Source organism: Peptoclostridium sp. AF21-18 (assembly GCF_003478825.1).
Taxonomy (GTDB): Bacteria; Bacillota; Clostridia; order Peptostreptococcales; family Peptostreptococcaceae; genus Peptacetobacter.
In genome coordinates this window covers 57,672-100,303 of sequence record NZ_QUGE01000007.1, presented here as the reverse complement: position 1 = coordinate 100,303, position 42,632 = coordinate 57,672, and the positions used below count along the sequence as shown (strand labels likewise).

40 protein-coding genes, 1 pseudogene and 2 riboswitches (1 of these 43 only partly in view) are annotated in these 42,632 nt (G+C 32.0%); of the genes and pseudogenes, 4 read left to right on the top strand and 37 right to left on the bottom strand.

The annotated features are described in order from the left end of the window. Window positions 1–120: 120 nt before the first annotated feature. From DWX74_RS05190 to DWX74_RS05175, 4 genes are all read right to left on the bottom strand, one after another. Window positions 121–1,746, bottom strand: coding sequence for an ABC-F family ATP-binding cassette domain-containing protein (locus tag DWX74_RS05190; protein WP_006439362.1), 1,626 nt, complete (start codon window positions 1,744–1,746; stop codon window positions 121–123). 192 nt (window positions 1,747–1,938) lie between these two features. Beyond that, window positions 1,939–2,655 (bottom strand): hypothetical protein, encoded by a 717-nt coding sequence (locus DWX74_RS05185; RefSeq protein WP_118549016.1) that lies wholly within the window; start codon window positions 2,653–2,655, stop codon window positions 1,939–1,941. Window positions 2,656–2,703: 48 nt separating this feature from the next. Then, entirely contained in the window at window positions 2,704–3,789 is a 1,086-nt protein-coding gene (locus tag DWX74_RS05180) for a lysylphosphatidylglycerol synthase transmembrane domain-containing protein (RefSeq protein ID WP_118549015.1), read from the bottom strand. Window positions 3,790–4,037: 248 nt separating this feature from the next. Then, the gene (locus DWX74_RS05175) at window positions 4,038–5,414 is read right to left on the bottom strand and encodes an NCS2 family permease (protein ID WP_118549014.1); all 1,377 of its coding nucleotides are present in this window, start codon (window positions 5,412–5,414) and stop codon (window positions 4,038–4,040) included. Between the two features lie 69 nt (window positions 5,415–5,483). Then, window positions 5,484–5,584, bottom strand: a riboswitch (purine riboswitch). A 346-nt stretch (window positions 5,585–5,930) separates the two neighbouring features. On the opposite strand from DWX74_RS05175, the gene DWX74_RS05170 reads away from it, so the two are divergent. Then, on the top strand, window positions 5,931–7,718 hold the full coding sequence (locus DWX74_RS05170) for an aminopeptidase P family N-terminal domain-containing protein (RefSeq protein WP_118549013.1): 1,788 nt from the start codon (window positions 5,931–5,933) through the stop codon (window positions 7,716–7,718). 429 nt (window positions 7,719–8,147) lie between these two features. After that, window positions 8,148–10,907, top strand: coding sequence for a YhgE/Pip domain-containing protein (locus tag DWX74_RS05165; RefSeq protein WP_118549012.1), 2,760 nt, complete (start codon window positions 8,148–8,150; stop codon window positions 10,905–10,907). Between the two features lie 104 nt (window positions 10,908–11,011). Here DWX74_RS05165 and DWX74_RS05160 read toward each other — a convergent pair whose 3' ends face one another. The 11 genes and pseudogenes from DWX74_RS05160 to DWX74_RS05110 all read right to left on the bottom strand — a co-directional run bounded on the left by DWX74_RS05160 (window position 11,012) and on the right by DWX74_RS05110 (window position 20,420). Beyond that, window positions 11,012–11,689 (bottom strand): ABC-2 transporter permease, encoded by a 678-nt coding sequence (locus DWX74_RS05160; protein WP_118549011.1) that lies wholly within the window; start codon window positions 11,687–11,689, stop codon window positions 11,012–11,014. Window positions 11,690–11,693: 4 nt separating this feature from the next. Then, window positions 11,694–12,545 (bottom strand): ABC transporter ATP-binding protein, encoded by an 852-nt coding sequence (locus DWX74_RS05155; RefSeq protein WP_118549010.1) that lies wholly within the window; start codon window positions 12,543–12,545, stop codon window positions 11,694–11,696. Window positions 12,546–12,548: 3 nt separating this feature from the next. Further along, window positions 12,549–12,923: a GntR family transcriptional regulator gene (locus DWX74_RS05150; protein WP_006439354.1), complete on the bottom strand. Its 375-nt coding sequence runs from the start codon at window positions 12,921–12,923 to the stop codon at window positions 12,549–12,551. A 194-nt stretch (window positions 12,924–13,117) separates the two neighbouring features. Next, a pseudogene (locus DWX74_RS05145) lies at window positions 13,118–13,435 on the bottom strand (Spx/MgsR family RNA polymerase-binding regulatory protein); the annotation flags it as partial. A gap of 128 nt (window positions 13,436–13,563) precedes the next feature. Further along, window positions 13,564–14,196 (bottom strand): thiamine phosphate synthase, encoded by a 633-nt coding sequence (locus DWX74_RS05140; protein ID WP_118549009.1) that lies wholly within the window; start codon window positions 14,194–14,196, stop codon window positions 13,564–13,566. Between the two features lie 5 nt (window positions 14,197–14,201). After that, on the bottom strand, window positions 14,202–15,329 hold the full coding sequence (gene thiH / locus DWX74_RS05135; protein ID WP_118549008.1) for a 2-iminoacetate synthase ThiH: 1,128 nt from the start codon (window positions 15,327–15,329) through the stop codon (window positions 14,202–14,204). A 33-nt stretch (window positions 15,330–15,362) separates the two neighbouring features. Next, window positions 15,363–16,145: a thiazole synthase gene (locus DWX74_RS05130; protein ID WP_006439350.1), complete on the bottom strand. Its 783-nt coding sequence runs from the start codon at window positions 16,143–16,145 to the stop codon at window positions 15,363–15,365. Between the two features lie 61 nt (window positions 16,146–16,206). Continuing rightward, on the bottom strand, window positions 16,207–17,001 hold the full coding sequence (thiF, locus tag DWX74_RS05125) for a sulfur carrier protein ThiS adenylyltransferase ThiF (RefSeq protein WP_118549007.1): 795 nt from the start codon (window positions 16,999–17,001) through the stop codon (window positions 16,207–16,209). A 5-nt stretch (window positions 17,002–17,006) separates the two neighbouring features. Further along, window positions 17,007–17,201, bottom strand: a complete 195-nt coding sequence (gene thiS, locus DWX74_RS05120) for a sulfur carrier protein ThiS (protein WP_040410236.1) — start codon at window positions 17,199–17,201, stop codon at window positions 17,007–17,009. Between the two features lie 51 nt (window positions 17,202–17,252). Next, window positions 17,253–18,560: a phosphomethylpyrimidine synthase ThiC gene (gene thiC / locus DWX74_RS05115; RefSeq protein WP_006439347.1), complete on the bottom strand. Its 1,308-nt coding sequence runs from the start codon at window positions 18,558–18,560 to the stop codon at window positions 17,253–17,255. A 162-nt stretch (window positions 18,561–18,722) separates the two neighbouring features. Continuing rightward, window positions 18,723–18,836: riboswitch (TPP riboswitch) on the bottom strand. 141 nt (window positions 18,837–18,977) lie between these two features. Next, the gene (locus DWX74_RS05110) at window positions 18,978–20,420 is read right to left on the bottom strand and encodes an alanine/glycine:cation symporter family protein (RefSeq protein WP_118549006.1); all 1,443 of its coding nucleotides are present in this window, start codon (window positions 20,418–20,420) and stop codon (window positions 18,978–18,980) included. A gap of 467 nt (window positions 20,421–20,887) precedes the next feature. Between DWX74_RS05110 and DWX74_RS05105 the strand changes: the two genes are divergently transcribed. Continuing rightward, a complete protein-coding gene (locus DWX74_RS05105; protein ID WP_118549005.1) occupies window positions 20,888–22,153 on the top strand; it encodes an SLC13 family permease in 1,266 nt (421 codons plus the stop codon). Between the two features lie 74 nt (window positions 22,154–22,227). Next, window positions 22,228–22,683: a hypothetical protein gene (locus DWX74_RS05100; protein ID WP_006439344.1), complete on the top strand. Its 456-nt coding sequence runs from the start codon at window positions 22,228–22,230 to the stop codon at window positions 22,681–22,683. Between the two features lie 41 nt (window positions 22,684–22,724). On the opposite strand, the gene DWX74_RS05095 is transcribed toward DWX74_RS05100, so the two are convergent. The 22 genes from DWX74_RS05095 to DWX74_RS04990 form a co-directional block, all read right to left on the bottom strand. Continuing rightward, window positions 22,725–23,102 (bottom strand): NifB/NifX family molybdenum-iron cluster-binding protein, encoded by a 378-nt coding sequence (locus tag DWX74_RS05095; RefSeq protein WP_118549004.1) that lies wholly within the window; start codon window positions 23,100–23,102, stop codon window positions 22,725–22,727. Window positions 23,103–23,288: 186 nt separating this feature from the next. Further along, the gene (locus tag DWX74_RS05090) at window positions 23,289–24,161 is read right to left on the bottom strand and encodes an NAD(P)/FAD-dependent oxidoreductase (RefSeq protein ID WP_330415629.1); all 873 of its coding nucleotides are present in this window, start codon (window positions 24,159–24,161) and stop codon (window positions 23,289–23,291) included. A gap of 170 nt (window positions 24,162–24,331) precedes the next feature. After that, window positions 24,332–24,649 (bottom strand): thioredoxin, encoded by a 318-nt coding sequence (trxA, locus tag DWX74_RS05085; protein WP_118549003.1) that lies wholly within the window; start codon window positions 24,647–24,649, stop codon window positions 24,332–24,334. Window positions 24,650–24,823: 174 nt separating this feature from the next. Continuing rightward, entirely contained in the window at window positions 24,824–26,059 is a 1,236-nt protein-coding gene (locus DWX74_RS05080) for a sensor histidine kinase (RefSeq protein ID WP_118549002.1), read from the bottom strand. Beyond that, window positions 26,046–26,720, bottom strand: a complete 675-nt coding sequence (locus DWX74_RS05075; protein WP_006439339.1) for a response regulator transcription factor — start codon at window positions 26,718–26,720, stop codon at window positions 26,046–26,048. The genes DWX74_RS05080 and DWX74_RS05075 overlap by 14 nt, the downstream gene beginning before the upstream one ends. A 75-nt stretch (window positions 26,721–26,795) precedes the next feature. Beyond that, window positions 26,796–27,218, bottom strand: a complete 423-nt coding sequence (locus tag DWX74_RS05070; protein ID WP_118549001.1) for a DNA-binding protein — start codon at window positions 27,216–27,218, stop codon at window positions 26,796–26,798. Window positions 27,219–27,282: 64 nt separating this feature from the next. After that, entirely contained in the window at window positions 27,283–28,017 is a 735-nt protein-coding gene (locus tag DWX74_RS05065) for a DNA alkylation repair protein (protein WP_118549000.1), read from the bottom strand. Between the two features lie 242 nt (window positions 28,018–28,259). Further along, window positions 28,260–29,672: an aldehyde dehydrogenase family protein gene (locus tag DWX74_RS05060; RefSeq protein ID WP_006439336.1), complete on the bottom strand. Its 1,413-nt coding sequence runs from the start codon at window positions 29,670–29,672 to the stop codon at window positions 28,260–28,262. A 7-nt stretch (window positions 29,673–29,679) separates the two neighbouring features. Next, on the bottom strand, window positions 29,680–30,489 hold the full coding sequence (eutJ, locus tag DWX74_RS05055; protein ID WP_118548999.1) for an ethanolamine utilization protein EutJ: 810 nt from the start codon (window positions 30,487–30,489) through the stop codon (window positions 29,680–29,682). Between the two features lie 16 nt (window positions 30,490–30,505). Next, window positions 30,506–31,141, bottom strand: coding sequence for a phosphate propanoyltransferase (locus DWX74_RS05050; protein WP_118548998.1), 636 nt, complete (start codon window positions 31,139–31,141; stop codon window positions 30,506–30,508). 117 nt (window positions 31,142–31,258) lie between these two features. Beyond that, a complete protein-coding gene (locus DWX74_RS05045; protein ID WP_006439333.1) occupies window positions 31,259–32,125 on the bottom strand; it encodes a hypothetical protein in 867 nt (288 codons plus the stop codon). Between the two features lie 30 nt (window positions 32,126–32,155). Then, complete coding sequence (locus tag DWX74_RS05040; protein WP_243412052.1) at window positions 32,156–33,148, bottom strand: response regulator; 993 nt, start codon at window positions 33,146–33,148, stop codon at window positions 32,156–32,158. Then, window positions 33,141–34,466, bottom strand: a complete 1,326-nt coding sequence (locus tag DWX74_RS05035; RefSeq protein ID WP_118548996.1) for a PocR ligand-binding domain-containing protein — start codon at window positions 34,464–34,466, stop codon at window positions 33,141–33,143. The genes DWX74_RS05040 and DWX74_RS05035 overlap by 8 nt, the downstream gene beginning before the upstream one ends. An 88-nt stretch (window positions 34,467–34,554) precedes the next feature. Further along, window positions 34,555–35,676 (bottom strand): 1-propanol dehydrogenase PduQ, encoded by a 1,122-nt coding sequence (locus tag DWX74_RS05030; RefSeq protein WP_118548995.1) that lies wholly within the window; start codon window positions 35,674–35,676, stop codon window positions 34,555–34,557. A gap of 31 nt (window positions 35,677–35,707) precedes the next feature. Next, window positions 35,708–37,027 (bottom strand): aldehyde dehydrogenase, encoded by a 1,320-nt coding sequence (locus DWX74_RS05025; protein WP_118548994.1) that lies wholly within the window; start codon window positions 37,025–37,027, stop codon window positions 35,708–35,710. 10 nt (window positions 37,028–37,037) lie between these two features. Beyond that, window positions 37,038–37,301, bottom strand: coding sequence for a EutN/CcmL family microcompartment protein (locus DWX74_RS05020; RefSeq protein WP_006439328.1), 264 nt, complete (start codon window positions 37,299–37,301; stop codon window positions 37,038–37,040). A 22-nt stretch (window positions 37,302–37,323) separates the two neighbouring features. Further along, window positions 37,324–37,884, bottom strand: coding sequence for a BMC domain-containing protein (locus DWX74_RS05015; RefSeq protein ID WP_118548993.1), 561 nt, complete (start codon window positions 37,882–37,884; stop codon window positions 37,324–37,326). Next, a complete protein-coding gene (locus DWX74_RS05010) occupies window positions 37,885–38,448 on the bottom strand; it encodes a hypothetical protein (protein WP_118548992.1) in 564 nt (187 codons plus the stop codon). Between the two features lie 91 nt (window positions 38,449–38,539). Beyond that, a complete protein-coding gene (locus tag DWX74_RS05005) occupies window positions 38,540–38,818 on the bottom strand; it encodes a BMC domain-containing protein (RefSeq protein ID WP_006439325.1) in 279 nt (92 codons plus the stop codon). A 65-nt stretch (window positions 38,819–38,883) separates the two neighbouring features. Beyond that, window positions 38,884–39,675 carry a propanediol utilization microcompartment protein PduB gene (gene pduB / locus DWX74_RS05000; RefSeq protein ID WP_118548991.1) on the bottom strand — a complete coding sequence of 264 codons (792 nt, stop codon included), beginning with the start codon at window positions 39,673–39,675 and terminating at the stop codon, window positions 38,884–38,886. Between the two features lie 12 nt (window positions 39,676–39,687). Then, window positions 39,688–40,605 carry a glycyl-radical enzyme activating protein gene (locus tag DWX74_RS04995; RefSeq protein WP_006439323.1) on the bottom strand — a complete coding sequence of 306 codons (918 nt, stop codon included), beginning with the start codon at window positions 40,603–40,605 and terminating at the stop codon, window positions 39,688–39,690. Window positions 40,606–40,677: 72 nt separating this feature from the next. Beyond that, on the bottom strand, window positions 40,678–42,632 hold the 3' portion of the coding sequence (locus DWX74_RS04990) for a glycyl radical protein (protein WP_118548990.1). 607 nt of this gene lie beyond the right edge of the window; only the last 1,955 of its 2,562 coding nucleotides appear in the window; its start codon lies off the right edge, out of view — the gene reads right to left on this strand; it ends in the stop codon at window positions 40,678–40,680.

The window sequence follows — 42,632 nt, the reverse complement described above, 5'->3', positions numbered from 1 at the left end:
ACCCTTCGAGATATTTTATGATAAACTGTTGCACTTAGCTTGACAATTCGCCCATTAAATCATTACTTTAACACATCATTGTTTATTTTATTTAATTCAAATTTATTAAATATATACTACTTATTTAGCTTCTCCGTACATTTCTTTTAATTTAGCCTGGATTTCTTTGTTTTCTATATATTCATCGAATTCCATTTTTCTATCCATTATTCCATTTGGAGTTATTTCTATTATTCTGTTTGCTAAAGTTTCTATCATCTGGTGGTCATGAGAAGTAAATAGTATTACTCCTGGGAATTTTTCAAGTCCCTGGTTGACAGATGTTATAGATTCTAGGTCAAGGTGGTTAGTTGGATCATCTAAAACAAGTACGTTAGCGTTAGAAAGCATCATTTTAGAGAACATACATCTAACTTTTTCTCCCCCTGATAATACTTTAGCTTCTTTTAGAGCTTCATCTCCTGAGAATAACATTCTTCCTAAGAACCCTCTTACGAAACTTTCACTTTTTTCTTCTGAGAACTGTCTTAACCAGTCAACTAATGAATATTCGCATCCATCGAAGAATTTATTGTGGTTTTTAGGAAGGTAATCCTGAGTAGTAGTTACTCCCCATTTGTACGAACCGCTATCTGGCTCCATTTCTCCCATTATTATGTTGAATAATGTAGTAGTAGCTATTTCATCACCCATAAATACTATTTTTTCATCGTTTTCAAGTCTGAATGATACATCATCAAGAACTTTTACACCATCTATAGTTTTTGTTAGGTTGTGAACTTCAAGTACTTCATTACCTATTTCTCTAGCTGGAGTAAATCCAACATATGGGTATCTTCTGCTTGAAGGTTTTATATCTTCAACCTGTAATTTATCTAACTGTTTCTTTCTTGAAGTAGCCTGTTTAGCTTTAGAAGCATTTGAGCTGAATCTTGCTATGAACTCTTTTAACTGAGCTATTTTTTCTTCCATTTTCTTGTTCTGGTCTTTCTGTAGCTGTAATGCTAACTGACTTGATTCATACCAGAAGTCGTAGTTACCAACGTACATCTGTATTTTACCGAAGTCTACGTCTACTATGTTTGTACATATCTGGTTTAAGAAATGTCTATCGTGTGATACAACTATTACTATAGAGTTTTCTAAATCCATTATGAAGTTGTTTAACCAGCTTATTGATTGGAAATCAAGGTGGTTGGTAGGCTCGTCAAGTAATAGTATTTCTGGTTCACCAAATAATGCCTGGGCAAGAAGAACCTTAACCTTTTCAGCACCTGTAAGCTCTTTCATTAGTTTGTGGTGCATATCTTTTTCTATGCTAAGTCCCATAAGGATTTTTTCTGCATTAGTTTCAGCATCCCATCCATTTAACTCTGCAAATTCTGCTTCAAGATCTGCTGCTTTTATACCATCTTCTTCTGTGAAGTCTTCTTTCATGTATAAAGCATCTTTTTCCTGCATTATATTCCAAAGTCTTTCATGACCTCTTATTACAACGTTTAGTACTTCTTCTTCTTCGTATTCGAAGTGGTCCTGTTTAAGTACTGACATTCTTTCTTTTTCTGTTATTGAAACGCTACCTGTATTAGGCTCTATTTCTCCTGATAATATCTTTAAGAATGTAGATTTACCAGCTCCATTAGCTCCTATTATTCCGTAGCAGTTTCCTTTTGTAAACTTAAGGTTTACATCTTTGTATAGTTCTTTATCGCCAAATCTAAGTCCGACATTCGTTACCTGTAACATAAATTTTTCTCCCTTTCTATTTTGATTTTTATATTTGATAAATTTATTATTTTCGTTTTAACTTTAAATAATTCTATTCAACACAATCCCTTATATGATATCTTATATTTCACTTTCAGTCAACAAATTCATTCAATAAAAAAGCAGCTACTAAACTTTAGTAACTGCTTTACAATCTGGTTATAATTCTTTTTAGTTGAATAGTACACAAACTTTAACCTGTTTTGATTCTGGTTTAACTAAGTTTGCAAATATTACAGAGCTCTTATCTCCTGTACATCTTTCTTCAAATTCTAACATTAATTCTGAAATATATTCAAACGTAACTCTTTCATCGCCTTCAAGTATCATTATACATTTTTTAGATATAAATTCATCTCCAGTACTTTCTATATCTTCCATTATTTTTTCAACAGCTGTTCTTGAATCTGTTCCATATTCTATCTGAGTGCAGATATATTTTATATCTTTATCTGTTATCATTATATCTCTTAAATCAGTTATATCTAGGTTAAGAATTGGCTCTTCTGTTATAGACTCTGCTATCATATCCATAAGATCTGCCACTTCAGATAACTTATCTTCTTCTACCTGTATATATCTATCTATTTCTTCTATTTTTATAGGTTTATCTGTTGAAAAATCAAAACCTATGCAAAGAGTTTTTCTCTCAGCAGCCATAAATCCTATAGCCTTAACTATTTCAACAGCTCTTTTGTCTGTAGAATCAAATACAAGATAAAGTATCTCTATTTCATCAAGAAGCTTTCTTACAAAATCCTTATCTACATCCTTGTTTTTATCTATTTTTTCTATAAATGTATGGCTTATGTCCATTTTTGAAATCTTATCCACAAGCTCAATTCCTTTTTCAGATATTCCTATCGCTTTTGATATTTTTCCTTCCATCTTTTTTCCTCCAAAAATAACCTTTTAAAATTTATCCTCTATTATTTTTTATCTAGGGTAAGTATCGTCCTCGTTGCTAATTTTCTCTAGTTTTCCTTGACTTTCAAGCTTATTCATATAATAATGAGAAATCCATGTACATACTCCACATAATAATAGTATAAAGTAGTATACTAAAAAGCTGTACATAATAACAGCATATCCTATATATTTTTTAGGGAATACCCCTCTAAATATACCGAAAAATGTAAGCTCATTAGCCCCTACATTACCTGGAGTAGGTATTGGTGATATCGTCATATAAAGCAATACCTGTAATGAGAATAGTAGATAAAAACTAGCTCCAGCCAGTTTTGATGCCTTATATATACAGAAAACTATACTGAAATATATAAAAAGCTGTAAAAACGTTAAAATTACCGTAATTATTAAAGATTTTACGTCTGTTATATACATTAATATAGACTTATTAAATTCATCAATATAATTATAGCATCTTTCGTTTTTCCCTCTTAAAAATCTAAATACTCTAAATCTACCAAGTCCGTTTATTACTATATCGGCAAATTTCTTCATAAACTTAGGACTAAGTACTATCATAAGTCCGCCAAGTATAGTAACTAGGTTCATTACCATACCTATAGTTAAAAGCATTATTATATGTCTATACTTAGATACAATCATCGCCTTGTTTAAGAATATTATGACACCACATATTATAGTAACAACTGTCTGGAATAATACCGTTTTATTAGTAACTATCGCAACTGCTTTACTAAGACCTATACCGTACCTATTCATAATGTAAATCTGCATAGGTTGGCTTCCTGATGCAAATGGTGTAACTAGATTGTAATAAAGTCCCATTGTTCCCATCTGAAGACCTATAGTCCTCTTCTTTTTATCTTTTTCTACTGAGTTTATAATAGCTTGAAAAACAGCCGTTTCTAAAATTATATAAATTACAACTAATCCCATTCCCATAAATAAGAATTTCTTATCTACAAATGCAATTACATCCGGTATTCTTCTATAATCAACTGTTGTAGATATTATATAAAGTGTAAATCCAATTAAGAACAGAAGAAATCCGTACTGTGCTATCTTCTTTTCTTTACTTGTCAACTTTCTCATAACCTTTAGTCCCCTTTATTTAGTCCCACAATATATTAGTATACATTTTTAAAATGCTTTTGAAAACATTTTATTCAATTTTATTACTTCTACTATTACTATTATATTTTATTTTACTTAAGATTTTCTAAAAGTTATCAAAAATTCATCTAATAATCATACATATTTTTTATAAAGCATTAAAAAAGGACCATCGCATTAAAAGTTTTTAACACGATAGTCCTAAATTATCATTATTTATCTAATTATTATATAAATATCAGTTTAAGTGCGAATAATATTGCTAATATTATTACTACAACAGATATTTTCTTTCTATCTTCTTTTTTAGCGATTAAGTTGTATACTATGTTTACTAAAACATAAGATAAAACACCTAATGTTAAACCATCACCTATGCTGTATGTTAATGGCATACCTGCTATTGTTATGAAAGCTGGTAAACCTTCAGTTATATCGCTGAAATCTATATCAACTACTGAAGATAACATTAAGTATCCAACATATATTAAAGCTGGTGCAGTTGCACAGCTTGGTATAGCTATAAATATTGGTGAGAAGAACATTGCTACTAAGAATAATACACCAGCTGTTATAGCTGTCCATCCAGTTCTTCCTCCTTCAAGTACACCTGTTGAACTTTCAACGAATGTAGTAACTGTAGAAACACCCATTAAAGCCCCTGCTGTTGTAGCAAGTGAGTCAGCTAATAATGCTCTACCTGCATTTGGAACATTACCTTCTTCATCAAGCATACCAGCTTTTGAAGAAACACCTACTAATGTACCAACTGTATCGAAGAAGTCAACGAATAAGAATGTACAAACTATTCCTATGAATGATCCTATATTAGCAGGATGAGTCATGTAGCTGAAATCTACTTTCCCTGCTATTGGAGCCATACTTTCAAATTTGAATATTCCTGTTGGAAGATATATTCCTAATTCCCGTGCATGTGCAGGGTTCATCATTGCATATCCCCAAGCTAAAAGTGAACTTACAACTATTCCTATAAGTATTGAACCTTTAACACCTCTTTTGTCAAGAACTGCTATAAGTACTAAACCAACACAAGCAACTATAGCTGCTGGAGTAAATTCTCCTAAAGCAACTATTGTAGATTCATTGGCAACTATTATACCACTACCTGATAAACCTATCATTGCTATGAATAAACCTATACCACCTGTAACTGCTAATTTCATGTTTGTTGGTATAGAATTTACTACTGCTTCTCTAACTTTAAATAAAGTTAATATTATAAATATGATACCTTCTGCAAATACAGCTGTTAAAGCTACCTGCCAAGGAACTTTCATTCCTATAACTACTGTGAATGCAAAGAATGCATTTAATCCCATTCCTGATGCTAGTGCAAATGGTAAGTCAGCTAAAAGTCCCATTAAGAAACATCCTAAAGCTGCTGATAAACAAGTTGCTGTAACTAATGCTCCTGCAGGCATTCCTGTCGCAGATAGTATATTAGGGTTGACAGCTATTATATATGCCATCGTTAAGAATGTAGTAACACCAGCTAATATTTCTCTCTTCATATTTACAGGTCTGTTACTGAAAAGTGGAAACAGTCTAGTTAATGGACTATTTACCTGTTCTGTTGTCTTCATTATAAACAACACCTCCTATTAAATTTTAAAAAAACGACATAGCTATCCTGCATGTCGTCATATAATCTGGAGTACTTAATTCAGTATCATAGTCAGCCCTTTTACGGTGGCTGGTAGAAACTTATGACCCATATTGTCAAAATTATATGATTACATTATTAATTTTTATTTAATTTCGTTTCTCCACATTTAATTATTTTATTTTATTTTTTATCCTTTGTCAATATTATTCCTCTTCTATTATTCGTCCTTTTTTGAAATATTTTATTATTATTCGCAAAAATATTCACATTACTTAAAAAATATATCTTGTAAAGTGATTTTATTATAAATTTTTTTATTACAATTTTTTAATCTCCACTTAATTTTCTAAGAATTTTCAATTATAAATTAGTTTTTATATCTATAAAAGATTGTTTAAAATTTATTTATTTTTTGCTAAACAGTCTATCACTTTAAAAAATATATGTTATAATTGTTGTTAGGGAAACTTTTTCTTAAGGAGGAATTTTTACAATGAAAATATCAGAAAGAATTGCAGAACTTCGTGTTCTAATGAAAGAAAAAAATATCGATGCTTATGTTGTTCCTACAGCAGATTTCCACCAGAGTGAATATGTTGGTGAACACTTCAAAGCTAGAAAATTTATAACAGGATTCTCAGGTAGTGCTGGTACTGCTGTTATAACAGCTGATGAAGCTAGATTATGGACAGATGGTAGATATTTCATACAGGCAGCTAAACAGATAGAAGGAACTGGTGTGGAACTAATGAAAATGGGTGAACCAGGATTTCCTACTTTAAATGAATACCTTGAAAGTGCACTTCCTGAAAATGGTGTTTTAGGATTCGATGGTAGAGTTGTAGCTACTGGTGAGGGTGAAGGCTATGAAGCTATAGTTAATGCTAAAAACGGATCAATAGTTTACGAATACGATTTAATAGATAAAGTATGGACAGATAGACCAGCTCTTTCTGAAAAACCAGTTTTCGAACTAGGTGTTGAATATACTGGAGAAACAGTTGCTTCTAAATTATCAAGAATAAGAGAAGAAATGAAAAAAGCAGGAGCTACTGTTCATATACTTACTACATTAGATGATATATGTTGGACATTAAATATGCGTGGAGACGATATAGACTTCTTCCCACTAGTATTATCTTATGCAGTAATAGAAATGGATAAAGTTATATTATATATAAATGAAGCTAAATTATCTGATGAAATAAAAGCTCATTTTGCAGCTGATGGTATAGAAATAAGACCATACAATGATATATACGAAGATGTTAAATCTATAGACGAAAAAGAAGTATTATTAATAGACCCAGCTAAACTAAATTACTCTTTATATAACAATCTTCCAGCTGGATGCAAAAAAGTAGCTGCTTCTAACCCAGAAATAATATTCAAAGCTATGAAAAATGACGTAGAAGTTGAAAACATGAAAAAAGCAAACTTAAAAGACTCTGTTGCTCACGTTAGATTCATGAAATGGGTTAAAGAAAATGTTAATAAAGAAGTTATAACTGAAATGAGTGCTTCTGATAAACTTGATGAATTCAGAAAAGAAATGGGTAACTTCATAAGACCAAGTTTCGAACCAATAAGCTCTTATGGACCACATGCTGCTATGTGCCACTATACTTCTTCTCCAGAAACTGATGTTCAGTTAAAAGAAGGAGATATATTCTTAACAGATACAGGTGCTGGATTCTGGGAAGGATCAACTGATATAACTAGAACTTATGCTTTAGGTGAAATACCAGCTAAAACAAAAGAATTCTTCACATTAGTTGCTATAGCTAACTTACACTTAGGTGAAGCTAGATTCCTTCATGGAACAACTGGTATGGTTCTTGATATATTAACTAGAAAACCATTCTGGGATAGAGACCTTAACTTCAACCACGGTACTGGACATGGTGTTGGATATCTTCTAAACATACATGAAGGACCAGCTGGATTCAGATGGACTTATAGACCACATGAAAGTCATACATTAGAAAAAGGTATGATAATAACTAATGAACCTGGTATATACTTCGAAGGTGAATTCGGTATAAGATTAGAAAACGAATTATTATGCTGTGAAGGAACTAAAAATGAATACGGACAGTTCATGCACTTTGAAGCAATAACATTCGTTCCATTTGACCTTGATGCTATAGATACATCAATAATGACAGCTCACGATAAAGAACTTCTTAACAACTATCATAAAGAAGTATTTGAAAAAGTATCTCCATTCCTTAACGATGAAGAAAAAGCTTGGTTAGAAAAATACACTAGAGCTATATAATTGTATATTTTGACTAAGATACCCTACTTTTAATGTAGAGCATAAATTAAATACCTAAACTCAGAAGCTGAATTGGATTTTATTCCTTTCAGCTTCATTTTTTATTCACATTAAATTCAATTCATTATCATTTTGGGCATACCCTATAATTCGCTAAATCAAGCCATTTCTTTTTAAGCTAAAATTATTATAATACAGTTTCGATATTAATTACTATATATTTTAAATTGATATTAATTATCTTTTGACAGCTAGTAAACGCTGAAATTTCAACACTCTTGTTCATATTTAGGATTTGCCCAATTCATATTCTATTCACTCTTTCTTCGTTTGACTTTTAGTATCAACAATCGTAATCTATATTCATGAACAATTATATTCGTATAATTTTAATAAATTTACAACTAAATACAAGGAGGATGATTACAGGTGTTTAAAGAAGAATGGAAATCAATCTGCAAAAACAAATTCCTAATTGTTGTACTAATCGCTGTTGCATTTATACCGGCATTATACAATATTATATTCTTAAGTTCTATGTGGGATCCATATGGTAAAGTGGATAACCTTCCAGTTGCCATAGTAAATCACGATAAACCAGTAGAATATGAGGGAAAAACTTTGAAAGTAGGCGACGAATTAGTAGATAACCTAAAGGAAGACAAAAGTATGGACTTCCATTTTGTATCTGAAAATGATGCAAACGATGGAATAAAAGATGGTAAATACTATATGGTCGTAACAATACCTGAAAATTTCTCTAAAAATGCATCTACTCTTATATCTGATAATCCTAAAAAAGTAACTATAGATTATCAGACAACTGAAGGAAGAAACTTCATAGCGGCAAAAATGTCTAATTCTGCAATAACTGAAATGAAAACTCAGCTATCTTCTCAGATAACAGATATGTACGTTACAGCAGCTTTAGAACAGTTTGAAAAGGTCGGCGAAGGAATGACTACTGCTGCAGATGGAAGTGGCAAATTAAAAGACGGTAACGACAAGATTATAGAAGGTAATAAAACTATCACTACTAATCTTGATAAACTTGCTAAAAGCTCTATAACTTTCGCAAATGGTGCTGAAACTTTATCAGTAGGTTTAGACCAATATGTTGCTGGTGCTGTTGAGTTAAACAATGGTGCAAATCAGCTTAACAATGGTATACAGACTTTAGCTGAAAAAGTTCCAGTATTAGCACAGGGAGTTGAAGCACTTTCTAATGGTGCTACAAAACTTGGTGACGGTGTTATGCAGTTCGTAGCAGGTATCACACAGTTAGACAATGGTGCTAAACAGTTAAATTCTGGACTTAATCAGTTAGATGAAAAAACTGCCAACCTTCCAGCACAGACTGCTGAATTAAATAGCGGTGCTCAGCAGCTTGCATCAGGACTACAGAGTGCAGGTTCAATGACTGAGTCTCAGAAAAACGGAATGATAACTTATGTAAATAGCGTTGATGATTATCTTACTCAAGTTAATAATGCTTTAAATAATTTACCTTCTGGTTCAACTACTACTGATGTATCAGGTATAAAAAAATCACTTGAATCAATAGGAAAAGATTTAGCTACAATCAAAAGTGGTCTTTCTGGTTCTAGTGGAGATTCTTCAAGCTCTGGAGCTTCTTCATCTGATATAAAATCTGCTTACAACTCTGATACAGATGCTCATGCAGAAGCAGCTATTTCTGCAGCAGAGTCAAGTGGTGTTGAACTTACAGATGAACAGAAATCTGCTATAAGATCTGCTGTTAAAAGTAGTGGTGGAGAAACTTTATCTGAAGCAAGTAATATTTCTTCAGGAACAAGCAGTTCTGGTTCTGTAGATTCTTCAGTAATATCAGCACTTGAAGATGCTCAATCTAATTTAGCTTCTGTAAGTGAAGGTTTAAAAGCATTAAGTGGCGGTTCTTCTAGTTCTCTTGTAGGTTTAGGAGCATTAAAAGAAGCTACAACTCAGCTTAAATCTCGGAGCGCTACAGCTACTCCAGGTATAATAAGTTCTATAAATGGACTTTATACTATAGGAACTTCTGCAGCTCCAGGTTCTGCAGCTATTGCAAATGGTACTTCACAGCTTGCTGCAAATATGCCTGTTCTTTCTAGCTCAATAAAAGCATTATCAGACGGAAGCGCACAGTTAGTAAATGGTACAGGTCAATTAGCTGCTAATGCACCTCTTTTAAATGCAGGTGCTCAGCAAGTAGCAAATGGTGGTAAAGAATTATCAGCAGCTGTTCCAACACTTTCAAGTGGTATATCAAGATTATCAAGCGGTTCTGCTGCACTTGCTGGAGGTACTTCAAGACTTGCTGCAAATGGACCAAAACTTACTTCTGGTGCAGGACAGTTAAAAGACGGTGCTCTACGGATATCATCTGGTAGTGGACAGTTAGCTGCAGGAAGTAATAAATTAGACGATGCTCTTCATCAGGTTAAAGATGGATTAGTAACTCTTACTGATTCATTAAAATCAGGTGCAGATAAAATAAAAGATACTAATACTGGAGATAGCGCTGCAAATGCAATAGCAAGACCTGTTAAGACTAGCCATACTGATGTTGATAAAGTACCTAACAACGGTACTGCTATGGCTCCTTACATGCTATCAGTTGCATTATTCATAGCTCCTATAACAATCAACATGCTTTACGATACATTCAATCCTAAGAAGAGACCATCTTCAGGAATTGCATGGTGGGCAAGTAAAATGTCTGTTTTAGGACTTGTAGCTGTTTTATCTGCTTCAATAGTATTCTTTGCATTAACAGGACTTCTTGGATTAAAACCATTATATCCTGCTAAAACACTAGCATTCTTGATATTAACGTCCTTGACATTTACGTCACTCGTTACATTATTCAACTTATTGCTAGGAAAAATAGGAGCCTTCTTAATGTTAGTCTTCATGATTTTACAGCTAGGTGGTTCTGCAGGTACTTATGCTATACAGCTTTCAAACAAATTCTTTATGGGTATAAGTCCATACCTTCCTATGACTTATACAGTAAGTGGTTTAAGACAGTTAATATCTATAAGAGGAGACGTAACAGCTCAGGTTGCTCTTCTTGTAGGTATCTTAATAGTAACTAACCTACTTATGATTTTATTCTTCCATATGAAGAAAAAATCTTACCCATCTAAAGTATTTGATGGCAATGTTTTAGCTAATGAAAAATAAATTTTAACAATATATAATTTAATAAATGTAAATATTTAAGAGATAAATAGATGATTTAGAGAAAAAAGAGACTGTTGCAATAATTTGCAACAGTCCCTTTTATTTTATACTATTCTTTTTCTTTTATACGCAGCCATTGCAATTGTATATGATCCTAAAAGTAATACTACAGATCCAATTACAAGTGCTACAGAGAAAGGAACTGCATTAAGACTAGCAAAATCACTTACATTAGCAATCGCAGCCCCAGCAAACATAGGTGCCATAAATCCGATTATAGCTATTAATCTTCCCTTCATTCCTCCAAAGCCTATATGAGAAGGGATTATTATTGAAATTGTAAGTATCGCACAGAATATACCCATTCCAGCTAATTCAAGTATTCCATTTATTCCCATAGTTCCTACTATACTACCTGTTTTAACCATATTTCTAGCAAATATTACTACAAAGAATAGAACAACACCTAATAAAACGCCAGAAAATCCAAGTAGATATCTAGATTTTATATATTCCTTCTTTTCAACTGGAAGGTATCCAATCAAAATATCTATATTGCTCATTTCTTCATATGCCATAACCATATATGTAAAAATATATGCCATAAGATTTATTATCATTAATAAGTATACGCTGTTTGCATCTGCTCCGTTCATCTTCTTACTTCCTTCACTTACAAAGAAAACTGCTACCACAACCGCAAAAATACTTATCATTGCAAACTTTTTAATTGCATTTAAGTTTTTTAAACTCATCTTAGTAAGATTTATAATATTTCTCATGTCCTTACCCCCTTATATAGAATTTTAAAATATCTTCTATCTTTGGTCTTGAGTAAACTGCTTCTTCTCCTAATAATTCAAATAATCCGTTGTAATCATTAGTAAGACCTTCAAATCCAAAATCACTCTTATTTATACTTACAAAATACTTCTCTGTTTCTTCAGTTAATAAGTCTAATCTTCCTTTGACAATTTTATGAGATTCTATTACGTCTTCTCTATATCCTTTTAAGAAAATCTTTCCGTCCTCGATAAATGCTATACTATCGCATACATCTTCTAAATCTGATGTTATATGAGTTGAATAGAATACTGTAAGTTCGTATTGCTCCATCATCTCCTGTATTATAGCCATAACATCATCTCTGACAACTGGATCTAAGTTTGCAGTTGGCTCGTCCATTATAAGAATTTCTGGTCTGTGAGATAGTGCCATAACAATCTCAAACTTTTTCTGCTGCCCTTTTGAGCAGTCTTTGTATGTCTTTGTTTCAGTTAACTCTAGTCTATTCATCAGATTTTTGTATAAATCCTCATCCCAACTACTGTAGAAACTAGATATACTACTTTTTATAGATTTTAATGTTGTTTCAGCCATAAACCCTGATTTATCTCCAACATATCCAATTTTTTCCTTTATATCTAGTTCTTTTCCACTAAACTCTCTGTCAAATATCTTTATACTTCCACTGTCTTTTTCTATAAATTCCATTATAAGATTTATAGTAGTAGTCTTTCCTGCTCCATTCTTACCTACAAACCCTGTTATTAATCCTTTTTCTATCTCAAAATTATCTATACTTAAATTGAAATCACCTAAGTTTTTCTTTAATCCTTTTATTTCTATAGCATTCATAAATTACACCTCCTCATAAATACTCTTGAATATCTCTATTCCCTCATCTAATGTAAGACCTATTGCCTTTGCCTGTCTGATTATATCTTCAAGCTTATTTTCTATCTCGTACATTGTTATCTCTTTTATCCTATCCTGATTTTTTTCAGATACAAAAGTACCTTTTCCCTGTACAGTTTCCAAAAATCCTTCTTTTTCTAATTCTTCATAAGCTCTCTTTGTCGTTATTATGCTGACTTTTATCTCCTTAGCCAATGTTCTAATCGACGGTAACATCTCACCTGGTTTTATATCTCCACTCAAAATCTGAGCTTTTATCTGACTTTGAATCTGTTCGTACAGAGATAGCTTTGATCTATCATCTATTATTATGTTCAATACTATCCCTCCTTTTTTAGATTGTGTATATACTGTATATATTATCTATATACACATAATAACACTGTATATAAATTCTGTCAACTGTATATACACTATATACACAATTTTTTAATTTTACAACATAAAAATACCCTAGCTTATTGGAATTTCTCCAACAAACTAGGGTAATCTATTTTCATGGGGGTATTTTTTTATTCGCTAAGTAATGCATTCTGCCAGTCTGCCTCTTTAAAACCTATAAGCACAACTTTTCCTGCATCAAATATAGGCCTCTTTATAAGCATTCCATCAGAAGCTAGTATATCAAGAAGTTTGTCATCTGATTCAACCTTTACAACGTCTTTTAAATTAAGTTCTCTATACTTTTTACCACTAGTATTGAAGAACTTTTTAATTTCAAGACCACTTCTTTTATACATTTCCTCTAATTCTTCTCTTGTAGGTGGCTCTTTTACAACATCCACCTCTTCAAATTCTATTCCATTATCTGATAGCCAAGCCTTGGCTTTTTTAACTGTAGATCATCTATTATATCCGTATAATTTCATAACATTTCCTCCAAATAAACAATTTTGTTATTGATATAATCTATACATACCCTATTGTACTATAGATTAAACAAATATTAAACAATTATCTATTTGCAGTTTATAAGCTCTTCTACAGTCCTTTTTACATCGTTGCTTTTCATAATCAAAGACATAACCGCAATATCATCGCAGTATTTTAGTGTTTCTGCTACATTTGAAGAATCTATACCTCCGAGAGCTACAACCTTGACTTTTGTTAATTCTCCGCCCATTTTCAAAAGTTCAAGTCCCCTTGGTTTTAACCCTTCTTTGCATTTTGTTTCATATATATGTGAAAGTGTAATATATGAAACTTTTACACCATATTTACTGCAAAGTTCTTCCATTTCAGCTACTTCGTCCGCACTATGTAGAGAAAGTCCTATTTGTTTATCAATCTTAAAATTATACTTCTCTTCTAACCTCTCTTTAAATAGCCAAAATGGAAGGTGTATTCCATCGCAGTCGGTGTCTTCATAAGCTTTGAACTTACTGTTTATTATAATAGATGTTTTTTTTCTTACATCAACTGGAAGAGATTGAGATATTTTTTCATAAATACAAATTACCTCTTCATCAGTTAAATCTTTTTCTCTAATAATTATATTATCTACTCCATTTATACAAGCTTCTTTGATTCTATCAAAGTACTCTTGCTCGCTGCATAGAGTCCTATTTGTAATTAAATACAAATTTATCACTACCTTTATTTCTGGCTTCTATCTGTATAATCAAATCTTTCCCAGTCTTTAAATACATGCTGATAGCCTATTTCTTTTAACATTGCTGTAACTTCAGGTACTTCACAGTCGTGGTTAGGCTCGAACTGTGCTGTATCGTGTTCATTCTGAGAATGTCCACCTACATCAGTAGATACTCCTGCACTTAGTTTAGTTACACCAAATGGTATTATATGTTTTCTTGTTTCTAAGTTTTCTCTAGTAGATACGTTTAATCCTGCATGAGGGTCGAATAATCTCATAACTAACATAGCCTGAACCATATTAGTATCAGTTACTTCCATTAATCCTTCAAAACATCCTTTGAAAGGTCTTATTCTAGGTGCTGAATAAGATAGTTCAATATATGGATAGTGATCTTTTAAATATTCTCCATGAAGTATAGTGAAGAATGCATCTGTTCTCCATTTGTAAAGTCCTAAAAGAGCTCCAAGCGTAAGAGTTCTCATACCTGCTTTTGCCCCTCTTTCAGGTGCATCTAATCTCCATTTGTAGTTAGCTTTTGGCCCTTTTATATGTACTTTTTTGTACATTTCTTCATTATATGTTTCCTGATATACAGTAAGACCTTCTGCTCCATTTTCTACTAAATGTTTGTATCCTTCAACACTCATTGGATAAACTTCTATTCCTATTGAAGGGAAATATTTAGTAGATAGATTTACAGCTTCTCCTATATATTCAACACTTGACATATTTTCACTTTCTCCAGTAAGTATTAATATATGTTTGAATCCCTGTTCAGCAATTGCCTGACATTCTTTATCTATTTCTTTCATGCTTAATTTTTTTCTTTTGATTCCACTGTGACAGTTGTATCCGCAGTATACACAGTGATTTTCGCAGTAGTTTGCTATATACATAGGAGTGTATAAAGTTAATGCTCTACCAAAATTCTGTATACTTATTCTATGGGCTTTCTGTGCCATAGCTTCTAAATGTTTTTCAGCTGTTGGAGATAATAAATTTAAAACATCATTATGGTCTAATTTATCTTTTTCTAAACTTCTTAAAACATCATAGTCTGTTACATTTTCCCAATATTTATCAAAATCAAAATCCTTATACTGTTCTATTACTTCATAGAAACTCATTTCTTATCGCCTGCTTTCTTATTCTTAATTTCCCTATTTGTTTAAGTTTCCTAAAAATCCTGTTAATGGTGATGATGCATTAGCATATTCTGAAACTGCACCTGTTTTAGCTAAGTATGCAGCTCTTCCTCCCTCAACTGCTAATTTAAATGCTTTTGCCATTTCAACTGGATTTCCTGCAGATGCTATAGCAGTGTTTACTAAAACTGCATCAGCTCCCATTTCCATAGCTTCCATAGCCTGAGATGGTTTACCTATACCAGCATCTACTATTATAGGTATATCTAATTCTTCTATCATTATTCTTATCATTTCTTTCATCTGAAGACCTCTGTTAGATCCTATTGGTGCTCCAAGTGGCATAACCGCTGCTGCACCTGCTTCTATTAATCTTCTTCCTGCATAAAGGTCTGGAGTCATGTATGGTAATACAACAAATCCTTCATCAGCTAATACTTTAGTAGCTTTTATTGTTTCTTCGTTGTCTGGAAGTAAGTATCTCATATCTGATATAACTTCTATTTTTATAAAATCTCCACATCCCATTTTTCTAGAAATTCTAGCTATTCTTATTGCTTCTTCTGCATTTGTAGCTCCTGAAGTGTTTGGAAGTATTGTCATATCTTTTGGTATGTAAGTAAGTATATTTTCTTCTTTGTTTCTTTCATCTAAGTCTACTCTTCTAAGTGCCATAGTTATTATTTCACTTCCACTAGCTTCTATAACTTTTGGAAGCATATCATTTGAGCCGTATTTTCCTGTTCCGATTAGAAGTCTACTATCAAATTCATGTCCTTTTAATACTAATTTATCCATTTTTATTCCCCCTATTTTCAGATTGGTTTAAATAATCTGTTCTTTATAATAAATAATAAAATTATTCGCCATCTACTAGTATCTGTACTACCTTATTTGCCATATGATTTGCACAAATTGAAACTCTAGGAGCCATTAATCCGTCCCCTTCTTTGGCTTCATTTACAAAATCACCGCAAATATAAAACTTATCTCTTATTTTTTTAGTCTGAATTATATTTGAGTCATAGTATCCAGCCATTCCTGATGAAGCAACTAAATACTTATCTCTCATGTGTATTAATACATAATTACTTATTTCTGCCTTGCAATTTGGATTGTCAAATGCCTCTACAATAATATCTGCTTCAGAAAATAACTCCATATTTTCCTTGCTTATTTTTTCATTTACCAAAGTTATATCTACAAAAGGGTTTATTCTTTCAATATTCTCTTTTGTAGCCTCAGTTTTGAGTTTGCCAATATCATTTATAAAATAATTCTGTCTATTTAGATTTGAAGGCTCTACAACATCAAAGTCTGCAAGTATTAATTTTCCTACACCAATTCTTGCAAGGGAACTGGCTATATTAGAGCCAAGTCCCCCCAATCCAAGAATTGCAACCTTTCCTTTTTTCAAAGCCTTATGAACATTTGGTGTATGTCTAGCGGTTAAAAGAGCTTCAAATTCCTCAAGGGTAGGTTTCTTTCCCTTTTGAATAAGTACTACTCTATCATTCTCTTTTAACACTTTATCCTCAATTGGATATCCATTTACAATTATTACATCACAAAGTTTGTTGTATTCATCTCTTATTTCTTTGGCAGTTATACCTTCTTTAGCAGATATTTTCTTTTCATTTAGAAAAATATCCATTATTTTTAACCGCCTCCAACGAAAGCTATTAATTCCACCATAGCTTCTTTATCTGGTATATAAGTATCGTATTCAGATTCATCTACTATTTTCATATCTATCTCAACAACTACTCTATTTCTATCTATTTTGTAATTATCTAATATCTGAGAAACAGTAGTACCTTCTGGAAACTGCACTTCTTTTCCATTAACTTTCATATATTGCACCTCCATTTCGTTGCAATATTTTTATTTATATAAATTTATATCTTAGTCAAATACTAAATCCACTTCTTCACCGTTGAATATTTTGTTAACTGTTCTAAGTGCACACATTTTTCCGCACATAGTACAACTATCTTCGTGTTCTGGTTTAGAAGAATCTCTGTATTTTCTTGGTTTTTCTGGATCTAATGCTAATTCGAACATTGTAGCCCAATCTAAATCTGCTCTAGCTTTAGACATAGCATTATCCCATTCTCTAGCACCTTTTATTCCTTTTGCTATATCTCCTGCATGTGCTGCTATTTTTGTTGCAACTATACCTTCTTTCATGTCATTTAAATCAGGTAATCTTAAGTGTTCTGCTGGAGTAACGTAGCATAAGAAGTCTACACCTTTAGATGCTGCAAGTGCACCACCTATTGCACTAGTTATATGGTCATATCCTGGCGCAACGTCTGTTACTAGAGGTCCAAGTACATAGAATGGAGCTTCATGACATAATTTCTTTTCTAACATTACGTTAGCTTCTATTTCGTTTATTGCCATGTGTCCTGGTCCTTCTATCATAACCTGTACATTTCTTTCCCAAGCTCTCTTAGTAAGTTCACCTAAGTTTATAAGTTCCTGTATCTGAGCATAGTCAGTAGCATCTGCTATAGAACCTGGTCTACAAGCATCTCCTAAGCTTAGAGTAACATCGTATTTTTCGCATATATCAAGTATTTTATCGAAGTTAGTTAACATAGGGTTTTCTTTATTATTCATATACATCCATCCAAATAATAAAGAACCTCCTCTTGATACGATATGAGTTAATCTCTTATCTTTAGCTATTCTATCTCCTATTTCTTTAGTAAGACCTGCGTGTATTGTCATAAAGTCTACACCGTCTTTTGCATGCTGTTCTATAACCTGTAAGAACTGCTCTTCTGTTATTTTTACTAATGCAGTTTCTGTAAATCCAACAGCATCATACATAGGAACAGAACCTATCATTGCTGGAGATATTTCTACTACTTTTTCTCTGAATTCTCTTGTTTTACCATAGTTACTAAGATCCATTATAGCTTCTGCTTTCATTTCTATAGCAGTTTTAACTTTTTCTAATTCCCGGTCTATATCTTTACAGTCTCTTGATATACCAAGATTTACGTTTATTTTAGTTTTTAATCCTTTACCTATACCTTCTGGGCTAAGTGATTTATGGTTCTTGTTGGCTGGGATAACAACTTTCCCCTGAGCAATTAATTCTCTTAATTCCTCTACGTCCATCATTTCTTTATCGGCAACTATTTCCATTTCTTTAGTTATTATTCCTTTTCTAGCTGCGTCAAGCTGTGTAGTGTAAGTCATACAAATACCTCCATTTTTTGTATATTGAAAGCAAATTTTGCTCTCTTATCTAATTTTTTGCAAATAAAAAAGTGCTTCCCTTACTTAGGAAAGCACTTTCATCTTCTTTGTTATACTAGTTTTGTACTTTTTATTCATTGTACTCAAACTTTTACTTTATTGAAAATTTTCTACCAGCTTCCCTTCGCAAGCATTATCTTGATCAGGTGTTTAGGGTTTGTAAGTTTTTGGCTTTCTCTCTCAGCTGACCTTATTTCAGCGCCCCTAGCGTCGTTATTATGTTTTTAACACTTCACTTAATAAATGGTGAAGACTTCTTCATTTGATTTGAGTATATCATAACAATTTGAATTGTTCAAACATTTTATTTTTTGTTCCATAAATTATTCTTATAAAAATACTAATTATTTAGCTATATTAATTAGCTTTGTCTTCTTTATGCCAGTATTCAACATTTTCTAATCCTTCTATTCCATCAACGTAGAACTGAGGATCTTTTACACCAGCTTTTTTCTGTTTTGTATAATCTTCTAAAGCTATATATGCGTATTTTCCTAATTTAGCGATAACTATCATGTTTATGATCGCCATAAATGCCATGAATAAGTCTGCTAAATCCCAAACAACCTGAAGTTTTGCTATTGATCCGAAGAATACCATACCACAAACTAAAAGTCTGTATACATTTAAAGCTCCTTTGCTTTCAGTTACGAACTGTATATTAGATTCTCCATAGTAGTAGTTACCAACTATTGAACTGAATGCAAATAAGAATATACATACTGCTAAGAATATTCCACCTACTGGTCCTATATGAGCAGTAAGAGCTTCCTGAGCTAAAGCTATACCTTCATTTCCACTTGTTGCATATCCATTGTAAAGTAATACCATAAATGCTGTACAAGAACATATTATTATAGTATCTGTAAATACACCTAATGTCTGGATTAATCCCTGTTTAACTGGATGAGAAACTTCTGCTGTTGCAGCTGCATTAGGGGCAGAACCCATACCTGCTTCATTAGAGAATAGACCTCTCTTAACACCAGTTAGAAGAACTGTCATAAATCCTGCACTTGTTCCAGCTATCATCTGTCTTGGTTTGAAAGCATCTGATACTATTGTAGCTATAAGTTCTGGGAATTTTCCTATGTTTAAAACAACTATACCTATAGCAACTAATATATACATACCAGCAAATACTGGAACTATTACTTCTGAAACTTTAGCAACTCTGTGTACTCCACCGAATATTACAAGTGCTGTAAGAACTGCTAAAACTATACCTATTATCATATATTCAACATGGAATACATTGTTGAATGCTAATGATAAAGTATTTGACTGAACAGAGTTAAATACGAATCCGTAAGTTATACTTATTAATATTGTGAATATTATTCCTAACCATCTCATGTTAAGTCCCTGTTCAATGTAATAAGCTGGACCACCTTTGTAAGCTGTTCCATTTTTAACTTTGTATATCTGAGCTAATGTACTTTCAACGAAACTTGATGCAGATCCTATTAAAGCCATTATCCACATCCAGAATATTGCTCCTGGCCCACCACCTGCTATTGCAAGTGCTATACCAGCTATATTACCAGTACCAACTCTTGATGATGTACTTATACAGAACGCCTGGAATGAAGATATCTTCCCTTCTTTCTTAGCATTCTTGTTAGCGTTACCATCTGTTAATAGCTTAAACATTTCTTTGAAATATCTAAACTGTACGAATTTTGTTCTAAAAGTAAAATAAATTCCTAAAACTACAAGCATTATTATTAATACATAAGACCATAAATAGTTATTAAGAACTCCTACCATAGAGTATAAAGAATCAAATATCGCCTGCATAAACTACCTCCCCTTATAATACTTTAAATTTATTCTATTATTAAAATTTTATATCTTTATCCAATTTTAAAATAATTGAAAGATATTTATTTTAATTATTCATTTATTATGATTATAAACAAAATTTACACAATTTACAACACTTTTTTGAAATTTTAACTATATTTTCATTCAATTATCCGATTAACAAGTAAATTGCATTTTTATATATTTATTATTCATTTATGATAACGTTATTTCTTTACTTAATAAAGTTTTAACAGGAAATTGCTTTCTTTGTTTAAAAAATATTTATCTATAAAAACTATTGAATTATCATTTGAAAAGTACTATGATAGATTCTGTTCTTGCGTAAGTTTTAAACAATAACTTTAAATGTAAATAGTTAACCCAATCTATACTATTTACTAAAAAAATTAATTTTTTAATTAGCATTAATAAAAATAGTTTACACAGGAGGATTTATTATGAATTTTCAGCAGATAATTTCAATTCTTATCTTTGTATGTGTAATGGCAGCAATAATATCAGAAAAAATAAATAGAACAGTAGCTGCTCTATCTGGAGCTATATTAATGGTATTAACTGGTATTCTTACATTAGATAAAGGACTTGAACACGTTGATTTCAACACTATAGGTGTTCTTATCGGTATGATGCTTTTCGTATCTGTTATTAAAAACTCTGGATTATTCGAGTATATAGCAATATGGACAGCAAAAAAAACAAAGGGTGATCCTTGGAAGATAATGATTTATTTCATGATAGTTACAGCAGTTCTATCAGCGGTATTAGACAACGTTACAACAGTATTACTTATTGGACCTATGACAATAGTTGTAACTCAGCTATTAGGAGTAAATCCTGTACCTTTCTTAATGACACAGATATTAGCTTCTAATATCGGTGGTACTTCAACTCTTATCGGGGACCCACCAAACATCATGATTGGTAGTGCAGCAGGTCTTAGTTTCGTAGATTTCTTAACACACTTAGGACCTGTAGTTATAGTTATACTAGCAGTTACTATAATCTGCTTTAAATTTATTTATGGAAATAAGCTTGTAGTAGATGAGGCAGCCAAAGAAACTATAATGAATCTTGATGAGAAAAAATCAATTCAGGATAGAGCTCTTCTTAAAAAGAGTATCGTTATGATAATATTCACATTAGTTGGATTTGTTTTCCACTCTAATTTAGGAATAGAATCTTGTGTTGTAGCTATTACAAGTGCGGTTATAATGCTTTTAATAGGAAAACAGGATGTAGATGAAATATTTGCAAGTATAGAATGGTCTACTATCTTCTTCTTCGTAGGTTTATTCATAGTAGTTGGAGGTCTTGTTGAGTCAGGAGTAATAGGATCTTTAGCAGAGTTAATAATAAATGCTACAGAAGGACACATAGTAGCTACTACAATGATAATACTATGGTTATCAGCTATAATTTCAGCATTCCTTGATAATATACCTTTCGTTGCAACACTTATACCACTTATTTTAACAATGCAGGCTAACGGAATAGATGTAACACCATTATGGTGGGCTACTTCTCTTGGTGCTTGTCTTGGTGGTAATGGTTCACTTATCGGTGCATCTGCCAACGTTGTATTAGCGGGAGTTAGTGAAAAACATGGTCATCCTATAACTTTCGGATACTTTATAAAAATAGGATTCCCTTTAATGATATTATCAGTAATTATATCAACTGCATACCTACTTATAGTTTTCTAGTAATAGATAGTATTTTATTATTTTGAAAATCTTAATTATTGTTATATAATATTATTAAAGGAGTAGTGATTTATATGGATTTAAATACTTTTGAAGCTGATTCAATCGAGCTTCTACTTAGACAGCTTGGGGCAACAGAAATTAAAAAAGTAAGAGGTATATTATACTTTATAGAGTTTGATATAGACGAAGACCTTCAGGTTTCTTATTGCTACAATATAAATAAAAAAGGAAAATACTTCCTTCAGAGAATAAACCCATATCCAATTTCAGAGGGTGTATTCGAAACTGAAATAGAAGTAGTAACTTTCATAACTAAGGATTTAAAGAAATTCAAAAATGCTAAAAATAGTACTAACTTTAAAAAATTCTTAGAAATAACAAACAAAGTCAATAAAATGACTGACACAATAGAATATCTTTTCTTAAACTACAACGTAGACGGTGAAGATATGGATACTCTAAACAGAGAACTTGACGACATCAGCACAACTGTTGATGCTATAGAAAGTAATGCAAAAGAATTATAAAAATAACCCTCCAGTACAAACTGGAGGGCTTTTTTATTATCTTAGTGATGATGTAAGCAAGTTTTGTTTATATCGAATAATATTAACTTACCTTCTTTTATCATATCTAGGTTTCCTTTTACATTTAATAATGAGTTACCCTGATATACACTTATACCAGCTTCACCTAGTTTCATCATAGCACCTTTTCCTATTCCTGCTACAACAGCTACGTCTACAACTGCTCCGTTAAGAGCTTTTACTGGGTTACACTGCCCTTCTGGGTGCTTACCTGTTGCAGGATCTAAATGTCCATTTTCAACAGCTTCAAACTCACCTGTTTCTGTATCACATACTATAAATATTGGCGCAGTACCAAAGTGTACATATAGTACACTATCTAATCCTTTATCTTCTTTTACTGGAAAACATATTTTCATAATTATTTTTCTCCTTTTTATATTTATCTTATTAATTTATCATATCAGAATTAATCAACTCTGTAAATTTTTATATATAATTTTCTATGTAAACTAATCTGTTTAATTAGTATCTATCGATAGTAAAATTTATATCAATCTATTGACTATAGCATAGCCAATTATTTGATTATTCTGATTTTATTTTTACTTATCAAGTTTACTTAAATAAGATACTGCACTAAGTCCTGCAACCTGTCCTTCTCCAGCTGCTTTCATAAACTGGTATGGTTTACCAGTACAATCGCCAGCTGCAAAACATCCTGCTATATTAGTACTCATATCTCTATTTACTTTTATGTGTGCTCCTTCTATTTCAAGTCCTGGTACTAAAACTCCAGGTGATACGCTATCTTTAAGGATAAATACTCCATCCACATCTATCTCTCTATCTTTTAAGACAAGCTTATTTACATGAGTTTCACCCTCTATTTTAACAGCTTTACTAGATATAACTTCAATATTTTCACTTATATCTCCTGCACCTGTAGTCTTTTCTATATCATACACAGGTATATAGTAAGTTTTTTCTGCTATTTCGTCTATATAGTTTGCCTCTTCCTCTGCATCTGGAGTGTGTCCTATTATAGCTACAGTTTTACCTTTATAAAGAGGCGCATCACAAGTAGCACAGTATCCTACTCCTCTTCCTAAAAACTTCTCTTCACCTTCTATAGCTCTTGTAAATTCCACCCCTGTACCAAGTATTACAGTCGTTGCCTCAAACATCTCCTGCCCTGACATAAGCGCAAAATAATCTCCCATAGCATATACGTTATTTATCTTTTTATTTATTATCTCTATATCCATATTGTCTAAATGTTTCTTAAAGCTTTCCATAAGCTCAATTCCTGTTACATTAGAAAATCCTAAGTAATTATCCACAACTGGAGCCTTCACTAATTTATTGCTTAAATTTTTTGATCCAAATACAATTATACTCTTATTTCTTATTTTTGCATTTATTGCAGCTGATAATGCTGCAGGACCACTTCCTATTATCGCTATATCGTATCTCATTAATATCACCCTTTTTTAAAACGATTATCCATCTTTTTCTTTATAGAATTAAAGATAAGTATCATTCCAATAAAATCTAACTGGAAATCACTTATCTTTATATTCTGTAATGGTTAATTTTTATGTCTGAATTTACTTAATATCTTTTTTATCTATCTTTTATGTATTTTTTATAAGCTTGCTTTTATTTTGCTTATTAATCTATCTTTAGGCATGAAACCTACTATCTGGTCAACAGGTTTCCCATCTTTGAAAACTATCATAGTTGGAACTGAAGATACTCCAAACTGCTGAGCTATTTCTAAACTTTCATCTATATCTAGTTTATAGAAAGTAGCTTCCTCTTTCATATCTTCTCCTGCTTCTGCAAATACAGGTGCTAACATCTTACAAGGTCCACACCAAGTAGCGAAGAAATCTACTACTGCTACTCCACTTCCATTTTCTACTTTATCTCTAAATTCTGCTGTATTTATAATTTTTGCCATTTTATTTCCCTCCAAATTTTTATTTTTAATTTTTAATTTTTATTTGATTTACATTATCTATAATACCCGCTTTATATCTCTTCTAACATTTTTCTTGAAAATATTTTATATTTTTTAAAATAAAATAAAAATAACTACTAGCAATGTAATTAACTAGCAGTTATAGTATAACTTTTAATATTTCTTTTTAATTTTTATAAAGAAACTACTTCCTTCTCCATACTCAGATGTAACTCCTATATCTACACCTATATTCTTAGCGGTAACATCTGCTATAGAAAGTCCTATTCCCGAACCATCTATATCCTTGCTTCTAACATTGTCACTTCTGAAGAACCTATCAAAAAGGTTTGGTATGTCTTCTTTTGAAATACCAATACCCGTATCATTTACAGATACAATTAATCTGTCGTCATCTTCATCGTCGTCTTTTACAATAACACTTATTGAATCTCCAGATTTAGTATATTTAAAGGCATTGTCGATAAAAATTCTTAGAATCTGTTTAAATTTATTCTTATCTGTATATACATCGGTTTTATCAGCAGAAATATCACAAGAGAATCCTTTATCTTGATATTCAGCTATGTCAAAATAGTCTTCTGTTATCTCGTCAATAAGATTTTTTAAATCAAAACTTTCTTTATTTAGCTGAACAATTCCATCCTCTTTTGTAAGAGATAATAAATCATTTACCATCTTTTTAAGTCTTCTAGTTTCTTTCATAGCGATTGCAACCGTTTCAGCTTCATCTCCTATTGTACTATCTGGCTTTTTAAGAAGTGATTCTAGCTTTGAGGAAACTATAGTTATAGGTGTTCTCAGTTCATGAGATGCATCTTGTATAAATTTAGCTTGATTTTTCCATGCTGTTTCTATAGGGACTAGAGCCTTTTTTGTAAGATAAAGAGATATCATATATATAAATATCAGAGAAATTATACCTAAAAACAGTATAATGGATATCAATTTAGATATAGAAAACATCTCTGAATCTATATTTCTAATAATTTGTATATGATAATCTCCAACATTTATATTCAATTCCTTGAAGAAATGTCCATTTTCCCTGTATTTTGTGAACACCTCGTCTGTATCGCTCTTTCTTTCTGGAAGAATTTTATCAAAATAATCATTTTCTGTATAATATTTTATTCTTCCATTTTCATAAATATAAACCATATCTTTTGGATCAAGTAGTTTTATAGGCTCGTACTCGCTGTTATCTAGTTGTGTTACAATATGTTTAAACTCCTGACCAATTTCTTTATCTATATTACTGTAAGTGATATATCTAAAGTAAACCATTGTAAACGCCAGCAACATACATAAAAAGCACATAACGACAAGCATATTAATTCTTAAAAGCTTTTTCTTTGTCTTAGCAAAAACGTCCTTATTTATCTTCATCTAATATATATCCTACTTTTCTTTTTGTTTTTATATATTTATCATATCCGAATTTACTAAGCTTCTTTCTAAGATTGCTGACATATACTTCAACAATTTCTATTGTAGCATCAGAATCTATTCCCCATATTCTGTCGTAAATCTGCTCTTTAAGTAATATTGCGCCTCTATTCATTACAAAGTACTCTAAAAGATTGTACTGTTTATTCTGTAATGTTATTTCCTCATCACCTATAAATACTCTTTTTTCTGAGGTATCTATGTACATATCTTTAAACTGAAGTCCTGTTTTTTCAGTTAGTTTTCCATTTGTTCTAAGTATCGCATATACTCTAGCTACAAGCTCCTCCATGTAGAATGGCTTCGTAAGATAATCATTGGCTCCTGTCTGGAATGCCTCTACCTTGTCGTCTAAAGCCTCTTTTGCTGTAAGAATTAGTACTGGTGTATCTATTCCTTTATTTCTAGCATTTTTTAATATTTCCATTCCATTCATACCAGGCAGCATAAGATCTAGAACAACCAAATCATATATATCCTGCTCTATCATATATAGAGCTTCTTCTCCATCCTCGCATCCTTCTACATCAAAATGCTTAGATAATTCTTCTATTATACTGTCTAAAAGAGTCTTATTGTCCTCTACTGCAAGAATTTTCATTTTGTATCCTCCTTTAGTTACTTTTTATTTTATTAACATAATAATATTATGTTAATCTATATTTCAGAATAATTCTTAGAATAAATTTCTATGTTCTCTCAAGAAATCTTTTATTATCTGAGTAAGAACTTCATTTTTCTTGAATCCACAGTTACTACAAAGCACATCGAAGTCTTCCCAAGTCTGTCTATCTATATTTAAGTATGCTTTTTTAGTATCTTTAAGCTCTGTTTCCTCGATTACAACATCTTTATTTTTAGAGTCTTCTTCTGTGGCTGCATTGTAACTTATTGTGTCTTTAACACTTAAATACCAGTCATACACCTCACAAAGCTTATCCATATCCTCCTGTGTGATATTTATCTTCCTATCTTTTTTAGGAGCAGTTTTTTTCTTTGTAGTTTTTTTCTCTTCTTTAGGAGCAGTTTCTTCTATTTCAGCTAAAGATGCAAATGAAACCTGCTGCTCTTTTTCATCTATTTTTTTCTTTCTTGCCATCTTTCTCCCTCTTTCAAATTCTTTTATATTATAATTTCCAATCCTTTATTATAACTTTACTATTTTACATCTTTACAGTTTTTCTTTTCATCTCTTTTAAAGTTTCCTTGTCCTCTTTGCTAACTCTAAGAGATTCTCTAGTCTTTTGTAAAGCTTTATTATATGTAAAATCATCTAAATTACAACTAGTAAAGTATGCCATAGTTCTATCTCTAAACTTGACAAAACACATCGATAACAACCATGCAACTGCCATTTTATAATAGTACTCGTCGTCTTTTATAGTATCACAAATATCAAAAATTTCATCTAAATACTCCTCAGATAGATAATAGTCCATAAGCATAACGATAGAAAATCTCTTTCTCCATGGATTTTTAGATTTTAAATTATCTAAAATAAATGTGTGCATCCTATCCATATTTTTCTTAGTTATTTTAAGAGATGAACAAAATGTATCATTTACAGACCAAGAATCAATTCTTCCTATAAAATCATCTACATAGTCTATAAATTCCTCTATATCACAGTTTTTAACATTTCCAATTACAAGCCCTCTAATAAACTCTTCCTCTATATATCCATTATCATTTTTATATGATATATCTAAGAATTTTCTCCAATCTCCTTTTGAAATTTCAGTTGCTTTTTTTCTAAGCTCTGGAATTCTTATCCCGATAATTTTTTCTTTGCCAGGATTAAGGTTTAAAGTAAAATCTCTGTACTTTTCATCTGCATTATTTTTTAAATTTACAATAAGTTCGTTATAAGTTTCTTTGTTCCAAATTACTTCGCCCATTATTTTTCTCCTTTGGCCTTTACTATACTTTAGAGTATTTTATAAAATAACAATATTTTTCTTATATAATCATTATAAATTATCTATGTGTATTTACTATGTATTTTAGTATATACATCATTATAACATTCTAAAATTATGGCTACAATGTAATTTGTTAATATTAAAACATAAAAAATACGTACCCTAAAAAGAGTACGCATTTTTATATCTATTAAATTAATTTATGGGGTAAGAGCTAACTATCTTATGCTTAATGCTTCACTCATTACACATCTTCTTATTCTACAGAAAGATTTAGCTGAAGTTATACCTTCTCCTGTTGGTCCAGCTATTGTGAATGTAGTGTGTCCTTCTCCGCCTACACCTATTCCTGCGTATGAAGGTGCATTTTTTACAAATATTGTTGCTTCTAATTTTTTAGCCATTTTTGTAAGTTTATCAACATTTTTAGAGTGCATTATAGCAGTATGTCTGTTTCCTGCTTCTGCTTCGTACGCCCAATCTATTGCTGTATCTACATCAGATACACTTACTATTGGAAGTATTGGCATTAACATTTCTTCTGTAACTAGGTGATGGTCTTTATTTGTTCTTGCTATTACAAGTTTTACATCATCATCTACATTTATTCCTACTAATGCAAGTAATTCTTTTGCTGATTTACCTACTAGGCTTGGGTTTGGTTTTCCATTTTCTTTAGATACAGCTTTGTCTAACTGTTCTAAAACTTCTGGAGAAGTTATTTCGTATGCTCCATTTTTCTTCATGTAGTATATTAACTGATCTACTACTGATTCAACTGCGAATACTTCTTTTTCAGCTATACATGGAACATTGTTGTCAAAGCTTGCTCCTGATACTATATCTTTTGCTGCTTTTTCTATATCAGCTGTTTCATCTACAACTACTGGTGGGTTTCCTGCTCCTGCTCCTATAGCTTTTTTACCTGCAGAAAGTACCTGTTTTACTATTGCTGGTCCACCAGTTGCAACTAATAATCTAACTTTTGGGCTTTCCATCATTATTTTACTGTTTTCTATTGATGGTTCTTTTACCATTGTTATTAAGTTTCTTGGTGCTCCAGCTTCTTCTAAAGCTTTATTCATCATTTTTACAAGTTTTATAGATACTTTTTTAGCTCTTGGATGAGGACTGAATACTACTGTATTTCCTCCAGCTATCATAGATATTGAGTTGTTTATTAATGTTTCTGTAGGGTTAGTAGTTGGTGTTATAGATCCTATTACTCCAAATGGACAATATTCTTCTATAGTAAGTCCATCTTCTCCTGTTATAGCTCTTGTTTTTAAGTCTTCTGTACCTGGAGTATTTTCAGCAGCTACTCTATTTTTGATTATTTTATCTTCTACTCTACCTATTTTTGTTTCTTCAACAGCATCATAAGATATCATTTCTAAGTTTTCTTTTTTTAGAATTTCAGCTCTTATAGCATCTACAAATTTATCTCTCTGCTGAACAGAGCATTCAAAAAGTTCTTTCTGAGCTTTTTCACTTGCATCTATTGCTTCTACCATGCTATCAAATACACCGTATCCGTATTCTTCCTTAGAAGAAACTTCTACACCTTCTTCTTTTATTTCTTCTAGTACCTGTTTTATCATTTCCTGTATTAAATCTAATTCCATTTTCATTCCTCCATTACTTACAGTTAAGCGCTATCCCATATGGTGTTACTAAAAGTGCTTTTTCTGCTTTGATACATTCTACACCTGTTACTTTATTGAAAGTTTCTTCAAAATCATCAAATAGACTTGCTCCTCCAACTACATAAACAGTATCTGTTGGATGATCTTTTAAAAAGCCTTTTACTATTGTAGACATTTTTTCTACTACTGGCACTACTATTGAATATATATCAGATTGATGAGATCTATCTTTTTTCATTTTTTCAGCCTCTGCTTTGTCCACACCATAATAACCTGCAACAGCAAGTGTCATATGTGTTCCTCCAGTAGGCTCATCCGCAGTAAATATTACCTCACCATTTTCTAATACACTTATACCAGTTGTACCACCGCCTATATCAACTACTGCTCCATCTTTTATTCCGATTACTGTGGCTGCTGCTGTAGGTTCGTCAACTATGTTAGTTACCTCGAAGCCTGCTCCTTCAACTACACTTACGAAACCTTTAGCATTTTTTACAAGTATTCCTGGTGGTATTGCAGTAGCTGCATTGATAAGCTCAGTACCAAGTCTTTCTTCTAATTCGGCCTTCATTTTCTTTAAGTTCTTTATTGCTCCAACATAGTCAACAACGATTCCGTCTTTTACAACTTTAGATTCATTAACTATCCCAGCTACAGGTTTGCCATCTGCATCTACAACCGCTATAACTATATTTGCAGTCCCTAAATCCACACCACATCTAAGTGGTAATTTATATTCAGCTGTTTTTTCTGATTTTATCAATTCGTCTAATTCATCAAGAATACTGTTTTTATACATAACTACCTCCAGTAACCTACTTTTTAAGTATTGCTATATCATTATTTTTTATGAACGCTGAGTTTGCTTCGTCCATATCTAAGTGCATTTCTAATTTATATTTATCAGAAACTCTAACTAGTACATTAGAAAGAAGTGCCTTTCTAGGTCCCATAAGCTGCACATCTACTAAATCTCCATCTTTTACATCCATTCTTCTTGCATCTTCTGGAGTCATATGTATATGTCTTAATGCAACTATTGTTCCACATTCTAGTGTTACTGACCCTTCTGGCCCTATTATTTCTATTCCTGGAGTTCCTTCTAATTGTCCAGATTCTTTTATCATAGGTTTTACTCCTAATCTAAATGAATCTGTTACAGATATTTCTACCTGTGATTTATCTCTAAATGGACCTAAAATTCTAACCTTTTTAAATTCTCCTTTTGGTCCTTTTATTGTAACTACTTCATTAGCCGCAAATTGTCCTGGCTGTTTAAGATCTACTTTTTTAGTAAGCACAGTATTTTTCCCGAAAAGAATTTCATAGTGCTCTCTTGACAGATGGACATGTCTATTTGAAACACCGATTGGGATCTTATATGCTTCTAAATCATTTAATTTTTCCACTACTCTTTTGCATATTAAGTTTATTAATTCTTCCTGTTTCATGGTATCCCTCGTTTTCATCGTATTTTTTTAACAGTTCTCATACTGTCTTTAATTCAGAATTTTCATTCTATTTGTTATTCTAAAAGCGTCTATATTCTAATACAGTATCCCTTTTTATTAGAATATTAGATTTATAAGCGCTACTGATATCATTATTACTGTAGCAGGTGGGTCTATGTAAGTATCCCCGTTTGTATTTATTATGTTTCCTGCAAAATGCCAAGCAACAGCATTTATAGCACCAACTAAAACTGCTACAAGTATATTACCTGATAATACATAAGCGAGCGCTGCTGGGAAAGATATGTGATGTGTTATTGGTATTCCAAATCCAGCCTGTAAGAATATAAGTGATGCTGCACTTATTCCGAAACATACTACTGGATAAGATGCCATTGCTTCAGGTGATATTCCTAAGCTATTCATTACATATCCAACTGCACCTATTACTAAACCAAATGCAGCTCCAAGTATTAAATCAACAAATACTCCTGATTCAGCTTTAGGTATCCAGTCTCTTTTTTCTTTTAATGAACCTACAGGTCCTGTTTTTCCTATTATTAATCTACATAACATTAATGTACAGAATACTGAAGCTCCTGGGGCATCAGTCTGAAGGAAAGATAATTTTGTTGTAAATAATGTGTAGAATAAAAATCCTACTACCGCAAAAGCTCCTCCAGATAAAAGTGTTGGTATATCTTTTGTTGTGTAAAGTGGTGTTAATACATCACCTGATGATTCAACTTTATGTCTTTTTAATGCCGCTACTGCTGTTGCTGCAGCTGCACCTGTAAATGCTATATGTGGTCCCCAGAATACACCAAATGTTATACTACCTACTGATAACTCTGGAATACCTGCCATTGCTATAAGACCACCTGCTATAGCAAGTATCCCAGTTATTATAAATGCTGGAATTGCTCCAAAAGCTGCTCCGATCACTCCACCACCAAAGGCTGCAATTAATAAATTTAAGTCCATATTGATCTCCTTATTTAGCGACTATGAACCCTACACATTTCTATATTCAGAAATCGTCATACCTTCGTACTTTTTAAAAACTTTGCAGAAATAACTAAATTCATTGTATCCAACTTCAAAAGATATTTCTGCACCACTTTTTTCGGTCATACATAAGTATTCTTTCGCAAGATTTATTTTCTTTAAATGTATATAATTCATTATCGTCATGTTTAATTCTTTTCTGAAAATTCTACTTAAATAACCCTGGCTTATATTACAGTCTTTTACTATATCTTTTAAAGAAATATCTTCTCCGATTTTATTATCGATATATTTAAATACATTCTTTAAAATAGCATATTTAGATGAGCTAATCTCAGCAAAAATGTAGTCCATTATCTTAAATATCCATATTGAAAGCATTCTTTTATCAAGTACAGCCTTGTCAGATATACTAAACTTGTTCTTAATTTCTTCAAAGTTATAATCTCTTTCATGAAAGATTGAAATAAAGACTTTATCAGATATTTCTTTAACAACTGTTCTCAAATCACTATCCTTACTTATTTCATATATCTCATCAACTAGTTCATCTATCATTTCATATCCCTTCATAAAATCTTTTTCACTTATCGTATCAAAAATTCTTTTGGCTATAATATTTTCTTTATTGTCATTATCTTCTTTATGATTATTTAAAATTTCTACTATCATCTTTGGATTAACTGGCTTAACAAAATACCGTTTAATTTTGCTATTAATAGCTGATTTCGCCATTTCAAAACTTTGGTAGCTACTGACAATGTATATGTTTGCTTTTGGATTTATTGAAAGTATTTCTCTTGTTGCATCTATACCATTCATTACAGGCATCATTATATCCATAAAAATTATATCAACCTGATTGTTTTTACAGATTTCAACTGCTTCTCTTCCATTTTTAGCAATATAATCTACTTGAAAACCATCTACTGATGAAATGATTTTCGTCATAGATATTCTCATTAATTCATCATCATCTACTACAAGTATTTTATACATAATCAAAACCTTCATCAAAGTTTATAGGGTATTTAATGTATACCTTTGTTCCTTTTCCTTTGATCCTTTCAGTGTTTATTCTATACTCTGTTCCAAATGTATCAGTCATAAACTTTTGAACATCTACAATAGATTTTACGATTTCATTTCCTTCATGATTTCCACCGTAAATTTTGTAAACATTTTCTAGTTCTGTTATAGCCTGCCCAGTTCCATTATCTTCTACTAGGATTTCTATATCCTTACCTACTTTTGATATACTTATATTTATCATAAGATCTATATCTTCAGTGTTTAAAGTATAATAGATTCCTGCATATACAAATGGCAGTATCAAAGAATACGGTATATTTATATCCAATACATCTTTTTCAAATTTTATATTATAATCAAGTCTATCTGAATATCTAATCTTATTAAGCTTTATAAATTTTTCGACCTTTCTTATTTCATCTCTAATAGTCTTATTCTCGTCAATATCTAATCCACTCTCTATAAAATCTAAATATCTTAGAACTGCTCCATTAGTTTTTGAAGCATCTTCTATAACTGCAAGATTTGATATCATATTAAAAGTATTTCTCATGAAAAACAGATTGTTATCTCTTTTTAAAGTATCTACCTTTTCTTTTAATGAATTATTTTGATACTCTAGTCTTTTTATCTTATCTTCAAGCTCGCTGATTCTAGTTAAGTTCTTCTTTTGATTATGACCAGAAATAAGTTCTTGTTTTGTTAATTGGTTTATTATAAGCTCTACAAGTTTCGCTATTGAAACGATCTCTTTATATGAATATATTTTTAAATCGCTAATATCGACATCTTTTGTCTTTTCAGCTCTTATTTCTGTATCTGGTATATTTGCACCACCAGGAATCATATTCTTACTAAGTCTCATAACTGAATCTGGAGCATCAAGGCATCTTACCTGCCCACCGATAAATCCACCTAAGTACTTATCATTAATTATTATAGGTATAGCAACTTCTAAAAGACCACATGGACAAAAGTATATGCTAGTCTGTTTTGTTGTAGCTGCTATTATTGAACCAGATGCATCTGATAGCTTGCATAAAGTCCGCTTATTTTTATCTGTTCTCATCTTTCTGCAGAAGTTTGAGAACTTAGTTGGCTCTGATACTGGCTCTCCTCTATAGTCAACAGTTACAAAGGCAAGTCCTGTAACATCAGAAATTATCTTCTGTATTTCGTCTAAGTTCTTTCTTCCAAATATAGATATAATATCAAAGTTATCTTCTTTTCCTTCCAGATATTTTTCATTTATTGAAATATTTATAGATTTACTATTAGTAGTCATAACGGTCTCCTTTTTAGTACCAATATTATAAAAGTTTATAAAAATAATAACTATTTACTATTGGTAATATTTATTATCTTATTATAACTTAATAGATTTTCTCTAGTATTTCAAGTATATCTTTATCTTTGATATCTCTTGGATTTCCTGGAAGACATCTGTCTTTCATTGTATTTGCTGTCATTATAAATTTTTCAAGTTTCCATTTGCTTAAATCTACATTTCCACATTGAGAAATATTCTTAGGAAGATTCATTTCTTCCATGATATTTCTTATAAATAACTTTAGTTTATAGATTGCATCACAGTCACAATCATTTCTTTCTGCAAGTCCAATTTTTCTAGAGTACTCAGCATATTTTTCTTTTGTTTTACTATCTTCCGAGTTAAAATCTATTACCTCACAAAGTAATATGGCATTTGCTAGACCATGAGCTATGTGGTATACACCTCCAAGCTGATGTGCTATTGAATGATTAACACCTAATCCAGCAATATTAAATGCATTTCCGGCTAAATTTGATGCCATATGCATTTTTTCTTTTGCCACTTTATCGTCAGCATTTTTATATGCTGAAAGTAAATATTTAACGACTAATTCTCCTGATTTTTCTGCAAGTGCATCTGAAAAATCATTAGCTCCTTTTGCAACATATGCTTCTAATGAATGTGTAAGTACATCCATTCCTGTATTTGCAACGATTGCTGGAGGAAGAGATTCTGTAGTCTTTGGATCAAGTATTGCTACAGTTGGAAGAATATCATTTGATATAAGTGCGTGTTTTACGCTGCTCTGTTCATCTGTTACAACTGCAACATTTGTAACCTCTGACCCTGTTCCACTTGTTGTAGGGATTGCTATAAATTCTAAATCTTTTTTTAGCTTGCCTGCCTGTTTTAAGAAATATATTGTTCCCTTAGCAGTGTCTATAGCTGATCCTCCACCAAATCCAATTAAATATTCAGCGTCTATCTGTATCATTTTTGCCATAGCTTTTGATACAACACTTAGAGGAGGATCTGGTTTTATATCGTCAAATATTTCTACTGTATTTGTTTTGTCTAGATTATCTAGAACCATATTTATCATTTTATTTTTTACTAAAAATCCATCTGACATAACTAATACCTTTGAATTTTTTATATCTCTCAAAGATTCCATAGCTCCTTCGCCAGAATAAATTTTTGTAGTCTGACTTATTATATTCATAATTATCTTCCTCGATTTACGCTATCTATTTCTATAATATTGTCAAAGTATCAACTGTTACACATCTTCTTTTTCTAGAAAAATCTCTAGCTGTAACAGCTCCTTCTCCTGTTATATTTGCTATAGTGAAGCTTGTTCCACCTACTCCACATATTCCTATTCCATCAAGTGAGCAACCATTTTTTATAAATATACTAGTTTTCATCACTCTTTCTGCAAGTCTTAGTCTATCCATTCTATTTGAATGAATTCCTGATGTATGTCTACATCCCTGCTCGACATCAGATGCTATTTCTAATGCTTCATCAAAATCCTTTGCTCTTACTATACTTACTAATGGCATTAATAATTCTTCCGTTACAAAAGGATGTATTTTAACAGTTTCAACAGCTATTAATTTATAGCTTCTGTCTGTTTTTATTCCCGCATCTTTTAAAATAACATCTGCATCTTTTCCACCATATAACTTGTTAGGTTTCATATCTTCTGTTAGTAAAAGCTTTGAAAGTTTTAACATTGTAGCTATATCTTTTACATAGAATACACCGTTTTTCTTTAATTCTTCTTCTAACTTATGAGCAACTTCATCCACTACTATTATGTTTTTTTCTGTTATACACATTATATTGTTATCAAATGAAGCCCCTCTAGTTATACAGTCAGCAGCTCTTTTTATATCAGCAGTTTCATCTACTATAAATGTAGGATTTGCAGGACCCGCTGCTATAACTTTTTTGCCACAAGATACTGCACTTCTTGCATTATCTGAACCACCCGTAGATACTACTAGGTCTACATCTGGGTGATTCATTATTTCTTTTATATATGCAAGTTTACATTCATCTAGTGTAACTACTACATTTTCTATACCTGTAAGATCAGAAATTATAGTGTTTATTATATTTGTTAGGAATTTTGATACATTCATAGCTCTAGGATGAGGGCAGTTTATAACTGTGTTTCCTGCTGCTAAAAGAGCTATTGTGTTATTTATCATAGTTTCACATGGGTTTGTACTAGGCTGTATTGCACAAGCTATTCCGTATGGAGTGTATTCAAATAATGTAAACCCTCCATCCCCATGTCTTATTTCACTCATTAGAATCTCTGTACCTGGAGTTTCCTCTATAGCTAATTTTATTTTTAATTTTTTGTCTTCTAAGTTTCCCATGCAAGTTTCTTTTAGTGACATTTCTGCTAATAGATCAATATAATCTACGAGTTTTCTTCTGATTTCTCTTATTACTTCCTCTTTATCTCTTAGACTCAGTTTAGAGTATAATTTAAAGGAGCTCGTTGCAGCATATATCGCATCATTTACATCGGAAAATACGCCTTTTTGATTATTCATAATATCTCCTTTATACGACTACATCATCTATTATTCCTATAATAGCTAAGTCTATAGTCGCTCTTCTTCTTTCTTCTTCTACTCTGACAGAAGATCCTGACCCTACTAATACATACTCTCCTATACCAGCTCCAACAAAATCTGCAGCAACCTCTTCAGGGCCTTCTTTTTTTAGTGCTGAATTTACAGGCTGAACTATCATAAGTTTTGAGCCCATTAGAGTATCATTTTTTTTAGTTGCAACTACATTTCCTACTACCTTTGCTATATACATCAGAAACCTCCTGTTTTATTACTTATTTATTACTATTGTTGTTTTCGTTTGTCACTTTGTTTGTTGTTGTTTTTCTTCTTCTATTTGAACTTGATTGAGACTTTGTTTCTTTTATTTCTTCTTTTATTTGTTCATTTTCTACTTTTTTATCTTCTTTAGCTTCAGGTTTAACTTCTTCTTTAGTATCTTTAACCTCTTCTTTTTTTTCTACAGGTTTTTCTGTATTTTCAGAAGTGTTTTCTACTTTTTCTTCAACCTTAGGCTCTTCTTTTACTTCTTCTTTTTTAGGTTCTTCCTTTTTTTCTTCTTTAAAAGAAAGAATTCTTTTTTCTAAATCCATATTAGGTCTAGCTATTACATTAGATGCAACATAAGCACCTGACTGTAATGCTAAGCTTTTTCCTGCTGATATGGCTGCCTTTACTGCTCCAACATCTCCAAATATTTTTACAGTAACAAATCCAAATCCTTTTGTTATTTCAAGATCATTTATTTCTATATTAGCTGTTTTTGCCATAGCATCAGCGACAACAATAGCTGATGATAATCCTACAACTTCAATAGTTCCTAGAGATTTACCCAATTACATCACCGCCCTTATGTCGTCTATCATTTCTATATTAAATTCAAGAATTTCTCTATAATATGCTAGTATTCTCTGTTTATATTTTTCAGGCTCTTTCCCTGTTAACTTTTCTATTCCAAACTTCATAAAATAAATTTTAGCACCTTCTTCAAAACAACGTCTTACAACCTTTGTTGTCGCTGTTTTATCAGTACAAGATGCTATATCTATTATGTCATTTCTAGAAATTACTGGAAATACTACCATTTCATTATCAGACTCTACTTTAAACTCTTTAACTGTTAAAATATCATAGCCTAATTTTAATTCTTGAGCTTTCGTTCTAAATTCATCAACTTTATCTCCAAGGATAAGTATTTTCACATTTTTATTAATTTTTTTTAATTCTTCAAAAAAAAGATAATATCTATTATCCCATTCTTCATTTACTGCTATGTAAATTTTTTTCTCTTCTTTTAGTGATAAAAACTGTTGTTCTGAAGATATCTTTTCCTGTTCGATAAGTACTTGTCTGATTATCTTTCTTAATATCACATTAAAATCTTTTTCACTCACTGACATTTTATCCTCCAATTATAAGAAAATCCATCTCCGCACAAGGCGGAGATGTTCTTCTTACTTTTAGATTATTTCTTTTTCTTCAAATTTTTTATTATTCGAAGTGTGGTATTATTCTTTCTGTATCAGTGTGAGGTCTTGGTATTACGTGAGTAGATACTACTTCACCTATAGCTCTTGCAGAAGCTGCTCCAGCGTCTACTGCTGCTTTAACTGCACCAACATCTCCTCTTACCATTACTGTTACTAATCCTGATCCTATTTTTTCGTATCCTACTAGGTTAACATTAGCAGCTTTTACCATAGCATCTGCTGCTTCTATTGCTCCTACTAGTCCTTTAGTTTCAACCATTCCTAATGCATCTGAGTTCATAATTTACCTCCATAAATTTATCTTTTTTCTTTATATTTAAATCTTATTCTCTTTTCTCTTAATTCTTATATATATGGTACTGTGCTTGATTCAGGATGTGCTCCTAAAGCTCCTAATAATTTTATACCAACTTCTCTTGCAGCCTGAACTGCCTGTCTAACTGCTCCAGAGTCTCCTGTGAATGTTAATATAACTTCGTTTGAGAAACTTGTTCCTTTTGCTGGAGAGCTGTATGCAACAACATCTACGTTAGCTGCTTTAACTGCTGTATCTGCAAGTACTGTTCCTATAGCTGCTGGTCCTGCACAAACCATACCAAATGATTTTCCAAGAGGAGTTCCAAAAGCTTTTTCTAAACAGTAGCTTGCTCTTGCTGTGTACTGGAATTCTAAGTGTCCAGCTTCATTTCCGTAAACATCTCCAAAGTATTTTGGAAGAGATTCTAAAGCTATTTCTACTGCTCTTCTAGCATCAGAAACATCTTCAGCTCCTATGTATATAAGTGAACCATGTCCTGCTCCACCTTTTGTATCTCTAGGTAATTCAACAGATATTACTTCAGTATTTGTTGCTTTAACAGCATCATCAACTGCCATTATCTGTGGTCCAGCGCCAGTTCTTCCACCTATTATACCTATTGATCTAAATTTTCCAAGTCCCATAGCTTCTGTAAGAAGTGGGTCAACACTTGCTATAACAAGACCTATTGTATCTCCTTCAGATACTCCTACGAATTCAGTAACGCTTTCTGCGCAACAATGTTTTTTAGGTTCACATTTTTCTTCGCAAGTATTAGCGTTTAATCCTAATTCTTCAGAAACCTGGCCCATTACTTTTTCTAATAATTCTTTATCCATGTTTGCCTCCCGTTATCCACCGATTTTACATTCTAAACCGTAGCTTTCTACAATTTTTTTATATTTTTCAAGTTCTTCATCTTTTACTTTTGGAACACCTTTAAGTTCGTATTCTCTTCCTAATAATTCGTACTTACCTTCTCCATAGTTGTGATATCCTAGAAGATGTAACTCTCTTACATTTGGAAGTGAGCCTGCAAATTGAGCAATCTTTGTAATTTCCTCTTCATTTGCATTGAACCCAGGTATAACTGGTACTCTTATAATCGTATGGGTAATTTCCTGTATAAGCTTAGCTGCTTTCATAATTTTTTCGTTATCTACACCAGTAAACTTTTTATGAGGCTCTGAGCTTATACTCTTTATATCAAGTAGAACTAAGTCTATATATGGAACCACATCTCTTATCACATCCTCATTTACAAATCCTTCCGTTTCTATGGCTGTATGCCATCCTTTTGCTTTACAAGCTTTGAAGATTTCTTTTGCAAATGCAGGCTGAGTAAGTGCTTCACCACCTGATAATGTAACACCTCCATTAGATCTGTAGTATTGGATGTCATCTTTTTTAACTTCTTTGATTACTTCCTCTACTGTCATCTCCTTACCCTTCATAGATAATGCTCCAGAAGGACAAACAAGAGCACATTCACCACATAGTGTACATTTTGTTCTATCTACCCAATATTTATTTTTAGGATCTATAGCCTTTGCCTTGCATGCTGATATACACCGTCCACATTCAATACAAAGACCCTTTCTATATAATAGATCCGGTTTGTACGACTGAGATTCAGGGTTTGAACACCACTTACATCTCAGCGGACAACCTTTTAGGAAGACGATTGTTCTGATACCAGGTCCATCGTGAATTGAGTATCTCTGTATATCGAATACCACACCTTTGGCACTGTAATTAACAGATTCCATATAATCTAACTCCCTTTAATTATTTCAATTTATATTTTCTAAAATCTATTTCTATCTTTAATAAACTTTTTATTACATATTATGTTCTGTTCTGTTTATTATATCGTCCTGAACTTCTTTAGCTAGAGTAACGAAATGAGCACTGTATCCTGCAACCCTAACTATTAAGTCCTGATGATCTTCAGGATGTTCCTGAGCTTCTATTAATGTTTCTTTATCTACAACGTTGAACTGAACATGACTTCCTTTGTGGTCAAAGAAACTCTTAACTATTGATACAAAGTTTTTAAGTCCCTGTTCACCTGAAACAGCTGCTGGAGTAAATTTCTGGTTGTAAAGTGTACCATTTGATGCCTGAGCATGGTCAAGTTTAGCAACTGAGTTTGATGCAGCAGTTGGTCCATGAGTATCAACACCCTGTCTTGGAGAAACACCATCTGCTAGAGGTTCGTGAGCTAATCTACCATCTGGTAATGCAAGAACGTCTTTACCAAATAATACGTTTGCTGAAACTGGGTATATACCAGCCTGGAACTGTCCACCTCTAGGGTTAGTATATTTATCTACTTCGTTGCAGTAGATTTTTCCACATCTTCTTGCAAATTCATCAACTTCTTCTATATCGTTACCAAAGCTGTCTGTATTCTGAAGTATTTTTCTTATTGTAGTAAATCTACCTGTTGATTCTCCACAGCAAGTTCCAGTTTTGCAAGCTGAAGTGCTTATTTTTTCAGTTAATTTATTTTCTAAAGTAGCCATATCTATTGAACCTGTGCTAGCTAATATTTTCTTAACAGCTTCGTATATTTCAGCTTCTGATAAGCTAGCTCCTTCTATTGAAGGTTCTTTGCATCCTGGAGTTACACAATCAGATACACCGAAGTTAGATTCTAAAGCTTCTTTTAATTCTTTTAATGTTATTTTCTTATCTTCAAATACATGTTTCTGTATAGCGTATAAAGAGTCACCTGAGTCAGCTACACCGAATGCCTGAGGTCCTGTGAAGTTGTATATAGCTCCACCTTCCTGAGCAGTTTTACCAACTTTTATACAATCATCAACCATTGCTGACATGAATGGAAGTGGTGCTCTTTCTATATGAGCGTAGTCAACAGCGTTGTCTGCTTCAGCTAGACGTCTTACAAAGTATTCCATCTGTTTCTGATATGCGTCGAATATTTTTTCTATACTATCTAATTCTTCTAATTCACCAGTTACTGGTCCAAGCTGTTTTCCATTGCATCTACCATTGTTTAAAGTTATTTCAAGAACTTTAGCTATATTGAAGAATGCAGCATCATGCCATCCTTCTGTTCTGTGTCCAGCCTGTGGTTCAACACAACCTATTATGCAGTAATCTCTAGCATCTTTTAAAGCTACTCCTCTTGCTACTAGTGCAAGTATTATAACTTCGTCATTGTAGAATGCTGGAACACCATATCCTAATCTTGAAACTTCACAAGCTCTGTATAAGAATTCTAGTGGAGAGTTCTGATGTACACGAACTGAGAATGAAGGAGCTGGTAATTTAACATGTGCAACTGCTTCCATACACATATAAGAAACTTCATTTGTTGCATCTTTTCCTTCTTCGTCCTGTCCACCAACACAAAGGTTCTGGAATACTGCGTATCCTGCAAATGCCTGTGCTGAAACTTCATCTCTAGTTTTGTTTACGTCATTTAATTTAACCCATATACAGTCTATTAATTCCTGAGCGAATTCTCTGCTTATGTTGTCATTTTTTAAGTATGGGTACATATACTGGTCAAATCTACCTGGAGATATTGAGTGACCATTTGATTCTATCTGTACCATTATCTGTATGAACCAGAATGACTGACAAGCTTCATAGAAGTTTCTTGCACCATATTCTGGAACTCTATCACAGTTTGCAGCTATCTGAACTAATTCAGCTTTTCTAACTGGGTTAGATTCTGCTGCTGCTAATTCTCTTGCTTTATCAGCATATCTATGAGCAAATTTTATTGCTGCATTGTAAGATATTATAACCGCATTGTAGAACT

Bases quoted from the DNA above. Each gene is read 5' to 3' on its own strand.
- thiS (WP_040410236.1), bottom strand. From the start codon at position 17,201: ATGAAAGTTAATGGAAAAGAAGTGCAGTTTCCAGAAGGTACTACTGTT.
- DWX74_RS05175 (WP_118549014.1), bottom strand. From the start codon at position 5,414: ATGAAGACAACAGAACAGGTAAATAGTCCATTAACTAGACTGTTTCCA.
- pduB (WP_118548991.1), bottom strand. From the start codon at position 39,675: ATGGATAAAGAATTATTAGAAAAAGTAATGGGCCAGGTTTCTGAAGAA.
- DWX74_RS05185 (WP_118549016.1), bottom strand. From the start codon at position 2,655: ATGGAAGGAAAAATATCAAAAGCGATAGGAATATCTGAAAAAGGAATT.
- thiH (WP_118549008.1), bottom strand. From the start codon at position 15,329: ATGAGTTTCTATGAAGTAATAGAACAGTATAAGGATTTTGATTTTGAT.
- thiF (WP_118549007.1), bottom strand. From the start codon at position 17,001: ATGGATATTTTTCTAAATGAAAAGAAAATATCTGCTAAAGAAGGTATA.
- DWX74_RS05100 (WP_006439344.1), top strand. From the start codon at position 22,228: ATGGATTTAAATACTTTTGAAGCTGATTCAATCGAGCTTCTACTTAGA.
- DWX74_RS05020 (WP_006439328.1), bottom strand. From the start codon at position 37,301: ATGTATATAGCAAAGGTAGTAGGAAATGTAGTTGCAACTAAAAAAAAT.
- DWX74_RS05025 (WP_118548994.1), bottom strand. From the start codon at position 37,027: ATGAATAATCAAAAAGGCGTATTTTCCGATGTAAATGATGCGATATAT.
- DWX74_RS05180 (WP_118549015.1), bottom strand. From the start codon at position 3,789: ATGAGAAAGTTGACAAGTAAAGAAAAGAAGATAGCACAGTACGGATTT.
- DWX74_RS05105 (WP_118549005.1), top strand. From the start codon at position 20,888: ATGAATTTTCAGCAGATAATTTCAATTCTTATCTTTGTATGTGTAATG.
- DWX74_RS05155 (WP_118549010.1), bottom strand. From the start codon at position 12,545: ATGAATGCTATAGAAATAAAAGGATTAAAGAAAAACTTAGGTGATTTC.
- DWX74_RS05190 (WP_006439362.1), bottom strand. From the start codon at position 1,746: ATGTTACAGGTAACGAATGTCGGACTTAGATTTGGCGATAAAGAACTA.
- DWX74_RS05035 (WP_118548996.1), bottom strand. From the start codon at position 34,466: ATGACTACTAATAGTAAATCTATAAATATTTCAATAAATGAAAAATAT.
- DWX74_RS05010 (WP_118548992.1), bottom strand. From the start codon at position 38,448: ATGTCAGTGAGTGAAAAAGATTTTAATGTGATATTAAGAAAGATAATC.
- DWX74_RS05050 (WP_118548998.1), bottom strand. From the start codon at position 31,141: ATGAAACAGGAAGAATTAATAAACTTAATATGCAAAAGAGTAGTGGAA.
- DWX74_RS05130 (WP_006439350.1), bottom strand. From the start codon at position 16,145: ATGGATAAATTAGTATTAAAAGGACATGAATTTGATAGTAGACTTCTA.
- DWX74_RS05095 (WP_118549004.1), bottom strand. From the start codon at position 23,102: ATGAAAATATGTTTTCCAGTAAAAGAAGATAAAGGATTAGATAGTGTA.
- DWX74_RS05030 (WP_118548995.1), bottom strand. From the start codon at position 35,676: ATGAATATAATAAGTCAGACTACAAAAATTTATTCTGGCGAAGGAGCT.
- DWX74_RS05080 (WP_118549002.1), bottom strand. From the start codon at position 26,059: ATGAAGATAAATAAGGACGTTTTTGCTAAGACAAAGAAAAAGCTTTTA.
- DWX74_RS05065 (WP_118549000.1), bottom strand. From the start codon at position 28,017: ATGGGCGAAGTAATTTGGAACAAAGAAACTTATAACGAACTTATTGTA.
- DWX74_RS05160 (WP_118549011.1), bottom strand. From the start codon at position 11,689: ATGAGAAATATTATAAATCTTACTAAGATGAGTTTAAAAAACTTAAAT.
- eutJ (WP_118548999.1), bottom strand. From the start codon at position 30,489: ATGTATAAAAACAGTATTCTTGATGAATTAGACGAATTGATAAAATCA.
- DWX74_RS05005 (WP_006439325.1), bottom strand. From the start codon at position 38,818: ATGAACTCAGATGCATTAGGAATGGTTGAAACTAAAGGACTAGTAGGA.
- trxA (WP_118549003.1), bottom strand. From the start codon at position 24,649: ATGGCAAAAATTATAAATACAGCAGAATTTAGAGATAAAGTAGAAAAT.
- DWX74_RS05170 (WP_118549013.1), top strand. From the start codon at position 5,931: ATGAAAATATCAGAAAGAATTGCAGAACTTCGTGTTCTAATGAAAGAA.
- DWX74_RS04995 (WP_006439323.1), bottom strand. From the start codon at position 40,605: ATGGAATCTGTTAATTACAGTGCCAAAGGTGTGGTATTCGATATACAG.
- DWX74_RS05070 (WP_118549001.1), bottom strand. From the start codon at position 27,218: ATGGCAAGAAAGAAAAAAATAGATGAAAAAGAGCAGCAGGTTTCATTT.
- thiC (WP_006439347.1), bottom strand. From the start codon at position 18,560: ATGACTTACACTACACAGCTTGACGCAGCTAGAAAAGGAATAATAACT.
- DWX74_RS05110 (WP_118549006.1), bottom strand. From the start codon at position 20,420: ATGCAGGCGATATTTGATTCTTTATACTCTATGGTAGGAGTTCTTAAT.
- DWX74_RS05045 (WP_006439333.1), bottom strand. From the start codon at position 32,125: ATGGACTTAAATTTATTAATTGCAGCCTTTGGTGGTGGAGTGATCGGA.
- DWX74_RS05040 (WP_243412052.1), bottom strand. From the start codon at position 33,148: ATGTATAAAATACTTGTAGTAGATGATGATGAATTAATGAGAATATCT.
- DWX74_RS05090 (WP_330415629.1), bottom strand. From the start codon at position 24,161: ATGAGATACGATATAGCGATAATAGGAAGTGGTCCTGCAGCATTATCA.
- DWX74_RS05060 (WP_006439336.1), bottom strand. From the start codon at position 29,672: ATGAAAATGGAATTAGATTTAATACAGGAAATGATAAAACAGGTACTA.
- DWX74_RS05075 (WP_006439339.1), bottom strand. From the start codon at position 26,720: ATGAAAATTCTTGCAGTAGAGGACAATAAGACTCTTTTAGACAGTATA.